Origin of the sequence: Exiguobacterium sp. SH31 (assembly GCF_001816105.1) — a bacterium.
Taxonomy (GTDB): Bacteria; Bacillota; Bacilli; order Exiguobacteriales; family Exiguobacteriaceae; genus Exiguobacterium; species Exiguobacterium aurantiacum_A.
Genome location: NZ_LYTG01000072.1, coordinates 1 through 57,044 on the forward strand (window position 1 = coordinate 1; position 57,044 = coordinate 57,044).

Below are 57,044 nucleotides of genomic sequence, written 5' to 3' on the forward strand. Positions count from 1 at the left end.
GCAATTTACACTTGTAATGAGTACTCTATTACTTTTGTTTGGTTCTTTTTCACTTTCAGTTAATGCCGCTGAACATTCTGGGGCTACAAAACAGCATTTAAACTTGAATGACATCAAGAATCATGAACAAATTTTTGAGTTGATTCATCAAGATCCCAATGACATTATCTCTTCTTATTGGTTAGATGAAAGTGTCAAATCTGGTGTAATTAACATATTCAATTCATCAGAAAATAAATATTATAACTTGTACGTTGAAAAAGATCACATCACTTACTACAGTATTCAATATTATGTGAGTCATGATTCAAAAGATGCGAAATTCGAACTATATTCTATCGACTCATTTAATAATTCTCACCATGAATTCACTTCGCAAGTTGCAAACGAGACTGGCAAGGTCTCACATCAAATAAATGCAAAAAGTAATAGTAATACAGCTTACAAATGGGCCTGTATTTTCTCTAGCTATGTTGCTTGTGCAGCAGCGGCCGGTACAATAGGATTCGGAGTGGCTGGTCCATTTGGAGCAGGCGCAGCTGCTGTTGCCTGCAGATACGTTTTCCAAACGCTTGTCGAAAAATATGGTAGTAAAAAAGCAGCTTGTAAAATTTTTAGCTAACTTCCGTTGTAGGGAGGTAATCTTACTTTCCTACATCTTTTTTCCTTATTCTCCTTCTTTTTAACTCATGAGTATAAATTAAATACTTAATTTCTTTTCTACATAATACGTAAATTGAGAAACATAATTTCTTGCTTTAATAAGTCCGCTTTATATACTTAAACCAAGTATCGACCTGTAACAAAAACGACAGCCCTTCTCATCACAGAGAAGGGCTGTTATATTTAGGGAAAAAAGTAAAGGAGTTGGAAAAGTGGAAGTGTACTATCCTGCCCTATTTGCTGTTCTCGCTGGCGTGTCCGGATTAGTCGGGTTAGCACTACAGTCTGTCTATCCCATCTTGTTAGTACCTGTCTGTTTACTCGTCGCGGGATACTTTACAGTCTCTAAAAAGAAGCAAGCGGAAACACGCAATTATACGCCGAGCTTCATGATCTTATCGAGCGCCGCACTCGCATTCGGTCTCGGCTTTAAATCCATCGTCCCATACGCCATGCTCATCGGAATTGCGTTGCATATGGTCTGTATCGTATGCGCGTTCATTGCACTTGGCCGATATCAGTCGCAATCATGAAATCATTCTTACAGTCAGGAGGGATCGTCGGAGGACTTCTTGTCCTCCTCGTCCTTCCTTTGCTTTTACTTGATATCGGACTCATCTGGCTGCTCGAAAGGAGCTTGCCCGCACCGCTCTCCCTTTTGATCGCATTATGTTGCTTTTATAGCATATCTTTTGGCTTCGGACTCCTCATCGACGGTTTCGGCGCTGTCCTCGCGTCACTTCGTTACACTCGAGCATTGCCGTTCCTACGCGCCGTCGGTCATCTTGCGACAAGTGCCGGTAGTTTATATAGCGTGACCTGGTTATTCCCGAATGTCGCGTTGTCACCACTGACGATGAGCGTGATTGTTTTCGTGCATTGGCTTGGGGCACATCTTTGGCTTCGGAACGATTCACCGGGCAAAGCGGGAACTGCACCGAACGATTCCCTCGATCATCAAATTGTTCAGATGTTACGGACCGCGACCGTACCCGACTGTGTCGAGACCATCCAACAACAGTATCCAAACGTATCGAAACTCGAGATTTTGCGTCGGGTTCGTCGTATTAGCCGCTAAATCGAGCCATTTGTTGTTTACAAACTTTTTTAATCGTTTAAATTTTATTTTAACGATTAAAAAACGAACGCATAAAAATATCCATCTGTCGTCTAGACAGATGGATTTTACTTGATTGGCCCCCGTACTGGAAAATCAGTTGCGATGTCCCGTAATCCTTTTAAGAAGTTGTCCACATTCGTTATGGACGTCTCAAATTCAAAATCAATCTCCTCTGCCTCGTCCTCGAGCGGATGTTCCAAGATACCTCGTACGCTCACTTCATCCCCATCCGCGTCCCGTCTCGTCAACGTCACGCTGATGAACGGTTCTGTCGGCGCGAACACGACTTCCTGCACGTCGCCCGCTACAAACGACTCGAACACAGATATGTAGTGCGCCACGAGCAAACTGTCGAGCATAATGTCGTCGAATGTGATGCGATGGTCAGGCGTATGGAGCCCGACCCAATTCCGATGCCACGACGCGTCATGCATGTTGTCGGCGTCTGAATAGGCGTACGCGTAACTCTCGATTGTCACATCCATCGTCTCGTCACGCGACATCAATTTCGCAATCGGCATCGTTATCCGTCCTTTCGCAGTGAATAGCCGTCAATCTCCTGTAGACGCATCCGTTTCTGATCGACGGCCGCATGCACGATGACCGTCACCCCCGGATTGAGCTCCATCATCTTCTTGATTTTCGTCAAGTCGTCGCCTTTAATCTCGACCGGTAAGACGAACTCGCCTTCCTTCAAGTGAATGAACTTGATTTTCCCTTTATCGTCGTAACCTGTCACTTCGTATGTCGCATACTCGCGTTTCATCTGAACCGCCCCTTTCATTCGTTGTCCTCTTCTATACGTTCCCCGCTTGAATCGGTTCCACACAAAAAATCCATCCCTGTAGCGGCAGGGATGGATTCGTCTTACGCCTCGATGCTATCTGCGTGTTTGGCTTTATGGTCCGCGATGACGCCTGCGTACCATTTCGCGCTGTCTTTCCAGACGCGCTCTTGTGTGTCGAAGTCGATGTAGAGAATGCCGAAGCGTTTCTCGTAACCGAAGCTCCATTCGAAGTTGTCCATGAGCGACCAGAGGTAATATCCGGCGATGTTCATGCCTTCGTCGTTCAAGTCAGATACGGCCTCGAGGTGCTTTTGGACGTAGTCGATGCGATTATCGTCATGGACTTCGCCGTTCTCAAGCACGTCGTCATACGCTGCGCCGTTTTCTGTGATGATGATTGGAAGATCTGTGTACTCGTTACGTAAGCGACGGATCAGGTCTTTGAATTCGTTCGGGGCGATATCCCAGCCCATGCCCGTCTTGTCGTAATCGGAGTAAGCGGCGACTGTCATGAAGTCGTTCGCTGCGCTGAACTCGACGAGTCCACGACTGTAGAAGTTGATGCCAAAGAAATCGCACTCTGTCGAGATTGTCTCCATGTCACCTGGTTTGATGAAGTCGTACGAGTGAACGTATTTCGAGAACAAGTTCATCATGTCGACCGGATACTGGCCTTTGAAGACCGGATCGAGGAACCAACGATTCGAGTACCCGTCCGAGTTGTTCTGAGCGAGTTTGTCGTTCGCCGAGTCCGTCTTCGCGTAGACCGGTGATAAGTTGAGCGTGATGCCGATCGGTGTCGTCGACTTCATGTCGTTCTTGAGCAATTCAACGGCTTTACCGTGTGACAGCAACATGTGGTGCACGGCGCGGACCGCTTCGTTCATGTCACGATGTCCCGGTGCGTGAACACCGGCATGGTAGCCGAGGAAGCCGGCACACCATGGCTCGTTGTGCGTGATCCATGAGTCGACGATACCGTCGAGCTCCTCGAAACAAACTTTCGCGTACTCGAGGAACCAGTCGACCGAGTCACGGTTAACCCAGCCACCCTCTTCGTGAGCCCACATTGGCAAGTCCCAATGATAGAGCGTGACGGCCGGCTTGATGCCTTCTTCACGGAGACGCGTCGCGAGCGTCTTGTAGAATGCCATACCGGCCGGGTTGAACTCACCTTTGGCCGGGAAGATGCGTGGCCAGGCGATTGAGAAGCGATACGTGTCAACGCCGAGCTTTTTGATGTGCTGAATGTCTTCTTCATAGCGGTGGTAGTGGTCGCAAGCGACGTCACCGTTATGCTTGTCGAACACACGTCCGTCGATGTCACAGAACATGTCCCAAATCGACGGCGTGCGCCCGTCTTCGTTATGTGCGCCTTCAATCTGATAAGACGAAGTTGCCGTTCCGAAGACGAAGTCTTTGTTAAACTGCATAGTCAATTCCTCTTTTCTGTCTAGTTATTCTTTGACCGCACCAGCCGAGATACTGCTGACGATGTATTTCGACAAGAACAAGAAGGCGATCATGATCGGCACGACTGAAATCGCGATACCGAGGTAAAGGGCACCGAGGTTTTCGGCGACTTGCGAACCTTTCAAGAAGCCCATGAGTACCGGCAACGTGTACTTCTCTGGTGAGAACAAGAGCACGAGCGGCATCAAGTAGTTGTTCCACGAGCCGATGAACGTGAAGATCGACATCGTCGCAACAGCTGGCATCATCATCGGAAGCGCGATCGTATGGAAGATGCGAAGCTCGCTCGCTCCATCGATCCGCGCTGCTTCGATCATACTGACGTGCAGCGTCGCTTGCGTGTACTGGCGGATGAAGAAGACGACGAACGGACTCGCGATCGACGGGATGATGAGCGGGATGAACGAATCGAGAATCCCGAGCGTCTTGCTGATCTCGTAGAAACCGATAAGTCCGAGTTGTCCCGGGACCATCATCATGACGAGCATGAAGATGAACATCACATTTTTCCCTTTGAATTCATAGAACGAAAATCCGAACGCAGTCATGGCTGAGAAGTAACCCGAGAGTAACGTCACGAGCACTGCAACAATCAAACTGTTTTTAAATCCGGTCCAGATGTTGATGTAGTCGCTCAAGATCGCATAGTTATCGAGTAGTGATGTCCCTGGGATGAGCGAGAAACCGGTCATGATTTCTCCGTTCGTCCGTGTCGCGTTGACGAGCATCATGAGGAACGGGATGAAACAGATAATCGTCAAGATGACCAAGCCTGTATAGATCAAGCCACGGCTAAACCGTTTCTTTTTGACCTTGTTTTTTGGCGGCTCCACGCGGAGAGGTTTCTCCTCGCGCGGCGGCTGTACTTCGCTGTCGGCGAGCATACGCCGTGATTCTGCATTTTGTTCCATTGGTTATGCTCCCTTCTGCGCAGCGCGCTCTTTACGGAACATGCCTTTGAAGACGACCGCCGAGAAGACGAGCGTGATCAAGAACAAGCCGTAAGCAACCGCTGATGCGTAGCCGTAGTTGTTATACTTGAATGCTTGGTTGTACAAGTAAAGCACCATCGTGTTCAGTGCTCCATCTGGCGCACCGACTCCATCTGTCAAGAGAAGCGGAAGATCGAACAGTTGAAGGCCACCGATGAGCGATGTGATCATGATATACAACAGAATCGGTTTAAGCAGTGGCACCGTGACGTTCGTGAACATCTGCCAACGGTTCGCGCCATCGATATGGGCAGCTTCGAAGAAGTCTTGCGAGATCCCCGACACACCGGCCATGACGATGATGAACGAGTGACCGAACCACATCCATGTCAAAATGAGTGAGACGGACAGTTGTGCCGTCACCGGTTGCGATAACCAATTGATCGGGTCTGAAATAATGCCGAGTTTCAAGAGCATCATGTTGAGTGATCCGTGCTGCCAGTCGAGCAAAATTCCAAACAAGAGTGCGACCGAACTGATCGTGATCAAGTTAGGAAGATAGAAGAATGAACGGAAGAACGCGAGGCCCTTCAATTTCAAACGAAGATCTGAGAACAAGAGCGCGAGAGCCAGTGCGAGACCGATTTGCAAGACAAAGTTTATTCCCCAAATCTTAATCGTATTGACGAACGCCTCGATGAAGTATGTGTCTGTCAACAAACGCGCGTAGTTCGCGAAACCGACGACCTCTTCACCCGGGCTGCCGGTATAGTTGGTGAAACTGTAGTACAGGGTCAAGAAGACCGGGTAGATACTGAATGTCAAAAAGACGACCCAAAATGGGGCAATAAACGCATAGCCGTAACGGTCAAGTTTTTTCACGTCGTGTTACTCCTTCCATAGCAACCCTTAAGGGGGGAAATCCCCCCACGGGTTAGCTTGCTTCAGTCAACTGTAATGTCTGGGTAAGCGTTCTTCGCTTGTTTTTTGAACTCTGCGATTGCTTCGTCTTTCGACTTTTTGCCTTCAACGTATTGGAGGACAGACGCGCCGTAGAGTGTGTCGAGCTGTTGGTCGTATTTCGTTACGATTCCTGGTGTGATTTCATCAGCTTGGTCGAGGAAGAACTCATAGTTGTTCTGTCCGCCGAGGAAGTCGTCGCTGAAATCATCTTTGATCTTATCTGTGACCGGTTTGTAAGCGAGTACGTCACCAGTCTCTTCAGCCCAACCTGTCAAGAACTCTTCGTCTTGCGTCATGAGTTTAACGAAGTCGTATGCTGCTTCTTTGTTTTTCGACCCTTCGTAAACTCCGAGCCATGTGCCGCCCCAGAAGTACGGGCTTGGACCGTTTGTGACTCCCCAGTCACCGGCTGAATCTTTCGCGCTGTCTTTCAAGACACTGTGGAGACCCCATGTCGGGAGGACGTATGAGAAGACTTGTGTTTCGACTTCTTTGCCGCCTTCTTTAACTTTGATTGGTTTAGACATACCTTCGAACCAAGATGGTGACCATTCTGGAGCGAGTGCCGTGTATTGTTTCTCACGAAGCTCTTTCGCGTAGTCCATGTAGTCGATCTTATCTTGTGTCAAGACAAGTTCGTTCTTGTCGTTTACCCATGCTTCAGGGTTTGCGCCTTGTGAGAACCAACGGATCGCGCCTTCATCTGGGAACATGCGATAGCCTTTTTGTTTCATCTTCTCGGCAACTTCGAAAACGCCGTCCATCGAGCTCATCATGTTTCCGATTTCAGTCGGATCATCCGTGCCGAGCACTTCTTTCGCTAGGCTACGTTTGTAGTAGACACCACCTGGAGTCGTTTGCCATGAGAGGGCACGCACATCGCCTTCTTTGTCTTTACCGAGGTCAAAGACGTACGGGATGTAGTCGTCCGCGATTTCATTTACATTGTACGGCTCTTCCGAAAGGTTTTCCCAGTAGCCTGCGTCAACCCATTGCTTGAGGAACGCGATCTCCCCAGTGAACACGTCCGGTGCCCCAACGCCGCTTTCAAGTGCTGGCTTGAGTTTTGTCGGATAGTCCGCGATTGGAACAATTGTCAATTCGACTTTGACGCCGTTGCGCTCTTCGTACGTTTTGATTGGTTCTTTGAGCTCATCCGTGAACGACCAAACTTTTAAGACATCGTCTTTAGAACCTGACCCAGAACCTGAAGTTTCTTCGTCGTTTGAGCATGCGCCCAAGACGCCGACTGATAGTGCTCCGATTGAAAGTAAGCTGACTAATTTTTTACGCATGTGTGAACCCATCCTTTTAAGTTTTTAGAAAGCGTTTGCAAGAAGAGGGAATAAATTTTCGAAAGCGCTTTCGAAAATGTCGAAATAAAATATCGAAAGCGATTTCGATTTTTTGGGAATGACTTTCGAAATCGCGCTCTTCCCTCTATCTGATTAAAGGGGAGAGAGCGACTTCGAAATATCATCGGGACTACTTTAGTTTTTGACCGGTGCGCATGACAAGCGTTCGATCAATTTGACCGGAATAACTCGACGTTCTGTGAGTCGTTCTTTAGCGGTCATTTGTTCAATCAACAACTCGGCTGCTGCTTCGCCGATCTCGTCCGTATCTTGACGAATCGTCGTCAGCTTCGGCGTGATGTACTTGATCATGTCGATGTCATCGTAACCGATGATCGAGATGTCTTCCGGCACCCGGAGACCGTGCTCATGGACGGCTTCAATCGCACCAATCGCCATCTGGTCACCCGCGACGAAGACTGCGGTCGGAGGGGTTTCGAGCTTTAGAAGCTTCTCCATCGCTTGTTTACCTTCTTCGACTGAAAAGAATCCGGCGTTGATCAGATAACCTGGCTCAATTGGAAGATCGAGTGCCTGCATGGCGAGCTCGTACCCTTTGATTCGGGCCGCACCGGCGTCAATCGTTCTGTCACCGGCGATATGTGCGATCTTGCGATGACCGAGTTCGTACAAGTGGTTCACGGCTAAACGTGCACCCTCGATATTGTCCGAATAGACGACGCTACAATCCGCGCTGTCCATATCGACGACGACGATCGGGATGTCGCTTTGCATGAGTTCTTGGACTTGCTCATCCATCCGGTCCGAACAGATGACGACGATGCCGTCAACGGCGCGGTGTTTGAAGTGTTCGAGATAACTCATGTCACGGTTGCGGAGGTTTCTTGAGGCAAAGATCAAATCATAGCCTTGTTCCTCTGTCGCGTGACGAAAACTTTCAATGATTCCGTTAAAGAATGGATGTTTCATCCCAACTTCGTTCGCTTCCGAGAACATGACTCCGATTGCCCACGATTTCTTCGTCGATAACGACTGGGCGTGTGCGTTCGGCAGATAATCCATCTCGGCGGCTGCTTTTAAAATCTTGGCTCTCGTCTTGTCGCTCACGTCCTTGTAGTTGTTCAACGCTTTAGAGACGGTCGTGATCGAAAAGCCGGTTTTCTTTGCTAAATCATAGATCGTACCCATGTCAGTCTCCTCTTCCCGAAAGCGCTTTCGGTAATTTGATTGTAGCGCATGAATTTGTAGGAATCAATTCTTTTTCGTGGAATATTTTGAGATTTATTTTTGTGACGTCTTTCTTCTATATAACAGTAACAGGAAAGTTTTTGTCGTCAATGTGTCCGTGTGTACAACCATACAAGATTCGTAAATTTTTGAACCTCGGTCTCGCCAGTGACACCTTTGAACAAGCGTTGAAACGGCTTGAGCAATTGCTCGATTACAATTTTCCGAAGCCGCTCTTGATGCAATTCATACGTGATCGCCTCAAATAAATCCCTTTGTTCTTCCGTCATTACCACATGCTTTTGAATCCGCTCTGCCATCTCGACCAACTCTTCTTTCGTGACCAAGTTTTTATCCGTCGTCCCCCGCATTTGATCGACCGTGACCGGGTTCAAGATATGTTCGCCCGTCTCGACCATCCGTGCTGCCATCAGCTCGACGTACTCGTACAAGTTACGGATAAGTTTCTGGATCGAGTAAGCCGTGTTCGTGATGCGTAACGTGAACAGCACGTGTTGCAACATTCCGTTGAATAGAATCGTCAATTCGATCGAATACGGACGAATCGGTTCGCCGATGATTTCCGTCAGTCGCATCGCGAGCCACTCAATCTCATAGACGCGATGCTGCAAGACGAGTTTTTTCAATTCAGGCTCGTTCGCCGACATGATCGACTCGAACAAAGCGTACAGATTACGTTCCTCATTCAACTGAATGAGAATCGAAATCTGCTCGATGAAGACGTCCTTATCGCGCTTGTCCCGCCCCATCTGCATCTCGATGCGACGCTGGCCGGCGTCATAACGCAAATTCTCAAGGATGTTGGCGACGCAGTCCGTCTTCGAGGCGAAGTAGTTGTAGAACGTGCCTTTTGAAATATTGGCTCGCTCGATGATTTCTTGAACCGATGTCTGTTGTACCCCGTTTTCGATGAACAACGTCATGGCAACATCGGCGACTTTTCGTTTCTTATCTTTCATATACTGATTACTCCGTTCTGCTTAGTTTGTACCCTAAGTATAGCATTTTGAACTACCGGTACAAAATTGTTGATTTATTTATACGATGGGTATAAAATCATTTCATCGACACTTACTAGTATATAACTATTTAGAAAATAAAGGAGCAACTCGTATGAAACCAGAATTTCAAAAGAAACCGCCGTACCTCATGCTTGCGGTTTTGTTCGTCGGGGCGTTCATCGCCTTCTTGAACAACTCATTACTTAACGTCGCGCTCCCATCGATCATGGTCGATTTGGAGATCGCCGACTATTCGACCGTCCAATGGCTCGCGACAGGCTTTATGCTTGTTACGGGCGTCCTCGTCCCAGCATCGGCCTACTTGATCACCCGCTTCTCAAACCGGGCGCTCTTTATTACGTCAATGGCAATCTTCGCTCTAGGGACGGCGATTGCCGCCTTCTCTCCAACGTTCGGCTGGTTGCTCTCAGGGCGGATGATTCAAGCGGTCGGTGCCTCGACGATGGGACCGCTCTTGATGAACGTCATGCTCGTCAGCTTCCCGCGTGAGAAACGCGGAACGGCAATGGGTATCTTCGGTCTCGTCATGATCACGGCACCAGCGATCGGACCGACATTGTCGGGCTATATCGTCGAGTACTACGACTGGCGCGTCTTGTTTGAGATGATTCTCCCACTGGCGATCATTGGACTCGCACTTGCCGTTTGGAAAGCCGAGAACGTCATGGTCCAAAACAAAGACCAATCGCTCGACTACTTGTCGCTCGTCTTATCGACGCTAGGCTTCGGCGGAATTTTATACGGCGTCAGTTCGGCGAGTTCGGACGGTTGGGACAACCCAATCGTCTTGACGACGATGATCGTTGGCCTCATTGCACTTATCGCGTTCGTCGTCCGCCAGCTCAATATGGAAAAACCGCTCCTCGACTTACGGGCGTATAAATATCCGATGTTCGCACTCGCGTCGATCATCGCGATGGTCAACGCGGTCGCCATGTTCTCCGGGATGATTTTGACACCGGCCTACGTCCAAAGCGTCCGCGGCATCTCGCCGCTCGACTCAGGACTGATGCTGTTGCCAGGTGCCATCATCATGGGGATCATGTCACCGATCACGGGGAAACTGTTCGATAAGTTCGGACCGAAGTTGCTTTCCATTACCGGTCTCACCATCACGGCGATCTCGACGTATATGCTCGCGAACGTTCAACTCGACTCGACGTATACGTATATCGTCACGACGTACACGCTTCGCATGTTCGGGATGTCGATGGTCATGATGCCCATCATGACTAACGGTCTCAACCAGTTGCCGACACACCTTAACCCGCACGGCACGGCCATCAACAACACGGCACAACAAGTATCCGGTGCGATCGGGACGGCAGTGCTTGTCACCATCATGAACTCGGTGACACGGACTGAAGCCGAGTCACTTATGACCGGCGTCGATCCGTCGACACTCACTGAAAGCGCAATGGGTGCGATGACGCAGCAAGCGCTACTGTCAGGGATTCAAGTATCGTTTTATGTTGCGCTCGCGATGAACTTACTTGCGCTTGTATTAGCATTTTTCGTGAAACGGGTCGATGTTCGAAACCTTGATTTCAAACAAGAAGATATAAACAAAGAATTGAAACGCGCAAACTAAACAAACATGAAATTAATTTACAGGCAAATGGACGAACCTCCTCAGAGATTCGTCCATTTGCCTGTAAAAACGATGTAAGTCACTTAGAAATGTCAATGCTTATGATACTGATTATGCCTTTTCAATCCACGCACCTACACGAGGTGCGACCTTATCCTCGCGTTCTTCGTGAAACGGGTCGATGTATTTCAATCCACGCACTCACATGGAGTGCGATGATTCACGCGATCCGTCGTTCACGATTGTTGAGAAATTTCAATCCACGCACTCACATGGAGTGCGATGGGACGTGCGCCCATGATGTTCGACATGATTAATAATTTCAATCCACGCACTCACGTGGAGTGCGATCGTCACGAGCCGGAGCACGATGAGCCCGACGAGATTTCAATCCACGCACTCACATGGAGTGCGATTCGCTCGCTTACGCTCGTTATGTTTTGGCCGTATTATTTCAATCCACGCACCTACACGAGGTGCGATCGGGACTACCGGTGAGACGTTGGACGGGCATGCATTTCAATCCACGCACCTACACGAGGTGCGATCGAGTTGGGTCGCTGTTGGGGCGAAATGAAATCGAATTTCAATCCACGCACCTACACGAGGTGCGATAATGATCGCTTGATGGCTCTCGTCACCTTCTACATTTCAATCCACGCACCTACACGAGGTGCGATCCCAGTCTTTGCAGATTACCAACGTGAGAAAGCAATTTCAATCCACGCACCTACACGAGGTGCGATGGTGTCGTACCGTTCTTCGATGCACCCACCGGATTATTTCAATCCACGCACCTACACGAGGTGCGATCTAAAGGGATTGCACAGTCAGAGGGGATGGTAGCATTTCAATCCACGCACCTACACGAGGTGCGATGGCAACCGCAAGTCCACGGTAAACGAGTTTACCAATTTCAATCCACGCACCTACACGAGGTGCGATATAGGCGCTTCCGGCTCGTTCGGGTCGGGATAGCTATTTCAATCCACGCACCTACACGAGGTGCGATTTGCGAGGCGGGCACTTTACCGTCGGCTCCAAGGATTTCAATCCACGCACCTACACGAGGTGCGATTGCGAGGCGGGCACTTTACCGTCGGCTCCAAGGATTTCAATCCACGCACCTACACGAGGTGCGATCAACGTTTTGAGCGGTCTTGATGTGCTCTTCAACATTTCAATCCACGCACCTACACGAGGTGCGATGTGTCAAAATCTTCGTTCTTCTTGAGCGTCGTGATATTTCAATCCACGCACCTACACGAGGTGCGATTCTTCCTTCCGTTACGGTAGTACGTCCATATCATATTTCAATCCACGCACCTACACGAGGTGCGATCCTTTCGTTTCCCCATTGTTCCCACTCCCTACATATTTCAATCCACGCACCTACACGAGGTGCGATTTTGCTCGATGTAGCTTTCAACTTGCCCCTCTAAATTTCAATCCACGCACCTACACGAGGTGCGATCGACGAGTGGGTTCCCGTTCGCATCTTCCAAGTAATTTCAATCCACGCACCTACACGAGGTGCGATAACACCGGGCAACTGAATACCTACTTTGGTGAGTTATTTCAATCCACGCACCTACACGAGGTGCGATTAGCGGCTGCCACAAACTCTCCGGTTGAGAAGGTGATTTCAATCCACGCACCTACACGAGGTGCGATCGTGCGGCGACGACAGTGTTGTAATCGCTCGACTTATTTCAATCCACGCACCTACACGAGGTGCGATCGGGCGGCGTGATCGTGACTGTGCTGTCGGTTAAATTTCAATCCACGCACCTACACGAGGTGCGATTTGAATGTTGATCGAGAACCCGTTCGCCCCTTGTATTTCAATCCACGCACCTACACGAGGTGCGATGTCATACGTGCCTTCTGTGGTCGTCTCAACCTCATTTCAATCCACGCACCTACACGAGGTGCGATAAGCGGTTGACTAGCGCCGTGTCGTCCTCTTCGGGATTTCAATCCACGCACCTACACGAGGTGCGATGTGGTGCCTCCCGTGATGGTGAGGATGGTCTGGTTATTTCAATCCACGCACCTACACGAGGTGCGATGGTACGCGATGTCAAAATAGTGCGTCGGGTCGACATTTCAATCCACGCACCTACACGAGGTGCGATGATGTTGTACACCTTGATGACGTCACCTTGCTTATTTCAATCCACGCACCTACACGAGGTGCGATTTTCAAACACTTGGCCCTTGTTGTCGACGATTGATATTTCAATCCACGCACCTACACGAGGTGCGATTCTATCCGAAAGACGGAGAAGGTGCTTCGCAAGAATTTCAATCCACGCACCTACACGAGGTGCGATGGTTCGAGATGTTGATGCCCGTGTACTCATTGAGATTTCAATCCACGCACCTACACGAGGTGCGATTATCATGTAGGATGAGTACAACGTAACGAACGATATTTCAATCCACGCACCTACACGAGGTGCGATATCACACCTTAAATACGGCTGGGAGGTTTTACGATTTCAATCCACGCACCTACACGAGGTGCGATCGGATATCTGAACGAGCGTGACACGGCGGCGAAAATTTCAATCCACGCACCTACACGAGGTGCGATGAAGTTATTCGTCACCTTTTCGCCCATGAACATGATTTCAATCCACGCACCTACACGAGGTGCGATTATAACACGCGTCACAATACCCCTCCACCTCGTCATTTCAATCCACGCACCTACACGAGGTGCGATACAAGCAATCCTGTGCGCTCTAGCACGATGTCCTCATTTCAATCCACGCACCTACACGAGGTGCGATTCGCCGTTGATTGTCCCTTTGGCGTACCGGATGTTATTTCAATCCACGCACCTACACGAGGTGCGATCGCCCGAAGCCGGAGACACCGAAGCGCCCACGTTATTTCAATCCACGCACCTACACGAGGTGCGATACAAGCAATCCTGTGCGCTCTAGCACGATGTCCTCATTTCAATCCACGCACCTACACGAGGTGCGATTCGCCGTTGATTGTCCCTTTGGCGTACCGGATGTTATTTCAATCCACGCACCTACACGAGGTGCGATCGCCCGAAGCCGGAGACACCGAAGCGCCCACGTTATTTCAATCCACGCACCTACACGAGGTGCGATACAAGCAATCCTGTGCGCTCTAGCACGATGTCCTCATTTCAATCCACGCACCTACACGAGGTGCGATTCTGCCCATATTGCAAGCAACGCTCCTCCGATTGATTTCAATCCACGCACCTACACGAGGTGCGATCATAATCGTTTGCATAACCCCACTTTTCTTTGAAAATTTCAATCCACGCACCTACACGAGGTGCGATAAGTCACACGCAGAGCTCACGATGATCGGTGGGGCATTTCAATCCACGCACCTACACGAGGTGCGATCCGTCTTCATCCAATTGATTGGATATAGCTTCGACATTTCAATCCACGCACCTACACGAGGTGCGATGCGGAAAACCTTGCGACGATGGGCGCGCTCGCGATTTCAATCCACGCACCTACACGAGGTGCGATCCGATTTCTCGCACGATATCGCCGTATTGATACCATTTCAATCCACGCACCTACACGAGGTGCGATGATCATCGCCGCTTTTCGGCGCTTTTCTTTCGCATTTCAATCCACGCACCTACACGAGGTGCGATTACGGACAGCCGCTTCGAGGTGTGAAGGGATGACATTTCAATCCACGCACCTACACGAGGTGCGATTTTTGTTCGCGTGTATCCGAGGTGTCTGTCGTGTAATTTCAATCCACGCACCTACACGAGGTGCGATTAAACTCACTTCCACAACGACAATCCTCTTCACATATTTCAATCCACGCACCTACACGAGGTGCGATGCTACTCAAACTTTATCTGCAACTATCAAAGGAGATTTCAATCCACGCACCTACACGAGGTGCGATTGAAGCCAAAGTACGTGACTATCCACAACACATGATTTCAATCCACGCACCTACACGAGGTGCGATAGCGCTGGCTATCACAACTTCATCTGTTCTTTCGCTATTTCAATCCACGCACCTACACGAGGTGCGATAATAAAATTTATCTTTTAGTCTGATTGTCCGAGATTTCAATCCACGCACCTACACGAGGTGCGATTTTCAACTCCTGCAAACCCCCGTTAGTAGGGATATTTCAATCCACGCACCTACACGAGGTGCGATCCGTACACGACCATGAGCGTCTTCATGTTCTCATTTCAATCCACGCACCTACACGAGGTGCGATGCGCGTCCATATCAACGGTTACAAGGGAGACCCGATTTCAATCCACGCACCTACACGAGGTGCGATGAGCGTGCATTGATGGCTAGGGACAGCCACACGAAATTTCAATCCACGCACCTACACGAGGTGCGATTTCAGCGCGGTGGACGATGCCAAGTGGGAAATGATTTCAATCCACGCACCTACACGAGGTGCGATGCGCCCATCCTGTTGAAGTACCTGTAAACCTAGCGATTTCAATCCACGCACCTACACGAGGTGCGATACGCTACGTGTGACGAAAGGGACGGGGCTTGTGTCATTTCAATCCACGCACCTACACGAGGTGCGATTGGTCGCTTCGTCGAAATCTTGCGCGAACTGAATTTCAATCCACGCACCTACACGAGGTGCGATTGGTCGCTTCGTCGAAATCTTGCGCGAACTGAATTTCAATCCACGCACCTACACGAGGTGCGATCTCGAAGTCAGGGGGCAAACGATACGAGGAGGCGATTTCAATCCACGCACCTACACGAGGTGCGATAGCCGATTTAAGATCAAAAAACCGACTAATATAAATATAATAAACAATATCACCTATTTTTGTATTTTTAAGACTAGATTCATTGATCTTTTAAACACATACTCTACAAAAATCAGGTGCGAACCTCTCTAGAAAATGATGCTCACTACAACTTCGCACTCACTGAAAACACCTTCATCTTTAAAAAATGAGAGGTCCTTCCAAATTTAAAGATTCTTTCACTCCGTAGTGCTCTACTTTAGATGCATGTTGGTTCCCAAGTCTATAAAAACGAAGACTATCACGGTCTACGTCTACAATCTCTTGTAACCGCAATTTCAAGGTCGTAAATTCTGTCTGATCAACGATACACTCAAACACACTATTCTGTAAGCGTTGCCCGTATTGCTGACAAACTTTCGCTACTTGTCTAAGCCGCTTCGTGCCTCCGGGTGAAATAGTGTTCACATCATATGTCACTAAAACGAGCACATGCATCCCTCACTTGTATAGGAAAGTTGGATATTCTTCTAAATCTCCACGCAAGTGTCTAGCCAATAGCAACGCTTGCGCGTAAGGTACGAGTCCCCACATCATTTTTTCTTTTAAATAAGGATGCTGGATCATCTCCTGTTTTCTCTTCTGCCAGGCCGAGAGGAAGACTTTGCGTCCTTCTTCAGTCATGAGTACAGCACCATTTTCTTTTTGAACGAAATGCTTCGCTTGAATTACTTTCATATTTATTAGTGAAAGTACGAATCGATCCGCATAAATCCCGCGGAGTTCTTCCATCAAGTCAAGAGCCAGCGAAATCCGTCCTGGACGTTCCCGATGCAAAAATCCGACGTACGCATCGAGACCAACTGCTTCGAGTGCAGCGCCAGTATCGCGTGCCAACAAGCTATAGGCGAATGACAACATCGCATTCACGCGATCAAGTGGTGGTCTTCTCGAACGTCCTTTGAACACGAACTCTTCTTTCTGCTGAAGAATCATGTCATCAAAAAGTTGGTTATAATGAACCGCCACTTTCCCTTCAAGACCTCGTAGTCTTTCCAGATCTTCGCATTCACGAATTTCGATTAGTTTTTTCGAGAAATATGCGGAGGTTTCCTTAAAATGAGTAATGTCAATTCGCATCGGGTAGTCACGAGTCATCCGTTCGAGTATCCATTTTTGATTGTATACTTTTCCGAGAATAAAATTCCGAGCGAGTTTTACCGATTGAAGTTCACAGTCAGATTGTCGATACTGCGTTTTGCGTAACACGACATTACCTTTACTTTCTCCGATGACACGTGCTAAAAATCGACCGTTCTTTGTCATAAACGTTAGAGGCACATCGTTTTCGGCGCAATACCCCATCAATGCAGGACTAGCCCCGGTATATCCGAACGTAACGATTCCTTCAAGGTTATGGAGAGGTACTCGCCCTAAAACTTCGTCGTCTTTCTTTACTACTACATTCCCGCCATCAAGAGCAAGGTATGCATCCGATTGGTTCACGAATAGCGTATTCAACATCTTTTTCAATCCCGAAGTCTCCTCTCCATATACTCACTGACACTCTCTCGAACCATCAATTCTGGCAAGCAGATATTTTGGAGAGAACAACTTTTACAATGCGGTCCCGTTTTTACTTTTGGAGTATGTCGCCGCCTATAGTAGTCGTTCATTTTCTCAACGATCTCCCTAACTTCATGTTTCAAACTTTCCGATAGCAGTACCGGATGACGATGCTTCGTTTCATTGTAATAAAGATAACCTTCGGTGATTTCACATAAAAACATCTCTTCCAGACAGATGGCTTGTGCAGCCAACTGAAGTTCGTCTTCTTTTCCCACTTTCGGTTTCCCACGCTTATACTCAACGGGAATGGGTCGATACGTACCAGGGTTTCCATACAAAGAGACCCCTGCTGGATCTTGGACAAATTCAACGATATCGCACTGGCCGCTAACGTTTAACACTTCTGACTTAATTGCCATCCCTCGCACAATTAGTTTATCTTTCCGTTTTTCACGCGCGAACGGATCGTCCGCTTTTTTGTGCAAGTGTTGCCCTTCAATGGTTCGAGAATTCTCTTCCCATTGCTGTTCGATGTGGATGAGCGCCCACTGCCTCGGACAAAATTGAAAGTGTTGAATGCCCGACAACAACAAATAGGAATCGTCTTGTTTATAATCCATCCAACACTTCAGGTTCTAAGCCATCAAGTGGAGCAATATGAATTTCATAATCCGAAAAGTCTTTTGGCTCTTCTGTCGTCGGATTTACCGAAATGGAACGGTGCACTTTCGCAGACGAATATTGTCCTAATTTCGAACTATGTTCCCACCAATACACTTTATGAACCTCCATGCTTCCTTCAGGACGAGCGGAAGAAGCATCATTTTCAAACAGTGTAACAAGAACCTGTTTTAATTTTTCTGCATCTTCTTTCGTAAAATTCGTCTTTTCAGCAAGTTGAGTATTAATGCTCCCATTCAACACATATACTCCGTGATCGACGCGGTGTTTCATTCCCATTGTGTCAGAGCCACGTTCTTTTCCACTCTCAGAGTTCACACTTTTTGTAATCTGCATACTCGTAATATCAATCGGTGCAACGCTTGTTGCCGTATGAATAGAGACAGGTCCTCGCACACCGATCGACACCCCAGATTTTTCACCTTTGAACGCGAACACTTGGCCAAATGAACGCACGTCCATCCAAGTCGCACATGCTTCTTGAGCGAACTGGTCACCCATGCCTTTTCCTTTCATCAATTTCTTCAGCTCTTCATTTCCCTCGGCACGATCGCGTAGACTCTCGTAACTATCCGAACGACGGTCATTCGATTGTACAAAAATCGTCTCTCCCATATCTTGTAGACGGTTGCGAATTTTACGTTTGATGGCAACATCTGAAATCTCCCCGTAGCCATCATAATTTTGACGTGGACGATTTCCATTGAGTGGGTCTCCGTTCGGATTCGCTTTCGAAACAGATAACACAACAGTAAAATCGATTTTGTGGTCTAGTACGTTCATGCTTCAACACTCTCCTCTTTGGATGTTTGCGTTTCTTCACGCTTCTGATACAAATCATGTCGCTGACTGTAGAAACCTAATAAGTATTTGCCAGACAAAGGCTTATTCGTAAAATCACTCGGATCGATTTGTGCCCCAACCTCGTCAATTAAACGATTGATGTACGTTAATTTTGTTCCGAGCTTAGCCTGATACGGCTGAAGTGCACTTTGAATCGTCATCCACGTCCGAGCCGGATTTTGAGAAAATGCATTCATATAACGGATTGCATTTGTGGCACGTTTTTCATTCCCTAGCGCCCGACGTTCCAAATAATCAGCAAGTGCCAATAGCCGTCCAAACAAATAATCTCGATCTGTCATGTCTTGATTCAATGCCATGTTCATCCCTTCTTTCTTGTTAATCATCCCGCAGGCAATTTGTAGCGTTTTCTCCCATTCCCAGTTTTCCATACCAATCGGATTCGATGCTCGCTGAGTCAAACTACGTCGAATATCGTCCGGTACGCCACGTCCATCTACTACACAAGGAATCAATCGCTCGACAGTTGTTTTAATTAATTTTTCATTAGCACGCGGTCCGTAGGCCATCGTTGCAATATCGTTCAAAGCAGGTGCACCAATGAATACTCGTCGCTGCTTCTCGCTATCAAAGTAGGTGTACTCCCACGGGTGTTCTGTATGCCATGCTTCAAGTCGACTAAAGTATTGCTCTTGGTCAAATGAACGGTAATAAAGAATAGCCAAACGACCTGTCGTTGCCGCATCTAGTATTAAAATATTCACGGTTTGTCGAGGCAACTTTCTTTTATAACCGATTAGTGCGTCAGAAAATGCTCGTGCACCGTCCTGGTTCGTATCGAATACTTCTTTCTCCTCCACATCGTCAAACAATGCAGCAAGTGAGAAAGTCGAATCAACTGCACTTGGCATCTCGGTCGCTTGACTCCCCCAAACCAGAAAGACACGTTGATCAATCATTCTTCCTTGTCTTTGAATGAGCCATTTCAAAGCGTTATGTGCTTTTTGTGATACCTCGTAACTAATCGAGGCAGCTTCAGAAGATTTATCGAATCGACCTCGAAAAGTGAATCCGCTACTGTCATTTGCCGAAATGAGTTTAGCCTTGTCTCCAGCATTCCGAATTTTATTCGCGTGTTTCGTCGACCCAACTTTTTGTTGTCCAGTAACGAAACATAAGGTGGATTCGCCTGCCTGCTCGGCATAATAATCAATAAAGGATTGATAAAATTCAGGGTCTCGCCACGGCTCTTGGTTCAACTGTTCAGACGAATGGACATGAAAACGGATAAATGCCCCTTCAATCCCCCCTGTCACAACAGAGTAAATCAAAGGTTTCTCCTCTTTCTCTTTCCACGTCCATTTCAATGTCCCATCAGTCTCTGCAAAAAGCACCTTCTCGTTCACTAAATCTTGAATGAGTCGTCCCTTTTGCAAATACGAATAGATACTCTTCAACCGATCAAATCCATGAGAGGATTCAGACCATTTTTTTAAGTTATCGATATAAACCAGATGCGCATTCTCTCTTTTATACACCCCGCCAAATGCTTCATAGTCTCCAGCCACATAAGGCAATTTGTCATGTAACGGATACGGTGCGACGACACTCCCGGCTCGACTCGATGAATCTTCGGTACTTGGAATTAATGTGTTTCCGTTACCCTTCTCAATCACTTCAGCCGAATGGAATTCGCCAGTTGGCGTTATGTTGACAGTTATGTGTGCTGTTTGTGTCGTGTGAGAAATCGGGAGTAATGTGAACGTTTTGCCTGTCCAACGACTTTCTGGCTTACCTACTTCATCAAGATGTTGATTATACGTCTCGTATAGCTGTTGCCAAACACTCATGCCCTCACCTCCTATAGTTGTTCATGCAACAACTCTGCTGACTCAATATCATCTTCTGTAAATGTTTTCCCCTGCATTTTTTTAATCGGTTGGACGAGTGAACAGTCTTCTGGTCTTGTGAATGTGATCACCCCGTCTTTCATCACTGGTTGCCACAAGCGAACGGCAAGTTCATCGACACCCGTCTCATCTGGATAATTGAAGCCATGCACCATTGTCCCAAAGTGAAGATCAACTCCGTCATAGAAACCTTCTCCTTCATCAAATTCGATAGGCTCCACGTAGGCTTGACACTCTCTCGCCCCGAGGAAGATGTCTCTACGACCCCCGGCTTCAAGAGAGCGTTTTAAAATGGCATAGTGTTTTCCTTCATTTCGATCAAACGCCAAGTCCGGGCGATGTGAATTAAACTCAAAATGTGCTCGAACGTGATAGCACACATCGCGCAAGTACGTGTAGTGTGCTAAAGAGTTCCCACCGCCGTACTCAATTGGACGCATCCCTTTCGATTCCATCTTGATCGGATTCATGATTCGAATCGCATCGACGACCATGACAATTGTCGGTTTCCAATAAATCGATTCGACAATTCCTTTGATGGCTTGATACGTCGGAATTTGATAAGACATTTTTTCTCCGCCTAGTTTAGTCAGCGGATCCGTAAACAAGGCATAATTTCCGTAAACTTTAAACTCAATCGAATTTCGCATAATACTCTCCTTTCATCACATAAATAGACCTTGCATCTCAGAATCTTGCGAAAGATTTAAACCGTACTGTTCATCGTATGCCGATGGTTGGAGCACGAGCAATCTTCCTTCAAGTAGAGAAACAAGTCCTCCACTCCGTTCAAGTATTTGTCTTTCATGGTTATAAATGCTGATTGTGTATTGTTGAGACTCTTTTAACCACTTCCGCGCATCATCCCAGTTGACGTCACCATTCAACAGTGCAATCAACTCTTTTCCTTTGTCTCCATAAGGTACGAGTACGTCATCTGTCAGTTGCTCAATCACGTGAAAGTTGTCAGCCACGGTTCGATGACGAGCGACCAATAGTAGTGGCGTGTCACTCACTTGATGTTGATTCGCATTTCCTTTGAATAGCATAGGCGCAAGCGTTTCAGCCGAACCTTTTACTGGGTAATCTAAATCAACTTCACGGAGCTGATAAAATTCTTGAAAATATCGCTTCATCGCAAGCGGGGATAATAACTCTCCACCATAAGCGTTTGGATCTCGCTCTAGATCGACAACAAGCCGCTTTACAATTTCCTGTCCTTTTGCGATGTCCGTTAATTTAGAGACATTTTCCTCAATGTGATTAATTAAATAGACAGTTCGTCTTTCTACTTCACCATGTCGATTGCAACGCCCAGCCGCCTGTGCGATTGAATCAAGTCCTGCGAACGAGCGAATGACACACTGAAAACTAACGTCAACTCCCGCTTCAATCAGCTGGGTGCTAATACAAATCACTCGCTTACCGCTGTCGAGTCGGTCATTGATTTTTTTCAAAATGCACTTTCGATGAGCAGCGCACATCGATGTGCTCAAGTGATACACTTCGTCTTCAGAAAACGATTGTTTCAATGATTCATACAGCTTGCGGACAACCGTTTTTGTATTTAAAATGATGAGAACGCTTTGATTGGCGGCGGCTCTGGCTTCCACGAATAAACCGAGCCGATCCGTATCAAAGTCGTCTGAAACAACTTCAATCTCTGTTCGTTTGAACGCTTCAATCACCGTCGGCAAATCATGAATCATTTCTCCATCACTTGTTAACCGATGTTTCACAAAATCAAGTGCGGGTTGCGTTGCCGTACATAAAATCACGCTCGAACTTAGTCCATTTTTCAAGAAGTTCAGTGATTCATTAAATAGCGATACGCATTTGGTCGGAACTTTTTGCACTTCATCGAAAATCACTATTGCTTCACTTAGATGATGAAGACGACGCGTGTTGCGATTTCCTTTGGCGTAAAACGTGTTCAAGTATTGGACCATTGTCGTAAAGATAATCGGGGCGTCCCAGTTGTCTTTTGCTAAATTCAATTTCGCCTGTAGATTCATCTCATCTTCCGAAGCGTCATCTAACTGAACGACGTTCGAGTGGTGCTCGACGATTTCTTCAGTTTTTAAAACCGATCGCGCGACCTGAGCGTTCTGTTCGATAATTGTCGTGAACGGGACGACGTAAATAACTCGTCGTTTATGATAGTGAACAGCATGGTGAAGGGCATATCGAAGACTCGCTAGCGTTTTCCCTCCCCCTGTCGGAATCGAGAGCGTATAAATCCCACTTGGTTGCTTAGCATGTTGCATTGCTTGCTCTGACATTTTCTGTCGCAACGCGTTAATCGGAGAAACTTTTGACGAGGTACTCAATCCTGTTATATGTTGCTCTAAGCGCTCTTTGTAGAGAAACAGATTATCTATGAGGCCCGAATCGATTTTATTTTCCTCGAACTGTCTTGTATTCGTTCGATCGGCGTCAATCAAAATACTAAAGACTAATTTTGTAAGAAATGAGGAATTTGGTACTGTAGCACCGATCCGTTTCAAATAGTTCCATAATTGTTGATTGGCAACTTCAACGTAGTCATTGAAGTCAGTTTCTGAGATAACTTCGTCAAAGAATCGATGTTTACAAACCTCATACTCTTCGAGTGTTTTCACTTCTACTCGTTGAAGAAAAGGCGAGTCCTCACCCTGGACGTAATCATGAAGATTTCCGTGATGAGAGATGATCGCATTGCTTACAATCTCACCTAATAGTTGATTTGGTGATTTCCCTTTTAACTTGTCGAATAATAAGCGACCACCGGCCGTAGCATGGTCTACTTCTCCACGCCTCACCTTCTCACCCGACACAGCTCGGCGTATGTAATCTTGAAATGTGTCGCTGTATTTCCCCATATCATGAAGTAACGCCGCAAGACCACACACTTTCGAGAGTCCAAGTGGATTTCCCCATTGCTCAGCTAAACATTTTGCATCGAGCAAATGCTGACGAACGGACTGAATCTCTCCATCTTTAGCACGAACATGAGCAATAAACTCCATAACCTCATCCTTTCTTCAGCACTAAAAACATTCCACAAAACTGGTATACGCACCTTTATTTTATTACATTATTTTACTTTAGGTGGTTACTTTTTCTTTTAAGGTACAAACAAAAAAAGCGACTTTCGCCGCTTTAAATCATTTCACTCGCTTCACCGTCACATACTCTTTCAACAAAAAGTTGATGCGATCGACTTCATACGGCTCAACTTCTTTTCCTAACTCAATCATTTCTTCATGTTGCGGATGGTTCGGATCATTTAAAATCTCTTGCAGGTGTATGTTTCCAGCCATGCCACCGATATCCTCGAACGGCGTCTCGCCCTCCCACTCCGTCACCATCGGATGCGGGTGCGGATAATCGGCGATGACTTTCTCCAGAATCAGTTCATGTTGCCAATCGTCCCCATAGTCGTACGTGTAGTAGAGTGTTTGATCGGACTCGATGATACTTGGGAGCTTCACGTTTTTCATGTCCCGGACCGTTACTTGCTTGAACCGTTCCAATAGGTTCGTTTCAAATTCGCTCAGCTTTGACTGAGCCTTTAAATACGCGAGACGATCTTTGTGTTCATACACTTCTTCAGGATTTAACACGAAGCGGAACGTCGGGTTACGTAAATCGTCCTCGAATTTTGCTAAATGTGAATCTTCCCACCACATGACGAGTTGAATCGCGTCATGAAGCCGTTTGAAATTCGTCTCCGCCGGGATGATGAACCGGCGCCATACAGGGGTCGGACTCCCCAGCAATTTAATCTGGAATTGATATGCTGTAAACATGTGGTACCGCCTCTCTAAATCGATTGTTCTCGAACATCTGCCCGTCTCGGTTGCTCCGGGTCAAGCAACCGAATTTGTTGCTCATAATACTACTGCACCATATACTGACCTGCGACTGCAACTATAAAAAATAAGCCGAGGAGTGGGCGACCTAATAGAACCATGACAAATAAAATCAAACTTGGTAACATCATGAACAAAAATGTCCACATGTACTGACGACTAATCAATCGCTTGACGTTCGCCTCAGGCGCCATACTCCGCGCGAACTGACTCTCCTTATAATGGAGCCATCCCGTCACAACGATAGACAAGATAATCCCAATTCCGAGCCCGATATAAAACTGTCCGATTTGATATGCGAGTATAAACGTCAAAACGAGTAATAGAGCGAGACTAATTTGAGAACGATTTCGTTTCTGTTGATGCCGTTTTAGCGCTATAGCACGTTCTTGTTTATCCATTCCCCTCACCTCAATTCTAATCTACGACGCAAATTTGGATTATGTTCCCTTTTTAGCTAAAATTAATGATTGTGACTCTGAATAATATGGTATTATCTGTATAGTTTATTCAATCGAATCGGAGGATGTCTTGATGAAAAAAGTGCTCGCTTTTGGCTTAGCTATGATCTTGATTTTAACTTCATGCTTCACCTTCGAAACATCGGCCGAAGCCGCGCCAAAGAAAGAGAATCGTGCTATTATGGGAGCATCGACTTTAACTCCTCAACAGATGGCAGACTACGTGAAAGCGAAAAATCCTAGAACCGTCCGCCTTCATGGTGTGACAGTCGAAGAGCTCGCCAAACTGTTCGTCATCATCGGCGCAAAAGAAGGCGTCCGCGGGGACGTCGCCTTTGCCCAAGCATTGAAAGAGACAGGTTACTTCCGCTACGGCGGGGATGTCCTTCCGAAGCAGCACAATTACTCAGGGATCGGTACAGTCGGCAAAGGGGTCAAAGGCCATTACTTCCGCTCCCCGCACCAAGGCGTGACGGCACAGATTCAACATTTGAAAGCATATGCTTCTAAAGAAGCGTTAAATTCGACCCGCGTCGACCCGCGCTTCCATTATGTGAAACGAGGCTCTGCGACGACTTGGCCGGCCTTGCATCGCAAATGGGCGATGCAACCGTCGGGAAATTATGGGACGGACATCCTCTCGATCTATCGGGAGATGGGACGGACCCAAATCCGGGTCGCCAAAAAATGAACGAACGATCATGACTTATAGGGGTGAACGATAGTGACTTGCAATCAAGTACGGTTATTCAGCGGACTCACGCTTCTCGTAACGGGCGTCGTCTTGCTACTTAAACGCTAACAAGCATTCAGAGCATCTGCTCGGATGCTTTTTTTGTTCATCGAGTAAAATGAAGAGACGAGATCGCATGCCGGCTCGACCGTCGATAAGGAGGAACATCACATGTCAACTTGGGATCAACGTTTTGATACGGATGAGTATGTCTATGGAGAAGAACCAAATGAGTTCGTGAAGCAACAAGTGCACTTGTTCAAAAAAGGAATGACCGTTCTCGCAATCGCCGAGGGAGAAGGCAGAAACGCCGTTTGGCTCGCGGAGCAAGGACTCCACGTAGAAATGTGGGACTATTCGCAAGTCGGGTTAGACAAAGCCGCACGTTTGGCCGAACGTCGCGGCGTGACGCTGCAGACCCGCCTCGTCGATTTGGCTGAAGCGAACTGGCCTGAACAGGCTTACGACGCCGTTTTATGTATATACGGTCATTTCCCGAAAGAAGTGAAAACGGCCGTCTTTAACGGGATCGAGCGAGCATTGAAGCCAGGAGGCTACTTCGTGACAGAAGTGTATAGTGAAGAGCAACTCGCTTATGGGACAGGCGGACCAAAAGAAAAGACGCTCTTATACACAGCGCATGATTTCTCTACCTTCACCGGCTCACTCAACACGTGCCGCTTGTTTGAAGGTGTTGTGGAACGACACGAAGGAATACTTCATCAAGGGACATCCGCGATCATCCAATACATCGGTCAAAAACGCACAAACATCGAATCAAGCGAAAGCTGATTCGATGTTTGTGTCTATCGACAACTGTTTACATACGAAGCGCAAAGCGCGCCCGAAAACAAATACACTCTGCTTCCGGTGAATACACCGTAAGCGTCCCCTCATGAAGCAACATGATTTGACGTGCGATCGATAACCCGAGCCCATCTCCTGGTGTCTCACCTCGTGATGCATCGACACGGTATGTCCGGTCGAACAATTGATCCATCGCATCGATCGTCTGTTGTGACGTCCCGTTACAGAGTCGCCACTCAACCACTGACCCCTGTTGGATCAGTGTCAGTTCAATCGGACTTTCATCCATCGCATATTTTAACGCATTCGACATCAAATTCTGAAAGACACGGATGAGTTGCTCTTGGTCAGCTTCCACGTAGACGTCCGGTTGGATGTTCACGGTTAAACGGTATCCCTTTTCAGCAAACAACGGTTGTAATTCGTGCACCAATTGGCTCGTCAACAAGCTGATATTCAAGCGATGTTTCGATAACGTCACTTGTGCGGAATACAACCGATTCACATCCATCAGTTGATCGAGAAGATGTTCGAGCTGTGCCGTTTTTTCATGTAATACGTTGAAGTGACTTTGCTCTTGATCTGTCCATTCCCGTTCTGTTTGTAGCAATTGGACATAACCGCGAACGCTCGTCAACGGGGTACGTAAATCATGGGACAAGTTAGAGAACAGTTGATTTCGTTCTTCCTCATGCGACCGTTCTTTCTCGAACAATTGATGCAACTGCCTCGACATTTGGTTAACGCTCTCGGCAAGCGTAGCGAGTTCATCTCGCCCCGTCACTTCAACGGTTCGTCCAAGATCTCCGTTTGCGATTTGTTCAATCTCGTTTGATAAATCCGTGATTTTTTGCAGCGTCTTTCGCGTCATCAATGAAAAGCCAATCACAAAAATGATAATTGTAATAAATGTCACGCTTAAGAAAGCAAGATTATAAATCAACGGATCAGGCGTGGTCTCGTTCTGAATATAATACAAGCTAATCAAATAGCCCATAATTAGAAACGCAATCGTGGCGATGAGGGCGTTGATTAGGATAATCCCGATTAATTTAACGAGTAACCGGTCCCACTGTCGCTTTTTCATAGGCGGTACCCCACGCCCCATACCGTTTTAATGTACGAAGGTTTCCGCGGCGTCTCTTCAATCTTCTCGCGAATTTTCGTGATATGGACCATGACCGTATTGTCGACCTCAAACGCGTCTTCTCCCCAAACCGCCTCATAAATCTGTTCGACCGTCAGCACTTGGTTCGGATGGCGCATGAAGTAGGCGAGGATATCAAACTCTTTCGGTGTCAGCCGAATCGAGGTGTCCCCTTTCGTGCATTGTCTTGTTTGAATATCGAGTGTGACGTCATCAAAAATGAGCACGCCGGACTGGGCCGACTGGTCAGCACCGTAGTCCCGGTAGCGTCGAAGTAGCGACTTCACGCGAAGTGTCACCTCAAGCGGATTGAATGGCTTCTTCATGTAATCGTCCGCACCAATCGAGATGCCTTGCATCAGATCCAAATCGCTCGTCTTTGCCGTCAGCATGAGGATTGGCATGAACTGCGTCTTGCGAATTTCAATACAGGCCTCGATGCCGTCCATGACGGGCATCATCCAATCAAGGATGAGTAAGTCGATGGCTTCGTGTGCGACGACGTCAAGCACTTCTTGACCCGTCTTTGCAAATCGCAAGGCGTATCCTTCATTTTTTAAATAAATGGCGAGCAACTCGCGGATCGCCTCATCGTCATCGGCAATCAGAATTGTCGGTTGTGGACGCATTCTCTTCCCCCTCACTTCGTGCACTACGTGTTGACAGACGAACTTTGAATTCATCTTGTTCAACTAGCGTAGCATCTTTTACATTTCCCATACACTTTCGCCTGTGAAACGGCAAAAACATGCAGATTCACGTTTTAGTTATATACCTATATGAAGTGTACCGAGCGCATCACAACGCATTCTGTTGAACTTCTTAACATTTCTTAAGACTCTGCTAAACACTTCTTACGCTTATCGCTCCATACTAGACGTTAGAAGGAGTGACTCGATTGGAAACAATACTTACACAATACGTGGTGCTCGCAATCGGTATCATGTTTACCCCGTTGTCCGATGACGTCTTGATGGTCACCCATTTGACGATTACAGCCGTGACGACAGTTCCCGAATGGCTCGTGTTCGTATCCACTTGGATGGTCTTCACGTTTGCCTTTAGTTGGTTTTATTTGATTGGCCGCGGATTGAATCGATTCATCCCAACTTCAAAACGTGATTCACGTTATTTAAAACGAGCCGAGGCGCTGTATGCACGATACGGGGCACGCGTCATTCTTGTCTCCTACTTTATTCCCGGTTTGCGCCACCCGATTCACTATGTCGCCGGATTCACCTCGTTGTCGTTTCGAACGTATACGTTCTATAACGTCTTATCCGCGCTTGGTTATACCGGTGCGTGGTTCACCGTGATTCAGTTAGCTGAACGCGTCCCGATTTTTAATCAAACGAAAGATTGGATTCTTTCCCTTTAACGGCCGCTACTCACTTCATACATTCAGATTCCAAACGTATCCAAACGGGTATGTATACGGAGAAGAATCGAATGCCAACGGTTTATATGTTGAATGTGCAGAATTGCATCTTCCCCTCCTCGTCAAGGCAGGGAATCTGTCGACCGACGGCAAAGTACTTAAAAGCTGAATGTATGCAAAATAGATGTTGGAAGGAAGGCGACACGGTATATGAACAACGTGAACAAGTCTGTGATTGTGATCGGGGGAGGACTTGGCGGCTTGTCAGCGGCCATTTCTCTCGCTCAACAAGGGTATGAGGTTTCCTTATATGAAAAGAACGGCCATATCGGCGGGAAAGTGAATCGACTCGAGCAAAACGGGTTCGGCTTCGACCTCGGTCCGTCGATTTTAACGATGCCGCAAATTTTTGAAAAGTTATTCACGGGCAGCGGCAAGCGGATGGCGGACTACGTGCCGATCAAACGTCTCGATCTCGAGTGGCGCTCGTTCTTCCCGGATGGCACGGTATTAGATTTATATCACGACCTCGACGTGATGGAGCGCGCCAATCCGACGCTGTCACATAAAGACATGGAAGAGTATCGGGCACTATTGGACTATGCCGAGCGCATCTACCATACGACTGAGAAGAGTTACTTGAAGGAAGGGTTTGAATCACCGCTAGAAGCGGTGGCGAAGACCGGCCTGTTTTCGACGTTGTTCGGATTTGACTTGACGTCGACGATGTACGATGGGATCTCGAAACGAATCAACAACCCGCATTTACGGACGATGCTCTCCTACTATGTCAAATACGTCGGTTCGTCGCCTTACAGCGCCCCGGCCGTGCTCAACATGATGATTTATATGCAGTACGCTCAAGGTTGCTGGTACGTCGAAGGCGGTACGCACAAATTGGCCGAAGGATTGACGAAACTCGCCGAGGAGATCGGCGTCCAAATCCATACGGGGCAAGGTGTCGTCCGTGCCCATACGATCAACGAGAAGATCACCGCCATCGAGCTCGAGGACGGCCGACTCCGGTCAGCCGATTACTTCGTCTCCAACATGGAAGTCATCCCGTTCTATCAAAAGATGGTCGATGCGGATGAAGACTATGTCGACAAGCTCGTGAAAAAATATGAACCGGCGAGTTCTGGCTTCGTGATTCATCTCGGCGTCAAAAAAGAGTATCCGGCCTTAGGACACCACAACTTCTTCTTCTCCGAGAACTTGCACGAACAGATGGATAAGATCTTCGAGAAACACGAGCTACCGGACGACCCGACCATCTATTTGGTGAACGTCAATAAGACCGACCCGACACAGGCGCCGGCAGGACATGAGAACATTAAAATTCTGCCGCACATCCCGTACATCCAAGACGAACCGTTCACACCAGAAGAGTATGCGGCGTTTGAAGAACGCGTCCTCGATAAGCTCGAACGCATGGGCTTGGACGGGTTACGAGACAACACGGTGACGCGCGACGTCTGGACGCCTCATGACATCGAACGCACGTATGGATCGGACCGGGGCGCGATTTACGGCACCGTCGCGGATAAAAAACGGAACGGCGGCTTCAAGCATAAGAAGCAAAGCGAGCTGTACAACAATCTGTATTTCGTCGGCGGCACCGTGAACCCTGGCGGTGGCATGCCGATGGTGACATTGAGCGGTCAACAAGTGAGCGACAAGATCGCGAAGCGTGACGGCGTTAAAAACTGATCATAAAAAGGATTCGAGCCCACGCTCGAATCCTTTTTTAGTGCCCGCGATACTTCCCGAGCGCCCGCATATTCAATAAATAAAGCACACCTGCGTAAACGATTAAACCGAGCACATAACCCCAGATCCCGGTGAAATCGCTCCCGTACACCATCACTTCCTTGATTGCCGTCGCCCCATAGAAGATCGGCATGGCGTAGCTCAAATTGCCGAGCCCATACGGAATCAAGTCGAGCGGGATCAATCCTGAGAAGAACACTTGCGGGATGATCGTGAACGGGATCATTTGGACGACTTGGAGCTCCGAGCGGGCGAACACCGAAATCGTCGCCCCGAACAAAACGGCCGTCCCGGCCATTAAAATCATCACAAGAAATACCCAACCGATGTTCCCGAGCGACGTCAGCCCGAGCACGTAGATCGTATAGAGCACGATGAGGACAGACTGTACGACCGCGAAGAGGCCATAGCCGAGCGTATACCCTAAAATGACTTGTCCGCGTTTGATCGGGGTCATGAGCAGCCGTTCGAGCGTACCCCCGCTCCGCTCTTTGACGAGCGCCATCGCCGACAGGATGAAGACGAAGAAGAACGAGAACAGCGACAAGAACACGTAGCCGAACGAATCAAACGTCGACTGTCCTTCTTCTCCGTATACGTAATTCATCTCGATATCGGCCGTCGGATTGAGCGCCGACAACGCCGCTTGGATCTCACGCACCGCTTTCGACGATTTCGTCGACGGTTCGCGCAACGTGATCATGGTACCCGCCTGTCCCGCTTCGAAGACGGCATCGACGTCTTTATTGTCTTCCAAATAAGCAACCGGCTCCTCGACCGTATCGAGTCGCACGTCGAGCGTCTCGGCTTCAAACGCGTCGATAAGCTGCTGCTGGGCGGCCTCATCAAGCACGACGACCGGCACGTAATCCGAGTCGCCGAGCAAGAAGTAGACGAGTGTGAGGATGAGGAGCGGGGCGATCAAAATCAAGGCGACGCTCCGCTTGTCGTTCAACGTCTGAAAGATGACCCGTTTCGCCAAGTTACGCATCGTGCTTCGCCTCCTCTCGTCCGGCAATGAGGAACAGTTCCTCGACGCGTCCGTTCTCGGTCTGTTCGAGCAAGTGCGTCACCGTGTCATAGGCGATCAAGCGCCCGTTGTAGATGAGCGCGGCCCGGTCACACTCGAGCACCTCGTCCATGACGTGGGTCGAGACGATGATCGTCGTCCCACCGGCTCGAATCGTTTGAAACTGATCCCAAATCTGGCGGCGCAAAATCGGGTCGATCCCTACCGTCGGCTCGTCTAAAAACAAGACGTCCGGTTGATGGAGGATGGCGATGGCGAGCGACAGCCGCTTCTTCATCCCGCCCGAATAGTTGCGGACGAGCTTTTTTCGGTCGGCCGTCAAATCGACGAGGGCGAGCACGTCATCAATCCGTTGTTTGAGCCCTGCCTTGCCGAGCTTATAGATCGAGCCGAAAAACTCGAGGTTCGCCTCACCCGACAAATCGTCGTACAGCCCATCGTTTTGCGGCATGAATCCGATCTTATGAAGCATGTTCATGTTCGGCATCACCGTCTCGCCGATCCGAATCGATCCTTTGTCTGCCGCCAATGCGCCGATCATCAAACGGATGAGCGTCGTCTTCCCCGACCCTGAAGGACCGAGCAGACAACAGATATCGCCCGAATTGATCGTGAAGCCGATATGATCGATGGCCAGTTGGTCACCGAACGATTTACTGACGTCGTTCAGTTGAATATTCATATTGGACTCCCTCCCGATGTCTGCCTCGTGTACACTGGACTAAAAGACACCGTGTTGGTTTATACGTTCAGTATAGTCCGCGCTCGAACGGTCAACAATCATCAATCTCGGTCACAGTGTTGGTTTTCCAACAGACGGCGACAATGTGTTGGATAAAGGAGAAAAAATATGGAACAGACAGACTTACGGGTCGTCCGGACGAAGCAGTTGATCAAACAGGCGTTGCTCGAATTGATCGAAGAACAAGGATTTGAAGCGGTCACGGTGAAGGCGCTCACGGAACGCGCCGGCATCAACCGGGGTACGTTCTATAGCCACTATGTGGATAAGTACGATCTCATGGAAAAATCGATTGAAACGATCTTTCATGAGGCCGAAACAAAACTCATCAAAAATTTGCCGAACGTCTTTGGCAATCAACAAGGCTCCGCTCCCCATCAGTTGCTCGTCCCGTTCATCCGGTTCATCGAGCAAAATAAGATTTTGATGAAACCGCTTCTCGGTCCGAACGGCGACCCGCAGTTCCAGGCGAGACTCCGCGCCTACATGTACACGGCTCTGTTTCACCGTTCCCCGACCGTATTGTTCGACGAGACGCAGTCGCTCGTCCCGCCCGATTATTTAGTCTCCTATATCTCGTCGGCACATATGGGCGTCATTTATGAATGGCTCTATAATGACCGAACTGAAACGGTAGAAGATATCGCACGCATCATTTATACGATCACGTTTGAAGGACCGCTCGTCGCGGGCGGGTTGAAGCCGGACAGACAAAAAGACAGGTAGCAGCTACCTGTCTTTTTGATCGGGAAGCGTCACACGCACCGTCGTCCCTGACTTCAATTCGCTCGTGACGTCTACATGACCACCGTGCAACGTGACGATTTTTTGAACGATCGCCATACCGAGTCCTGACCCGCCTTGATGTCTCGAAGGGTCGGCCTGATAGAATCGCTCGTACATACGGCTCACTTGTTCCGGGGTCATGCCCTCCCCGTCATCCGTGATCTCGCAAACAATCGATTCCGCCGTTTGCATGAGCTTGATGCGGATCGTGCCGCCGTCATAAGAGTGGGTCATCGCATTTTGGATCAGGTTGATCCACACTTGGTGCAGCAGTCCGGCATCGCCGACCATCTCGACTTCATCAAGCTCAGCGATCAGGTTCAACCGTTTGCGACTCGACTCTCGTTCAAACGACAAGATACTTTCCCGCATCTGTTCACTGAGCGAGAAGCGGCTGACGTCTAATCCGACGACCGAGTGATCCAACTTGGCAAGGCGCAGCAAATCACGTGACAACCGCGACAGCCGCTTGCCTTCCTGTTCGATCATCGTCGCATAGTTGACTCGTTTTTCCGTCGGTACGTCAGCCCGTTTCAATAGCGTCGCGTAGCCGAGGATCGAGGCGACCGGCGTCTTGAATTCATGCGCCATGATCGCCGTCAATTCCTCGTTTTTAGACTCGTTCGTCGCCAACGTCTCGGTCATCTGGTTGAACTGACTCGCCAACTTGCCGATCTCATCGTCCCCGCCGTCATGTACCCGTACCGTCAAATCACCAGAAGCGACTTTACTTGCCGCCTCGGTCACTCGGTCGATCCGTCTCGTCATGAGCCGGACCGCGAACAAGACAAGCACGCTCGAGACGAGCGCCGTGAGCAACAACGTCTGGAACGACAAATCACGGAAAATCGTGACCGGGTTCTCGTCCGCGTTCGGGGACAACGTCACGACAGTCCGATCGATTAAAAGCGTGACGGCAGGCAATCGCTCGTCGCTTACGGTCAGCACGTCGCCTCGTTCAAGACGCGCGCGCTCCGCGACCGACCAACTTGCGGCCGCGTAGCGGTCCGTCTCGACAATAAGCGTCCGCTCGGAAAACAAGTCGATGACCTCATCGGCTCCTAATTCATAACGCTCAGAAGCCGTCAGCATGCTCTCGGCCCGTTCAACGAGCATCGTCTCGACTTGCGACGTCAACGCGTTCATTTGGAACGTCAAGAAAAGCGTCAGCGTCAGTAAGATCGGGATGAGCAACAGCCCGAAGAAGATGGTCAGGAAACGTCCGTAAATCGAGCTGAAGAAGGACTTCATGACTTCAACTCCAAGCGGTACCCAAGTCCCCAGACGGTACTGATTTGAAATGCGTCGACATGCTTCAAGCGGCTCCGGAGACGGTTAACATGGACATCGATTGTACGGACGTCACTTTCCGTTTCATAGCCCCATATGCGATCGAGCAACTGTTGTCGCGTGAACACTTGATTGAGATGCGTCGCCAAATGATACAACAACTCAAACTCTTTCTTCGGCACCTCGATTGTCTCGACCGGGGTGATCACCGTCAGTGATGTTTCGTCTAACACGCAATCGTGCAGTTGAATCTGGTGGTCTCGATATATATTGGCTCGTCGTAGCATCGCCTCGATGCGGAGCTCGAGTTCTTCTAGATCGACCGGCTTGACGAGATAGTCGTCGGCCCCGGCCCGGAATCCTTTCTTCTTATCAGGCAACGTCTCGAGCGCGGTCAACATTAAGATTGGGAGCTTGTAACCTGCGCCCCGCAGTTGCTCGGTCAACGCTCGACCATCGAGACGCGGCATCATAATGTCGGTCACGATGACGTCGATCGGTTGCTGATCGAGCAGATGTAGCGCCTCCTCTCCGTCAACGGCCCACAGCACGCGGTAGCCCGCTGTCGTCAAATATTCAAACAGAAGACCTCCGAGTGCCGGATCATCTTCGACAAGCAATAGCGTGACCATACGAGATTCCTTCTTTCTTTATGCGTTTCGTAACGCTTCAATCGGCTGCAAGGCGGACGCCTTACGGGCCGGGATATATCCAAAGATGACACCGATCACGACTGAAAACCCTAGTGCCAAGCCGACGGTCGAACTAGCCAACGTGAACGGTACACCCATGACGACGGTCAAACCGAAGGCAAGGAGTGCGCCGACCACTACACCGACCACCCCACCAAGGACGGACAAGAGCACCGATTCAAACAAGAACTGTTGGCGAATTTTCGCCGGTGTCGCGCCTAATGCTTTTCGTAAGCCGATCTCACTCGTCCGCTCCGTCACCGAGACGAGCATCATGTTCATGATGCCGATACCGCCAACGAGCAGCGAGATGGACGCGATGCCGATGAGCAGCATGCTGAGCAAGGCGTTGATTTGGTCGATGGACGCGAGGGCGTCTTCAAAGCTCGTGACGGTAAACGCGTCCCGACCGTTAAATGCGGTCGTCAACTGCTGCGTCAATTCTTCACTTACTGTCTCAGATTGTCCTGATTCCGTGTACAGGTCAAACGTCGAAATCGTATTCACATGAAACTGGTGAAGCGCGGTCGTCACCGGAATGACGATCGTCTCGTCCGTCGACATCGAAAACTCTGAAGACGGGGCGAGCGTGCCGACGACGATGTAACGGATCCCGCCGATCGTGATCGTCTCACCGATTGGCGACGTGGTCGGGAACGATTCCTTCACGATCGTATCACCGATTACGGCGACGCGTGTCCGCTCCGAGACGTCCACTGGCGTGATGCCACGCCCGGAAGCGAGTGTCGAATCTGAGAAGAACGCGTCACTCTTCCCAAGGACGCTCTGTTCGGTCGTTTGACCGCCCAAATAGACGTCCGCTTGATGACTTGTCGTAGGCGATAACGACTCGACGCCGTCAATCGCTTCGAGACGTTCCACTTCGGTGACGCTGATGCCATTCTTCGTCGCATCTTCGATTTGGACACTCATCCGGTCCGCCCCGAACGTCGCGACTTCTTCATTGATTGAGGACGTGACACCCGAGATGACCGTCATGAGTGTGATGATGGACGCCGTCCCGATGACAATTCCAAGAATCGTCAAGAAAGAGCGCATCTTATGACTGATCACCGTCAGCCAGGCCATACGTATATTTTCTCGAATCATCGTCGTTCCTCCTTCTCGATACGGCCATCCCGAACGTAGACGATGCGCGTCGCTTCTTTGGCGATGTCGAGGTCATGGGTGATCATGATGATCGTCTTCCCTTCCGCATGCAATTCATGAAACAAGTTCAGAATTTGACGTCCGTTCGTCTGATCGAGCGCCCCGGTCGGCTCATCGGCGAGCAGTAGAGACGGATTTGTCACGAGCGCCCGCGCGATGGCGACACGTTGTTGTTGCCCACCCGACAGTTGATTCGGGTAATGGTTCTGTTTATCGCCGAGCCCGACACGCGTCAACATCTGGTGCGTCCGGTCTTTTCGTTCCGACTTCGACAGCCGTTGATAGATGAGCGGTAACTCGACGTTTTCGCTTGCCGTCAATCGCGGCAGTAAGTTGAACTGTTGAAAGATGAACCCGATCTGCTGATTGCGGAACGCCGACAATTCGGTCTCGGATAATCCGGTCACGTCACGGTCGCCAAAGCTGTAGCGACCGCTCGTGTATCCGTCCAGACAACCGAGAATGTTCATGAGCGTTGATTTCCCCGAACCAGACGGCCCGAGGATGGCGACGAACTCGCCGTCGTGAACCGTCAAATCGATACCGTTCAACACGATCTGTTCGTTTTCACCCGACCCGTACGCTTTCGTCAAATCGGTGACTTCAATGAGTGCGCTCATTGTCCACCTCCGATCTGTGGTGGCATGATACCCCCAGCTGTCGCCTCATCCATTAAGAGGACGCTATCTTCGTCTAATCCGTCTTTAATCTCAACGCGGCTGCCGTCGCTGATGCCGAGCTCGACTTGCCGTTTCACCGGACCATCCGTGCCCTCGACGTACACGTAGGCGTCGCCTTCTTCAAACGTGATGCTGTCGAGTGATAGCGTCTCTGCTTCTTCGACACGTTCGACGACAATCGAGCCTTCGAGCGTCATCCCGTTTCGTAATCCGTCCGTTTCAGGCAACGTGACGTTCATCGCATAACGTGCTGACGAGCCCGGAGTCGTCAATGCTTCCGCTTCATCCGCAATCGATTCGACCGTTCCTTCGAGTTCAGTGTCCAATGCGTTCGCATAGATCGTCAGCGCATCACCTTCCTCGACTTTCCCTAAATCCCGCTCGTCGATCAACAGTCGTCCGGTCGCATCTTCTCCGACAGTCGTCACCTGACCGGCAAACGTGTAGACGTTCTCAATCGTCTCCGTCGCCACTTGCTCTGACTTATATTCGACCGATTGCGGCATCAAGAAAATGCCAGCTCCTAACGCGATGGCCAGGGCACCGCCACCTAATCCCCACTTCAGTTTTTTGTTCATCTGTCAATTCCTCCTTTTGGTTGTACCTCAAGGATAAACAGAAGTTATAAACAAAGTGTGAACGGATAAATTTACAAATAATTGAAACTATCATGCTAGTAAATGCGTATATCGAATTAATCCACATCAACCTCGGAGGTATATATGCATCAAATCACGAGTTATTTCTTTCTGTACGCAAAAATCGTCCTTACGGATAAAGTGCCATTTCTTTTAACGATGGGACTCCCGCTCGGTGTCGCCCTCCTGTACAGTCCACCAAATATCGGTACGATGACGTCTGCCGAATACGCCACGTATTTGTCGTACTTTTGGGTGTACATCATCTTGGCGACTTATTTGAACGGGATTGCGCTCGAACTCGCACGAATGCGCGAATACGGTCTCATGAAGACGTACGTCATGATCTCCGGCAACAAATACACATACATGTTGGCCATCTTATTGGCCCAGCTCTTGTTTGCCGCAATCAGTCTCCTACTCTTCACAGTTGTCGTCACGCTCGCCCACGGTCATTTCACTTTCGGTTTGCTCGCGAGCCCAATCCTGCTGTTGCTCGGCAGCTTTCCGTTCGCGCTCGGAAGTGTCGTCTTGACGCTTCTGCCGGTGAAAGTATCGAGCTTGATGAAATTTGCGAACATTCTCACCTATCCGCTGTTCCTTTTAGCCGTCAAACAGCCAGATGTCTGGTTCGGTTATGCCAATCCGTTTTATGCCCTACTTCAACTGTCGCTCGCCGTCGTTCATGGTGTCACGCAAGTCGACGTCTCGTTTAACCTGATTACGACAATTCTCTCTCTTGTCGGTTACGTCATCGTCGGCCTGTTCGCGATGAATCGCTTCAACCTCGTCTCATCCGTCACACGCTAGGAGGAAATGATGAACATTCAAAACTTGACCTACTTTTATCCGAAAGCAACACGTCCCGTGCTCGACGACGTCTCATTCACGCTTCATCCGAATAAACTGAACGTCTTGATTGGCCTGAACGGGGCCGGGAAGACGACGTTGTTTGACTGTATGACAAGGACGCTCCCAGTCGACCGGGCCTCGCTACAGCTCGTACCATCGTCTGACATGCTGTATTTAACGCAACAGATTTTGTATCACAACGAATTAACGGGAAAAGATCTCACGTACTTCATAGGACGACTTACAAAGCGGCCTGACTTCAAGCGACTAGCGACTTATGTCAACGGACTCACGACCGCCCGGGAACAAGAGCTGTTCGAGCATCTGTGGAAGATGAAGCTCGGCAAAATGTCGGTCGGAGAACGCAAGTGGCTATTCGTGACATTGCTCTCCTCGGTCAAACGATCGCTCTACTTGTTCGACGAACCGACGAGCGGCGTCGATCCGGCGTCACGCATCAACATCATGCGCCATTTACAGCGACTCGTAAAAGACGGTCGTACGTGCCTCATCTCGACGCATCAACTGCATGACTTATCCCAGCTGGAGTCCCATGTCATCTTCCTCCATGAAGGTCGTGTCCTGTATGAAGGAGATTTCCAAGACTGGTTGCGCGCGTCCGGGACGACCGACCCCGACGAGGCGTTCGTAAAGATGGTCGAAGGCATTCAAGATGATGTGGCGGTGACAACGTGAATGACTCGTTTTGGGAAAGACACCGCTTCAAGTTCTATAAAATCGGCATGCTCGCTTAATGGAGTCGACTTCTAACTTATTAAAATTCCCTATGGAGAAGCAGATGAATTCACCAATCTGTATTCATCCATAGGATTTTTATCGTAACGAGATATGACTCAATTGTCTGTGATGCAACTTATGTGGATATTTCTGTAAAGTGTTCATCTTGTGTTGATGACCAGGGAGGTAGTTGCTACACTGATTTCAAATATATGGATTGGTATAGAGGAAGGCGGTTCGTGCATGAAAATCAAGCTCGATATTAGTACCGAGCGCTATGACGAGATTAAGTCTATGCTCGAGGAAAGAGGAATTGAAATAGATGATACAGCCGACCTAGTACTGAGTACATCCACTCCTTTTGTTCAGCATTTGACCGTGAAAGAAAAGGAAACGAATGAACGGATTGTATTGCCAGTCGCGGATATTATTTGTATCGAATCGTTTGGCCGTACTGTGGAAATTCAAACGCAAGAATCAGTTTATCTCGCCACTGATCGATTATACCGGCTCGTTAGTTTGCTTGATCCGACGTCTTTTTTACGGATAAGTAACTCTGTTGTGATTGCAACAAATCAAATCAAACAAATCAAACCCACTCTTTCTTCAAAATTTATCCTTACCCTAACGAACGGAAAACGCGTTGATGTGACAAGGAGCTATTACTATATCTTTAAAGATCATTTTCATATCTGAAGGAGACGAATCCATGAGTATCCCCATTTACATCATCGCAACATGTATAGTTCTATTCATCTTTATTGTGACTGTCACGCTTTATTTTCAGGCTTACAAGCGACATATCAATCAAGCGCTACACGGAAACTCAAGAACACGTTCCCCGATGGTCCCACCTTACAAAATCACTGTCATCCTGTCGATCGTTCTTTTATTAATTAGTGTATTGATTAGTTATTTTGCGGGATACACCAATGCGTACAAAGCATATGAGGAAGATACGTGGATCCTCGCTCCGTCTGATATTCAGACATTTCACGCCGAAATTCAAGGAATCGAAGAAAATCGGATAACGATTAAAGGTAATTCATTTAACGATGAAACGAATCAAACGCTTATGGAATATGAAATTTTTGATGAACAAGTATCCATTTACAAGCAAGATCAAATCATTTCTCTATCAGACTTATCAAAGGGTGATTTGATTTTAATCACCTTGTTAACTAACCGTTCGGGTACAGATGTGTTTAAAATCCAATTATTAGAGGATAAGTAAAATCATTGTTACCAATGGAATACGAAAAAGATGAATCCTGTACAGTACAGGATTCATCTACTTGAAGTAGCATAAATTTTTTAAATGTCCTTACATAGGGTACATATTAATCGTCTTTTGGCTTTACCATGATTTTGAAGAAATTAGACGTCACAAAATTGCTGTATAACATCTGATCCGTTCAAAATAAATTAAAACAGAGTTTTAGAAGCGGTGCTCGAAGCTTGCGTGGGTACGAGACACTTCAAGTTTTATACTTACTCTTGCACCTCATGACCTTATAACTGCTACCATACGCCCGAGAAAAAACATTAGTCCCCCATGTCTGTCATCATTTAAGAAGCGCTTCATATTTGTAGCCCTCTAAAATGTCATGGTCTTCTTTGAACGTCCATTCTGGAATCGAAAGATGTGGATGTGACGCCAAATAGTGATTGAGCATATCCCTCCCGAGCATGTAGTTGCTCCATCGCGGAATTTCTTTTTGATTGTTTCCGACTACGAAATCGCTAAATGTTGTTTCGTAGTGATTCACTAGACTGGCTATATGTCTCGCGGTCGCATCATCCATCGGTACGTTCCACGGAGGCGATACGTCTTTGACAATGCGATCGGCAAATGCATCCGCCTTCCCTTCCACGATGACCGACTTCAGGACCGAACTAATATTAAAGCCCGGTTGGTCATAAAGGATCAGATGATGGTACTCATGAGCCGTCGAATAAGCCAGGATTTCTTTGTCGAAGTCTGCATCGAGATACAACACGAAGACGTCTTTATAAGCTGCGCCGCCTACGCCGGCCATCGATTCACTCACAGAGGAGAATTCAGGGTTGAACGGTGCAAGGAACACCGTACTTTTCTTTTTCGGGAGTACTTGACTTGAGTCCGAGTAAGTCGTTCTAATGATTTCTGTAATTTCATCATGTCGCTGAATCAATATCTCAATTTGCTTCAACAGTTGTTGCTCGTAAGAAGTTGAGGTCAGCAAGAAGTTTCCTTTCAAATCGGCTGTAGAAAACTTCTCGTCTTCTCCGATTTCTTCTATGTAATCCAGAACAAATTTCTTAAATAATCGCTTGTTTTCTTCCATATCTTCGGTCTCAAGCGATGCGTTCAAATATTGTTGATATTGTGTATAGAGTGGCACAATCTTCAATTCGTTCGCTTCGTTGATTTCTACAGTTTCGATTGGGACGTCCACTTCTTTTCGCTTCGACTCTACCGCTTGCTCTTCATCAGTACATGCTACTAACAGAAATAGGGGGATGCAGCATAGAAAAACGACTAATCTTTTCAGTTGAACGACCTCCATTCTATGCTGTGATGATTCAGATTCGAATCTTAATTTGTGAAATTACACCATACGATAAATTGAATACCTCACGTTAGCCAAAAAAGCTCAAGCGACGAGATAAACTGTACCGTTATGACTTTTTAATTATATTCAGCTCTGCTCGTTCATTTTTCCAATTATGAACTTTAGCACGAAAATGACTCCACCTAACACGACAGCAAAGGTACCAAGTGACCAGAGCATGTCAAACACTCGCATATCCATCCTATTCATCCTCTCCATTTAAAGGTTATTTAGATTCAAAATCTCGTTCACATCGTAGGTGTACATCGAATCGACTTCAAACACGTCGGTCCCTTCCATTCCTCGAGTGAAAAGTATTTCATCGTCTTCTCCGACCCAAACGTTCACCATCGCTTCCATCGTCGATTCAGACAGATTGTTCACGGTGATGACGTAGTCTGGTATGCCCATGACTTCCGCTTCAGACAGGGCACTCGTTTCAATCAGTTCCAGGAATCGTGCAATCTCCGCTTCGTCTGTGAACGGTTCACCCGAAAAGACGGACATACTCTCACCTACATACGTCTCAACGATGAGTTCATGATTATCTTCGCTACGTGTATTTAAAAATAAAAGTCCGACAATTAAAAAGAAGACTAGTCTTCGTCTCATCCATCCGCACGTCCCTTTGGTTTACTTGAACCGATTTTTAGACGCATCCCGATGCGCCGTCCGAAGCTCATGGTTCGTCACATGTTCTGGATCAATCAGCTCGAGCTTCCGGTTCACCCAGACCGACAAGAAAATGAATGGGATGAAGAGTGCGAGCAACATGATTGCGAAGACGACAAGCGAGCCTTCAATCGACCAAGCGATGGCGATGAAGATACCAAGCAAGATCACATTGGCGAGCACGATGCCGAACTCGATACGGACGAACTTTTGATAGCGCGCCTCGTCGTTAAACGTGAGCAGTAAGTTCATCCGGTGCCAAGCCCGATATAAACTTGGTAGCTGGGTCGCCATGATGATCACGGCGAACGTCGCCACTTTGATTTCTTGCGTGAAGATGAAGTAAAAGGCGATTCCTAAAATCGCGAACGTGAGCAAAAGCGCCGTCCGGTTCACGTTTCGGTCGTTCTCGACCATTTGTTTCAATCGTTCCTGCTTTTCAATCATAATTTTTCCCCCATTACGATGTCTTTCGTGTGCGGCGCTCGATTTGCGCTTTACTGAGTTCGGTCCCTGTCACATGCTCTGGGTCAATCGTTTTCAACTCACGGTCGATCCGGAAACCGAGCGTCATGAACGTGATGAGTCCGACAACGATGACGATGATAAATGTAAGCAATGTGATCCATCCGAGCATTGAACTCGTGATCAACATCAGGAGAAACACGAGATTCCCGACGGCCAAACCAAACTCGGACCGTACTTTCTGTTGATAACGGGCATCGTCGTTGAACGTGAGCAACAACTTCATGCGGTGCCAGCCTTTATAGAGCATCGGGAATTGTCCGACCAAGATGATTGGCAACAAGAGCAAAACCTCTGTCGTCATAAAATAAATGATGAACAGTGCGATGAACCCCATCGTCGGGTAAAGCGTCTGTTTTTGTCGCTTCTGGTCGTTCTCAAGCATCTGTTCAAGTCTTACGTCATGGTCAACCATCAAATCCTCCTAATAAAATATCATTTCCTTCTTTTACGAATCGATAGTGCAAAAGGTTTCATTCGACTTTAATATCGTTATCAAGAATGTACATCGTTTCGTCGTAGCGTTGTTTACTATAGTCGTCGTCTTGCCTGTGGAGCGTCTCAAAAAATGCTTCGAACAGTTGTTGATTTAAAGGCTTCCGTCGAATGATGACTTCTTGAATGACGCTTGTCGCCGTATCTCGTAACAGCTCGTGATCCATCCATGTCAACAGTTCACGAACGAGCTCATCCACTCCGAGCGAGTCCAATCCATTGAACCAAATTACCGCACCGTGCAATTTTTCTTTCGGTTCCTCGCTGTAAAGCAGACGTCGTGCATCGTCTAAGAGTGACTGCCTCTGCTTCACTTCAGCGACCGGTTCTGGAATCATTTCTGCATACACTCCCATGTCGACCGTCGTGAGCGCTTCGCTAAATTGACTGAACGAGTCGAACAAGACATCAATCTCTTCCGTATCCGTATCGATATAGGCAATCTTTGGCGTTGCTCCTTCACGGTAATCGAACACGAGGAAGAAATGTCCATCGCCTGCGAAGGCGATTATCTGGTCATCCTCGACACCCCATTCCGTCAACAAGGCTCTCGATTCGATTAACCCTTTGTGACGCCCAACCCCAGAAATTGAATCGACGAGGGCGATGTCATCTTGTCCATTCCATACAATCGGCAAATCGCGCTGTTCGACATATCCCCCGTTTTGGATACGAATCGCCTGGAGATAATCGTCCGGCAGTTTCACCCCGAGGCGCCCTTCCACTTCAATCAATACGTCGTCCGTTAATACGGGCAACCGGTTCGGGTCGTCCGGTATATCGTTCCAAATGATCATTGTTCTCCTGCTTTCTTCATTCGTCTGTATTGGCGAATGTCTTGATTCGTCACATGCTCTGGGTCAATCTTTTTGAGTCGCTCATTCACCCACCATTCAAAATATAGGAATGGTAAAACGATTAGCGTACCAAGCAATGAATACGTTACGTTTTGAAAGTTTTGAATGACTGTGCCCCAAACAAATATAGCGAGCCCGATTACCGTCATGAAGATGAATAAAAAGTTGATTCGAACATATCGGCGATACAGCTTATCCGAACTAAAGCGGAGCAATAGCTTCATCCGCAACCAGCCCCATAAGACCAGTGCTGCGTAAATGACTACAAAGGCCGCGAACACTTGAACGTTCGTCAACGTATACCGACTATGAAGATAGAATGAGCTTAAGATGATGACGGCGACTAGCAGACCAAACAAACGAATCGATACTTGTTCAAACCGCATCAATTGAAGCAAGCGATTTGTATGCGCAACCATCACTTCTCGTCCCATTTCCGTTTCATCTGCTCCCGCTTCGTCAACCCGAACAGACTGTCGACGACGTGCTCGTCATCGATGCGTAGCAATCGTTTGTCGATCAACGTCGCAGCCAATAAATGGACGACCAATATGCTGACAGCCACGCTGCTGAGCGTCGATAGTTCAAAGAAGTTTAATTCATGTCCTATCATTAAACCGAACATGCCCCATAACATTGCAATGTCCCCAATCCCTTTTACTCGAATCAATCCTTGATACGCACGATTGTCATTGAACGACAGCTGCGTGCGCGTCTTTCTCCAGGACATATAGCTAAACGGCACCGCAATAGTCGTGACAAACAGAAACATCGCACTATGAGTTAGCGAAAAATTCCCATAAAACCATAGTCCTGCGGCTAAACCAATCAGACCGATTCGAAGCGCCGTGCCCATGCTAGACTGCTTTTCAGCCAATCCATATAGTTCTTCAGTCCGTTCTTTCCGTGTAATCATCCAATCTCCCCCTTTGAAACCAAATCCATCCATGACGCGTATATACAACTAGCATACCAATTATTAGGAGGGATTTCGATGGATATCCTCATTTTAGCCGTCTTGCTCGGCATCGTCGGCTTTATTGTGACTCGTTCCTATACTTTATATCCGTCATCGTTCGAGGAACGCTCACTCATTCAACCGAACGCCTCGCACACGACAAAATGCCCGCATTGCCAAACCGTCGTGAGACGGCAGGAACACGGGCAAACTTGTACGAACTGTCGTAAATCATTCTGAAGATCAACCTACTTGTTTTACCTGCTGGCGCGCGGTTATTTTCTTCCCACTCAACTGGAACAACAGCACCCCGCCGACGATCAATACGATGCCAAGCGCCGTCTTCCACGTGAACGGGATCGCCTCAAGTCCGAACCAGCCGAGCGTATCCCACAGCAAAGCGAACAAGATTTGCGACACCATCACGATCGAGATGGCGTAACTCGGACCGAGCTGCTGGACGCTTTGCGTCACGCTCATGACGACACCAACACCGATGATGCCGCTGAACCAGTACCACGTCTCCATGTCACGTAAATCAAACAAACCGCCGCCTTCACTGATCAATCCGATGAAGAGCGAGGCGAGAAAACCAAGTGCGAGGACGAGCGTCGTCGTCGCCCAAGCCCCGACCCGTTGTTTCACGTTGGCGTTGAACGTATTTTGTACACAGACGAGCATGCCGCCCATGACCGCGAGCATCATTCCAAGTGCCATTGTCGTTCCCCCTCACTCATAAATACTCTCCCCTGCGGCAGCGATTAACCCGGCGCGATCGATGATTGCGATTGACCGACGATCCCGTTCGATCAATCCTTGTTCGACGAAGCGTTTGAGCGTCCGATTGACGTGGCGATAACTCGTCCCGATCAAGTCAGCGATATCGGTCAACTCATCGACCGTCGACCCGAGCGCACGCTCGTCCGGCGTCATCGACAGCAAGTAGCTCGCGAGACGGACGTCGACCGGGTAAAACAAGTTGAAACTCATCGATTGCGATTTCAACTCGAACTTTCTCGTGATCTCTTCTAACAGATAATGGAGCCATGCCACATCGTCCGCCGCGTGCCGGGCCAAATCGTCGAACCGGATGACGAGCATCTCGACCGACGTGACCGCCTCAACCGTATTTAAGTACGGAGTCCGACGCACGTATTCGATGTCACCGATCAAATCGAACGGACGTTTGAACGACAGTACGAGGCGTTTACCCGTTGCCGACGTATGCGCTACGCGAATCTTGCCTTTGACGAGAAAATGGAGGTGGTGCGCGTCGTCACCTTGGGCGCAAATCGTCGCGCCCGGCTCGTAACGGACGAGCGTGAAGTGTTCGTGTGTCGCTTTTGGCAAGACTTGTAACTCTTGTTGCGTCAAATACTGTTCTAGCATCCGGTCCCCTCCTACCATTTCAACAAGATTATGCCGGCGACCATCATGGCGACACCGAGCAATTGTGACACGTTCAACTCACGCCGCACCATCCCGAACCAGCCGCGCCAATCGATGACGAGCGCGAGGGCGAGCTGCGCAATCAGAAACAAGGAGATTGTCAACGTGACGCCGAGCTGATGGACGGCCGTCATGTTGCTGAACAAGATGAGGGCGGCGAACGCGCCACCCGACAAATAGAGCGGGTGCACGTGTCGCATCTGTTTATACGTCCGGTCACGCACAGCCAGCATGACGAGAAGCGCCACAATGAAGCCGGTCATCTGCGTCAATGTCGCGGCCTGCCACGTGCCGATCTGAGAACTGATTCGTGCGTTGGCGACGCTTTGCAACGTTAAAAAGAAACCGCCGCTGATGGCGAACAAGACTCCGCGCATCGTATCCCCTCCTTATATGTTATGACAAGCGGATCATCATGATGCCGAGCACCATGACGAGCAAACTGACGAGTTGAATCCCGGTCACCGGATTTTTGGCTGCACCGAACCAACCGAACCGGTCGACCAGCAAACTTCCGCATAGTAAACCGACAATGACGATGACGACGGCGATGCCGGTCCCGACCATCGGGACAATCAAGACGTTCCCGCCGATGAAGAGCGCGCCGATGATCCCGCCAAGCCAAATCCACCACGGTTGTCCCGATAGCCCGCGCCATTCGACGCTCGGACGGAGTAGGAGTAACACGAGGAGAAGCGTGAAAAGCCCGACGACGAACGAGACGAGCGCGCCTTTTAGCGCAGACTCGAGCACAGTTCCTAAATAGCCGTTGATTGCCGTCTGCGTCGCGCTCATCATCCCGGTCCCGATTCCGAGTAAACGCCAGACGTTCAAGTTACCGGTCTCCACCCGGTTCGCGATGACAAATTTTCCGCGGCGTCGATTGATCCAGTCTGTGAGTGCGACCGTCCCGACGACCCCTAGCAAAACAAGCAAGGCCCCAAACACGCGCCACGGTGTAAGGACGCTCACGGTCGAATTGAACCAACCGAAGTGATCGATTAACAGCCCCATCACGATCTGTCCAAAGATTGGCATGATGACCGTCTGGACGCTGCCGAGCCGTGGGAACAAGAGGATGTTCCCCGTTAAAAAAATAACCCCTAACAAACCGCCCGACCACATCCAGATCGGCTGTTGCTGAAAGATTGACGAGTCGAACCCGAATCCTTGTCCAGAGACAAGAAGGATGAGCGATAAAAAGGTCGTCCCGACCGCGAATGATAGGAACGAAGCGACAAACGGTGACCCGACGATCGAACGCAGACGCGAGTTCACGCTCGTCTGTATCGGTAGTAAGATGCCGATCACGAGTCCAATAATAATGGCTAACATATTTCGTTTCCTCGATTCTATGATGTAGTGCAAGTGATTATCTCAATGTACATCTCACTCATATAAAGTATAAAGGACCGATGTCCTGAATCATAAAAAGACGAGTCCCGTTTGATTAGGAACTCGTCTTATGTTCGGTATTTCGTTGTTCTTTCGCTTTGCTCAAAACTTTCGCGGTGACATGGTCGTCATCGAACATCAAGATGAATCTATCGAGCCAGCGTGGGGTGAGGATACTGAAAACAATCAAACTGACAATGAGTGCCAGCAGAACTTGAATCGAAACAACACCTGCATGATAGAAAGCGAACAGGCTCAAAATCGCGACGAATCCGATCCATTCGAACACGAAGCCCATGTAGACCCAGCGTGTGTAGCGACGGCTTTCGTTGAACGTGAGCAAGAGCTTCGTCTTACGCCACTCCAGACATAAATACGGGAAATAGGAGATGGCCAAGACAAACGGGAGCCACGTCGGTGCCATATAGCCGACGACGACCGTGGCGATGAGCCCGGCAATCCAAATCCACCACCGTACAAACCAATGGGTATCGTCTTGTACGAGTAGCTGATTAATGCGTTCTTGTTTTGTCAGCATATGTACTCCTCTCATAAGATCGGTAGCCTTTTGTGATTTCATCTCGTGTCGGTTGATCCGGGTCTGCCTGTTTGAACTGCTTATGTATCGTGTAATGGCTCCAGCCCAAAATCACGAAACAGACACCATAGAGCACCCATCCGAACGTTGGAATGTGTATCCGACTGAGGAGAATCGTCCCCGTGACCAACACAATCCAGAGACTATACATCTGATACAAACGTTTCGTGAGCACCCTTCCTCGTCCGTTCGTAAAAGCCATCAACACCTCACCTTCACGAAGCATGAAACGAACGAGTCCGATGGCGGCAAAGATAGAACCGATGCCCCACATCCACCAGATATCGTCAAAGCCTAACGTGAAAGAGTTAAAAAAGATGAGGGCGACCGTCAGCCAAAAAATGATTTTTTGATGTGGTTCTCGATAAGCTCCGATTGCTTGAATTCGTTCTTGTTTCGTCATACCATTTCAGTCCTTTTCTAATTCATTGATTCCGTCAAGCCGACGCTTCAGCTGCTCACGACTGGCTTTTGCTAGCATACTGGAAGTAACATGTTCCGGGTCAAGTTGCAGCAGTTTCCGATCAATCCAAAATGGCAACAAGATGGCGGGTAACCCGCCAATCACCATCGCCCACACAAATCCATCACGATTCATGTGGCCCGTCAAAAACGAGGCGATAACACCGAACAATAAGAAGAAGGTGAAGCATAGTAAGAAAAAGTTCGCTTTGATGAGACGACGATACGCCCAGTCGTCATTGAATTTCAGGTAGACAATCGTCTTCTTCCATTCGAAAAACAACGTCGGCACGAGGCCAACAGCCGCAATCATGACGGAGTAAGTCGTGTGCATCATAAAGTAGAACGCACCCAAGAAAAGGAGTATACTGCTCCCGATCATAAAGCTTCGATACGTTTTGTCGACTTGTAACAGCGCTTGGAATCGAGTTTCCCGGTCCATCAGTCTCCTCCTTAATCCCTGACATTATCGAGTCGAATCTCCCGAAACCTCGGATGCTCCGGGTCGATGTCCGTCAATCGCTCGTCTTGTTTTCGAATCAACCGGTATCCTCCATACAACACACCGATTGTCAGCACCACTATCCACGCATACATCCAACCGAGTTTAATTGTCAGTGCAAACGATAAAATGAATAAGACAAATAGCGCAAACATAGATCCGTTCCGACGGACGATGATGGTTTTGGCATCCTCTTGCTCAGTCAATTCAACCTCGACCCGATTCGCCTTGAAAAAGATTCCGCCAAGCAGTAACAAGCAGACGAGTATGCCGGCCACGTACCATCCGTTCCATGAATCCGATTCAATCAAACCTACGAGGCAAAATACCATTGGAAATGTGAGCAGACTTTGAATAACGGCCGTCTTCACATTCGTTTTATAAATCAGATTGATGCGTTGTTGTTTTGTCATCGAATCACTCCTTAAAAGCTTTCCCGTTTTACGTCGCGACGCATCGGTTGCTCGGGATCAATCAGTTTTACTTTCTCATCAAGCAGGCGTTCGACAATCACCAGCGCTAACGCTGTAAGGGAGAAGATGAAAAACGGGACCCAACTGATTGTTTCTAACTTCAAAAGCAATGGGAAAGACAAACAGATGAAGACAACCATCATGTAGTCGAACACGTATTGAATGTGGATGACCCGCTTCGCTCGAATGTGGTTTGTGAAACTGCTCATGAATCGACTTTCCCGCCCAATCATCACTCCGTACGCTAACAGCGACACCACCATCAAACTTCCGTAAACGATTGATCGTGTCTCAGTTTGTAGAAAGAAGAAGAGCAATATCCCAATCGGAATCGCAAAACCGAGCCTGACGAGAAGCCATTTCCGGTTTGCTTTTATCATTTTTTTCAAGCGTTCATGTTTGTTCATCAGAGACTCCTTTAGTTGTTATCGTTCATGTCACGTGGCACATGTTGCACGTTCACTAGCATTCTCATTTACAGCTATTCAAGCTCTCCAGCTAAATCGCGTGCGCTGAATTTCTCGACGGGTCGGTTGCTCAGCGTCTATCCATTCTAGCTGTTGATCAAGTTTGAATTGAGTAAACAAAATTAAGATGGCGCTACCCATAAACAAAATGAATGGACTAAGTGTCAACATACTGAATCGCATCATAAGTGGGAAAATCACAGCCATGATGAAGGCGAACAAATAGTCGAGTTTATATTGGATGCTAACTACCTTTTTAGCTTGCTCATTCGGTGTAAGGCTTTTGACAAAGCTTGATTCTCGTGAGAATAAAACATTTGCCGCAATCGTCAGTGCTAGGAGCACCCCTCCCATTAGCCAGGGATTCGCCTCTGTCTGTAAAAAGTAAAATACAAGTACACCAGTGGGAAGCGCAAAGAAAAGTCGTAATACTAACCATTGGGGATTCATCGTTTTTACTTTGCGTAATCGTTCTTGTTTACTCATATCGTTCACCTCTTCTGTAATTATACGTTTCTCCGCCGAAGAAAGTTCCGTTTTTTTACATTTTTCTTCCCAATCCGTATTTCTTGACCAGATTCAAATCTCGATTTATAGTTTAGTTAACTTAACTTTATTTAAAAATGAGGTCTCCTTATGAACTTGCTACACAATTCCCGTTTCATTTTCACTTGGCTGTCCGGCATGACGCTGACTCTCGGTTTTTCCATCTTCTTTTTGAGTATGTCGTGGCTCACGATCGATGTGTTGAAACAACCGGCCCTGCTCGGAATCATCATGACGGCCGTCTCGTTGCCGCGCGTGATTATGATGGTGTTCGGCGGTGTCTTTGCCGACCGCTATCAAAAGAGTCGCCTCTTATTTTTGACGAACCTCGGACAAGGTGTCTTGATGCTTGTCGTCGTCGCGCTGCACTTGGCCGACGCTTATTCCGTGATCGTCTTAATCCTCATCTCAATTGCGTTCGGGATATTGGACGGCATGTCGTATCCGGCGCTATCTTCACTCATCCCGTCTCTCGTCAAAAAACACGAGCTTCAACGCGCCAACTCGTTATTCCAAGGGTCGCTCGAGCTCATGTTCGTGATCGGTCCATTTTTAGCCGGTCTTCTGTTGACGTGGGGCGGCTTCGGTCTTAGCTTTAGTACGGCGGCCACGCTCATCTTTATCTCTGCTTTCTTGATGATGCCGCGGCTGATTCGAGATCATATTCCAGCGGCACAGACGATGTCGCTCAAGCACGTCGTCTTTGATTTGAAAGAAGGAATCCGCTACGTCTCAAAGACACCGATCTTGCGAAGCGGTACGTTCTCGATTGCGATCGTCAATTTGTTCATCATGGGACCGCTCATCATGAGCATCCCGATCCTCGTCGGCGAACGCGGTGGAACGGCGTTCGACTTGAGTTTGATTGAAGGTGGGCTCGCCGTCGGGACGTTCGTCGCAAGTTTTCTTGTCCTGTTATTGCGCTCGGTCCACCGCGGGCGCTTCGTCTTCCGCGCCTTGTTTTTGACGATTGTCGCATTTCTCTTCTACACGCAAGCCGAGTCCATCCCGATGCTCGCTTTCTCGGCGGCCATGAGCGGCTTCATGCTGATGCTCGTCTATTTACCGGCCGTCACGCTCATGCAAGAGCATAGCGACCAAGATAAGATCGGTCGCGTCATGAGCATCATGGCGCTCGCCGCGTCCGGCCTAGAGCCGATCGCGTTCGCCGTGCTATCAATCCTTGTCGCGTTATCCGTTCCGATTCAAACGCTCCTCATCACGTTTGGTATAATCGGACTAGCATTTAGTATCGTCCTGTATGTGCGGAGCCAGACGTTCCGTAACACGCGATGAAAGGAGAACGACCATTGAATGACACACGCAAACAACAAGTCATCGAGATGTATCGTCAAGTCGACGAGCTCGACTTGTTGTTCACCAAATACTTTACCGACTTGAACGAGTTTGAACTCAGTTACCAGCAAGAACAGATGTTGCTGCTCTTCAAACGAAAAGACACATGGACGACGACCGAGATCGCGACGAAGATGAATATCTCGAAAAGTGCGGTCAGCCAAGTGTTGAAAGTGCTCGAACAACGCCAGTTCGTCCAAAAAGAGAAAAATCCGGACAACTTGCGTGAGAGCTTCATCCGGCTCGGTCCGGTCGGCCTCGACTACTCGAGACAAGTCGACCGGATCGAAGAACAGCTCGCCGAAGAGATGTTCTCTGTGCTCGAGGATGACGAGATGAAGATGATCAATCGCGCACTCGCGTTGATGATTCAGAAGTTCAAATAAAAATGCGTATCGTCCCTCACTTGGGATGATACGCATTTTTGGTTAGAGTTGCTCGACGACCCGGATTGCAGAACGAAGTGCCCCTTCGATATGACCGCCGAACATGGAATCCGTCTCGGTCCCAGCAAGTGAGAGACGTCCTGCCCAAGCGGTGTCGAGCGTAATCGGTCCGTAAACAGGGAAGTCGGTCAAAGGTTGGGCATCTTGCGAACTTGCCGTGTCGCGGTCACTCGACCAATCCACGTACAAGACGTCACGCGGCTCGCGTGCCTCTTCCCCGAACAGTCGGACGAATTGCTCGACGACGAGACGATTGAGCTCGTCCCGGTCTAGTGCGGCCCGCTCAGCAGGCGACAACCGGAAGAAACCGAACAGTGCCCCGTACCCTCCCGGCGCTGACGCGTCGTGAATCTCCTGCAACACCCCGGACCAACTCATACCGAGGCCCGATAAGCCGGCGTCTCGCCAAAACGGTCGGTCATACACGGCGACCACTTTCGCCTGCCCGGCCATCCACGTCGGTGTAGCCGACAGCTTTGCCTTCGTCGCTTCAGACAGTTCCGGTTGAAACGAGATACGTGAGACGAGCCGGGGCGAGATGGCTAGGATGACGTGATGGAACGTTTTTGACGATCCTGCTTCGACCGTGACCGATACCCCGTCTTCTGTCTGTTGAATCGACGTGACGGTCGTCTCGAGTTCGATTGTCCCTTTTGGAAGTCTGGCAGCGAGCGCTGTGGTCAGTGTCGCCATACCGCCTTCAAGTCGCATCGACAGAACGGTCTGCTCGGGCGGCAACGTGTGGCGCTCAATCACACCAGCTTGCCGCTCGAGCATCAAGTCACCGGTCGCGTATTGCGGGAACGCCGGAAGTCCGAGCCGGTCGACGAGTTGTGTGATTGTCTTCTCGGTGTCCGGCCAATACCACGTCGGACCGAGGTCGAAACCGTTTTGGCTCAACACCCGTCCCCCGATGCGGTCGCGTGCCTCGAACACGGTGACGTCATAGCCTTTTTCGATGAGGAGCGAGGCAGCGTACAGGCCGCTGACGCCAGCCCCGATGATGGCGATTGATTTGCTCATGTAAATACTCCTTCTTTATACGTAGTGCTCCCATTATACTGAAAAAGACTTATCTACATCATCTGAGCGAACCGCTCAGGAAAGGGCGTTACGACGTGAAACAGATTTTCTTTTATCTTTTATTCCCATACATCTTGTTGATGCGAGGATTACATCGGTTCATCAAAACGGAAGCTACAATGTCTAATGCATTTATGCTGTTCTTTGTTCCTGTCCACATCCTCATAATCGGATATAGCCTTCCAGTTTCGCTATTACTAGAGATTGTGAGTGTGTTTTATCTTTCGGCAGGACTCTTTACCCCAATGTTTTACTTCGAATCGGATGTCAGACGCAGAAGGACAAAACCAGGCTACATCCCACGCAATGAGTGGTGACGTTCAAGAAAAAAATCAATACGTCTTCTAAAAGACTAATCTAAATCATCTGAGCAGACCGCTCAGGAAAGGACGGTTCAAGTGCAGCGTTTGTTTTATTGTCTCTATTTCCCGTTCATCTGGTTGATGCGTGTATTATATCGGTTCATCAAAACAGAATCGATGATGACGTTTGCGTTATTTGTCATCTTTACCCCGTTGATGATTTCAATATTAGGTGATTTTATTCAACTACCACTCTACTTGAAGACGTTTGCTACATGCTATATCTCGTTAGCCATGTATACACCGTTTCATTATTTTGATTCTGACGTCAGACGGCGACGCACCAAGCCTGGATACGTTCCACTTAATGAACGGTAACGTCTATTTACCAACATGCCTAATTCTCTCAAGTCGTTACTCTATCCGTTCCTCGTAGGCATTCGCCTGTTTTCTAGATTCTGAAGAGGTAAAATTTTCATTTATATACTTGTCTATCTATTTATGTCTCTATTGCCCCAATTACATTTATAGTGTAATATTACACTCGTACGAAAGTTGAGGTGTTTGAATGAACCAGGAAGAACTGATTGATATTGTGTCGCAAAGAATAAGGTTAATCCGCTTAGAGAAAGAGTTTTCACAAGAAGAAATGTCTAAAATTTTGGGTATTTCAAAAAAAACATTGATTCAAATTGAAAAAGGAAGAGCGGTAGCCAGTTGGAACGTTGTTGTCACATGTGTAGCCTTCTTTGAACAAAGTGAAATCTTACAAAATGGTCTAGGGGAAGATAGCTTGGAAGTTGTAAGGCTAGTTACATTTAATCATATCGAGGAACCTGTCATGAAGACATTGGGTGGGAAGATTTGGTGGAAAGAAGTAGAAAGACGAAAAGAGTTTAGACTCCAACAAAATGTTGTGACCCAACATTTTCGAATTATTGATGATTCAAATTACCGGTGGTTCAGTTCCTTTGAGTTGGAGGAAGCCATGCTTCATCTGAAATATTTAGAAAAAAAGTGAAACGTCATTGGTGTTTCTGAACAATCCACTTAACGTTGTGTTGTTTGTTGACGTTTTATAACAAAGCAAAATCTTATTAGAACCATCTAGAAAACGAGCTAAATCTAGATTACATACAAATGAGAGCTCAGAAAGGAACTATTTATGAAAATTATTAAAACATTTAGTTTTTGGTTTGTCCTTGTCTCTCTGATTGTCTCCTACCTAAACTTTACTAACCAAGATGATAAAGGCCTCTTGTTCTTTTTTTTCGGATTAGATCCAATTCTATATCACATGGTCTATAGTGAAACATTTCGGAGCTTTATAATGGATGAATCGACTCTTGAAATTTTGTGGACGGGTTATATCCTCCGAGTTGCAGTCGGATTGTTATATGGTCTGACTCTAAACTTTTTAGTGTATCAAGTAAAAAATAAGCTGATAAGTAATAAAAGAGCAAATTAAATGGGGAAATTTTACGGAATTTTGGTTACTAGTCTTTTGACGGCAACGATCTTATGTATTTTTGGACAAGGGATTGCCTACTTTTTAAGCGAGCACGTTGTTGGGATTCATCCGATTTATTATTTAACGGGATTGACCATTTTGGGATGGCTATTATATTTGTTAAGCGTCTTTTTAATACCTCGATTATTTAAGCACCAAAACTCGACTTATACATACTTTCGGGAACTTATCATGGCGTTGTTCATAATAGCACCCATTGCTGTTATTTGGTCGATTTTTGTGGTGGCCATGTGGTGGGGGTAGATTTTACTTATATAATTGTGTGTTTAAATACTCGTGATGACATATACTGGTTTTGGATTACTTTGGTAAGGAGGAAACAGAATGGATATCTTACTTATGTCACTATTTAGTTTATTTTCGATGCTTGTCCCACCAGCATTAATCATCACCGTCATCGTGTTGATCTTTCGATTCATGGGTCGCTATGAAAAGCGAGCTGACGCGCGACTCGAGTTTGAGCGTCAAAACGCGGCTCATCAGCAACAACAGTTCGACGTCTTAGTGGAGCGCCTCGAGCGAATCGAAGAAAAAATGGAGACTCGCCCGTAAACCGAAAGGAGTGTTCGAATGGATTGGACCACTATCATGTTGACTGCCTCGTTGCTTTTGAACGCCTTCTTGCTCAATATCATTGCGCGACATGCAAGAGATATGAGGGCATTGAAACGAAAACAACTCCATACTGAACCCATCGTGCAAGATGCTGAGTTTCATGCGTCTATC

63 protein-coding genes and 1 CRISPR repeat array are annotated in these 57,044 nt (G+C 48.1%); of the genes, 19 read left to right on the forward strand and 44 right to left on the reverse strand.

The window, feature by feature from the left end; genetic code table 11:
* From A6395_RS15995 to A6395_RS10300, 3 genes are all read left to right on the forward strand, one after another.
* On the forward strand, positions 1-622 hold a 622-nt coding region (locus tag A6395_RS15995; RefSeq protein ID WP_071398937.1), incomplete at its 5' end, for a hypothetical protein.
* A gap of 253 nt (positions 623-875) precedes the next feature.
* Positions 876-1,196, forward strand: coding sequence for a hypothetical protein (locus A6395_RS10295; protein ID WP_071398938.1), 321 nt, complete (start codon positions 876-878; stop codon positions 1,194-1,196).
* Positions 1,193-1,741: a hypothetical protein gene (locus A6395_RS10300; protein WP_071398939.1), complete on the forward strand. Its 549-nt coding sequence runs from the start codon at positions 1,193-1,195 to the stop codon at positions 1,739-1,741. Before A6395_RS10295 ends, A6395_RS10300 begins: the two co-directional genes overlap by 4 nt.
* A gap of 107 nt (positions 1,742-1,848) precedes the next feature.
* Here the strand turns inward: A6395_RS10300 and A6395_RS10305 are convergent, their stop codons facing one another.
* From A6395_RS10305 to A6395_RS10340, 8 genes are all read right to left on the reverse strand, one after another.
* Positions 1,849-2,304, reverse strand: coding sequence for a WapI family immunity protein (locus tag A6395_RS10305; RefSeq protein ID WP_071398940.1), 456 nt, complete (start codon positions 2,302-2,304; stop codon positions 1,849-1,851).
* A gap of 2 nt (positions 2,305-2,306) precedes the next feature.
* Positions 2,307-2,549, reverse strand: coding sequence for a hypothetical protein (locus A6395_RS10310; protein ID WP_131441496.1), 243 nt, complete (start codon positions 2,547-2,549; stop codon positions 2,307-2,309).
* Positions 2,550-2,650: 101 nt separating this feature from the next.
* Positions 2,651-4,003: a GH1 family beta-glucosidase gene (locus A6395_RS10315; protein WP_071398942.1), complete on the reverse strand. Its 1,353-nt coding sequence runs from the start codon at positions 4,001-4,003 to the stop codon at positions 2,651-2,653.
* 24 nt (positions 4,004-4,027) lie between these two features.
* Complete coding sequence (locus A6395_RS10320) at positions 4,028-4,954, reverse strand: carbohydrate ABC transporter permease (RefSeq protein WP_173647386.1); 927 nt, start codon at positions 4,952-4,954, stop codon at positions 4,028-4,030.
* A gap of 3 nt (positions 4,955-4,957) precedes the next feature.
* The gene (locus A6395_RS10325; protein ID WP_071398943.1) at positions 4,958-5,857 is read right to left on the reverse strand and encodes a carbohydrate ABC transporter permease; all 900 of its coding nucleotides are present in this window, start codon (positions 5,855-5,857) and stop codon (positions 4,958-4,960) included.
* A 62-nt stretch (positions 5,858-5,919) separates the two neighbouring features.
* The gene (locus tag A6395_RS10330; protein ID WP_071398944.1) at positions 5,920-7,233 is read right to left on the reverse strand and encodes an ABC transporter substrate-binding protein; all 1,314 of its coding nucleotides are present in this window, start codon (positions 7,231-7,233) and stop codon (positions 5,920-5,922) included.
* 195 nt (positions 7,234-7,428) lie between these two features.
* Positions 7,429-8,442: a LacI family DNA-binding transcriptional regulator gene (locus tag A6395_RS10335; protein ID WP_071398945.1), complete on the reverse strand. Its 1,014-nt coding sequence runs from the start codon at positions 8,440-8,442 to the stop codon at positions 7,429-7,431.
* Between the two features lie 146 nt (positions 8,443-8,588).
* On the reverse strand, positions 8,589-9,461 hold the full coding sequence (locus A6395_RS10340) for a TetR/AcrR family transcriptional regulator (protein ID WP_071398946.1): 873 nt from the start codon (positions 9,459-9,461) through the stop codon (positions 8,589-8,591).
* A gap of 154 nt (positions 9,462-9,615) precedes the next feature.
* On the opposite strand from A6395_RS10340, the gene A6395_RS10345 reads away from it, so the two are divergent.
* Positions 9,616-11,115, forward strand: a complete 1,500-nt coding sequence (locus A6395_RS10345; RefSeq protein WP_071398947.1) for a DHA2 family efflux MFS transporter permease subunit — start codon at positions 9,616-9,618, stop codon at positions 11,113-11,115.
* A gap of 118 nt (positions 11,116-11,233) precedes the next feature.
* Positions 11,234-15,896: a CRISPR direct-repeat array (repeat unit 32 nt; unit sequence ATTTCAATCCACGCACCTACACGAGGTGCGAT).
* A 180-nt stretch (positions 15,897-16,076) separates the two neighbouring features.
* Here A6395_RS10345 and cas2 read toward each other — a convergent pair.
* The 9 genes from cas2 to A6395_RS10385 form a co-directional block, all read right to left on the reverse strand.
* The gene (gene cas2, locus A6395_RS15770) at positions 16,077-16,367 is read right to left on the reverse strand and encodes a CRISPR-associated endonuclease Cas2 (protein ID WP_084813035.1); all 291 of its coding nucleotides are present in this window, start codon (positions 16,365-16,367) and stop codon (positions 16,077-16,079) included.
* 9 nt (positions 16,368-16,376) lie between these two features.
* Positions 16,377-17,408, reverse strand: coding sequence for a type I-C CRISPR-associated endonuclease Cas1c (cas1c, locus tag A6395_RS10350; RefSeq protein WP_071398948.1), 1,032 nt, complete (start codon positions 17,406-17,408; stop codon positions 16,377-16,379).
* Positions 17,405-18,064 (reverse strand): CRISPR-associated protein Cas4, encoded by a 660-nt coding sequence (cas4, locus tag A6395_RS10355; RefSeq protein ID WP_071398949.1) that lies wholly within the window; start codon positions 18,062-18,064, stop codon positions 17,405-17,407. The genes cas1c and cas4 overlap by 4 nt, the downstream gene beginning before the upstream one ends.
* Positions 18,054-18,908: a type I-C CRISPR-associated protein Cas7/Csd2 gene (gene cas7c / locus A6395_RS10360; protein ID WP_071398950.1), complete on the reverse strand. Its 855-nt coding sequence runs from the start codon at positions 18,906-18,908 to the stop codon at positions 18,054-18,056. Before cas7c ends, cas4 begins: the two co-directional genes overlap by 11 nt.
* On the reverse strand, positions 18,905-20,779 hold the full coding sequence (cas8c, locus tag A6395_RS10365) for a type I-C CRISPR-associated protein Cas8c/Csd1 (RefSeq protein ID WP_071398951.1): 1,875 nt from the start codon (positions 20,777-20,779) through the stop codon (positions 18,905-18,907). Before cas8c ends, cas7c begins: the two co-directional genes overlap by 4 nt.
* An 11-nt stretch (positions 20,780-20,790) precedes the next feature.
* On the reverse strand, positions 20,791-21,489 hold the full coding sequence (gene cas5c, locus A6395_RS10370; RefSeq protein WP_071398952.1) for a type I-C CRISPR-associated protein Cas5c: 699 nt from the start codon (positions 21,487-21,489) through the stop codon (positions 20,791-20,793).
* A gap of 15 nt (positions 21,490-21,504) precedes the next feature.
* Positions 21,505-23,847 carry a CRISPR-associated helicase/endonuclease Cas3 gene (locus A6395_RS10375; RefSeq protein WP_071398953.1) on the reverse strand — a complete coding sequence of 781 codons (2,343 nt, stop codon included), beginning with the start codon at positions 23,845-23,847 and terminating at the stop codon, positions 21,505-21,507.
* Between the two features lie 138 nt (positions 23,848-23,985).
* Positions 23,986-24,630, reverse strand: a complete 645-nt coding sequence (locus tag A6395_RS10380) for a plasmid pRiA4b ORF-3 family protein (protein ID WP_071398954.1) — start codon at positions 24,628-24,630, stop codon at positions 23,986-23,988.
* An 89-nt stretch (positions 24,631-24,719) separates the two neighbouring features.
* Positions 24,720-25,094, reverse strand: coding sequence for a hypothetical protein (locus A6395_RS10385; RefSeq protein WP_071398955.1), 375 nt, complete (start codon positions 25,092-25,094; stop codon positions 24,720-24,722).
* Positions 25,095-25,227: 133 nt separating this feature from the next.
* Between A6395_RS10385 and A6395_RS10390 the strand changes: the two genes are divergently transcribed.
* Together A6395_RS10390 and A6395_RS10395 are read left to right on the forward strand one after the other, a co-directional pair.
* Complete coding sequence (locus A6395_RS10390) at positions 25,228-25,845, forward strand: glucosaminidase domain-containing protein (protein ID WP_071398956.1); 618 nt, start codon at positions 25,228-25,230, stop codon at positions 25,843-25,845.
* A gap of 213 nt (positions 25,846-26,058) precedes the next feature.
* The gene (locus A6395_RS10395; RefSeq protein ID WP_071398957.1) at positions 26,059-26,679 is read left to right on the forward strand and encodes an SAM-dependent methyltransferase; all 621 of its coding nucleotides are present in this window, start codon (positions 26,059-26,061) and stop codon (positions 26,677-26,679) included.
* Between the two features lie 28 nt (positions 26,680-26,707).
* Here A6395_RS10395 and A6395_RS10400 read toward each other — a convergent pair whose 3' ends face one another.
* Together A6395_RS10400 and A6395_RS10405 are read right to left on the reverse strand one after the other, a co-directional pair.
* The gene (locus A6395_RS10400; RefSeq protein WP_071398958.1) at positions 26,708-27,781 is read right to left on the reverse strand and encodes a HAMP domain-containing sensor histidine kinase; all 1,074 of its coding nucleotides are present in this window, start codon (positions 27,779-27,781) and stop codon (positions 26,708-26,710) included.
* Positions 27,778-28,470, reverse strand: coding sequence for a response regulator transcription factor (locus tag A6395_RS10405; protein ID WP_071398959.1), 693 nt, complete (start codon positions 28,468-28,470; stop codon positions 27,778-27,780). The genes A6395_RS10400 and A6395_RS10405 overlap by 4 nt, the downstream gene beginning before the upstream one ends.
* Positions 28,471-28,739: 269 nt before the next feature.
* On the opposite strand from A6395_RS10405, the gene A6395_RS10410 reads away from it, so the two are divergent.
* Together A6395_RS10410 and A6395_RS10415 are read left to right on the forward strand one after the other, a co-directional pair.
* Positions 28,740-29,219 carry a DedA family protein gene (locus tag A6395_RS10410; protein WP_071398960.1) on the forward strand — a complete coding sequence of 160 codons (480 nt, stop codon included), beginning with the start codon at positions 28,740-28,742 and terminating at the stop codon, positions 29,217-29,219.
* Positions 29,220-29,429: 210 nt separating this feature from the next.
* Positions 29,430-30,929, forward strand: coding sequence for a phytoene desaturase family protein (locus A6395_RS10415; RefSeq protein ID WP_071398961.1), 1,500 nt, complete (start codon positions 29,430-29,432; stop codon positions 30,927-30,929).
* A 37-nt stretch (positions 30,930-30,966) separates the two neighbouring features.
* On the opposite strand, the gene A6395_RS10420 is transcribed toward A6395_RS10415, so the two are convergent.
* A complete protein-coding gene (locus A6395_RS10420; RefSeq protein WP_071398962.1) occupies positions 30,967-31,980 on the reverse strand; it encodes an ABC transporter permease in 1,014 nt (337 codons plus the stop codon).
* Entirely contained in the window at positions 31,973-32,701 is a 729-nt protein-coding gene (locus tag A6395_RS10425) for an ABC transporter ATP-binding protein (RefSeq protein WP_071398963.1), read from the reverse strand. The genes A6395_RS10420 and A6395_RS10425 overlap by 8 nt, the downstream gene beginning before the upstream one ends.
* Positions 32,702-32,869: 168 nt before the next feature.
* On the opposite strand from A6395_RS10425, the gene A6395_RS10430 reads away from it, so the two are divergent.
* The gene (locus A6395_RS10430; RefSeq protein ID WP_035386467.1) at positions 32,870-33,487 is read left to right on the forward strand and encodes a TetR/AcrR family transcriptional regulator; all 618 of its coding nucleotides are present in this window, start codon (positions 32,870-32,872) and stop codon (positions 33,485-33,487) included.
* Positions 33,488-33,490: 3 nt separating this feature from the next.
* Here the strand turns inward: A6395_RS10430 and A6395_RS10435 are convergent, their stop codons facing one another.
* From A6395_RS10435 to A6395_RS10455, 5 genes are read right to left on the reverse strand one after another with little or no spacing between them, the layout of a single operon-like run.
* Positions 33,491-34,798: a HAMP domain-containing sensor histidine kinase gene (locus A6395_RS10435; protein WP_070329062.1), complete on the reverse strand. Its 1,308-nt coding sequence runs from the start codon at positions 34,796-34,798 to the stop codon at positions 33,491-33,493.
* Positions 34,795-35,469: a response regulator transcription factor gene (locus tag A6395_RS10440; RefSeq protein WP_071398964.1), complete on the reverse strand. Its 675-nt coding sequence runs from the start codon at positions 35,467-35,469 to the stop codon at positions 34,795-34,797. Before A6395_RS10440 ends, A6395_RS10435 begins: the two co-directional genes overlap by 4 nt.
* 18 nt (positions 35,470-35,487) lie before the next feature.
* A complete protein-coding gene (locus A6395_RS10445; RefSeq protein ID WP_071398965.1) occupies positions 35,488-36,639 on the reverse strand; it encodes an ABC transporter permease in 1,152 nt (383 codons plus the stop codon).
* Complete coding sequence (locus A6395_RS10450) at positions 36,636-37,319, reverse strand: ABC transporter ATP-binding protein (protein WP_070329059.1); 684 nt, start codon at positions 37,317-37,319, stop codon at positions 36,636-36,638. Before A6395_RS10450 ends, A6395_RS10445 begins: the two co-directional genes overlap by 4 nt.
* Positions 37,316-37,957 carry an efflux RND transporter periplasmic adaptor subunit gene (locus A6395_RS10455; RefSeq protein WP_071398966.1) on the reverse strand — a complete coding sequence of 214 codons (642 nt, stop codon included), beginning with the start codon at positions 37,955-37,957 and terminating at the stop codon, positions 37,316-37,318. Before A6395_RS10455 ends, A6395_RS10450 begins: the two co-directional genes overlap by 4 nt.
* A gap of 144 nt (positions 37,958-38,101) precedes the next feature.
* On the opposite strand from A6395_RS10455, the gene A6395_RS10460 reads away from it, so the two are divergent.
* The 4 genes from A6395_RS10460 (at position 38,102) to A6395_RS10475 (ending at position 40,841) form a co-directional block, all read left to right on the forward strand.
* On the forward strand, positions 38,102-38,827 hold the full coding sequence (locus A6395_RS10460) for a hypothetical protein (protein WP_071398967.1): 726 nt from the start codon (positions 38,102-38,104) through the stop codon (positions 38,825-38,827).
* A gap of 9 nt (positions 38,828-38,836) precedes the next feature.
* Positions 38,837-39,565, forward strand: a complete 729-nt coding sequence (locus A6395_RS10465) for an ATP-binding cassette domain-containing protein (RefSeq protein WP_084813037.1) — start codon at positions 38,837-38,839, stop codon at positions 39,563-39,565.
* Positions 39,566-39,850: 285 nt separating this feature from the next.
* The gene (locus tag A6395_RS10470) at positions 39,851-40,303 is read left to right on the forward strand and encodes a LytTR family DNA-binding domain-containing protein (RefSeq protein WP_071398969.1); all 453 of its coding nucleotides are present in this window, start codon (positions 39,851-39,853) and stop codon (positions 40,301-40,303) included.
* Between the two features lie 13 nt (positions 40,304-40,316).
* Positions 40,317-40,841: a hypothetical protein gene (locus tag A6395_RS10475; protein ID WP_071398970.1), complete on the forward strand. Its 525-nt coding sequence runs from the start codon at positions 40,317-40,319 to the stop codon at positions 40,839-40,841.
* A gap of 331 nt (positions 40,842-41,172) precedes the next feature.
* Here A6395_RS10475 and A6395_RS10480 read toward each other — a convergent pair whose 3' ends face one another.
* The 7 genes from A6395_RS10480 to A6395_RS10510 form a co-directional block, all read right to left on the reverse strand.
* Complete coding sequence (locus tag A6395_RS10480) at positions 41,173-42,045, reverse strand: DUF2268 domain-containing putative Zn-dependent protease (RefSeq protein WP_233589697.1); 873 nt, start codon at positions 42,043-42,045, stop codon at positions 41,173-41,175.
* A 375-nt stretch (positions 42,046-42,420) separates the two neighbouring features.
* Positions 42,421-42,813: a hypothetical protein gene (locus A6395_RS10485; RefSeq protein WP_071398972.1), complete on the reverse strand. Its 393-nt coding sequence runs from the start codon at positions 42,811-42,813 to the stop codon at positions 42,421-42,423.
* Between the two features lie 21 nt (positions 42,814-42,834).
* Positions 42,835-43,320, reverse strand: coding sequence for a hypothetical protein (locus A6395_RS10490; RefSeq protein ID WP_071398973.1), 486 nt, complete (start codon positions 43,318-43,320; stop codon positions 42,835-42,837).
* Between the two features lie 13 nt (positions 43,321-43,333).
* Positions 43,334-43,813: a hypothetical protein gene (locus A6395_RS10495; RefSeq protein WP_071398974.1), complete on the reverse strand. Its 480-nt coding sequence runs from the start codon at positions 43,811-43,813 to the stop codon at positions 43,334-43,336.
* A 58-nt stretch (positions 43,814-43,871) separates the two neighbouring features.
* Positions 43,872-44,690: an SMI1/KNR4 family protein gene (locus tag A6395_RS10500; protein ID WP_071398975.1), complete on the reverse strand. Its 819-nt coding sequence runs from the start codon at positions 44,688-44,690 to the stop codon at positions 43,872-43,874.
* On the reverse strand, positions 44,687-45,169 hold the full coding sequence (locus tag A6395_RS10505; RefSeq protein WP_071398976.1) for a hypothetical protein: 483 nt from the start codon (positions 45,167-45,169) through the stop codon (positions 44,687-44,689). The genes A6395_RS10500 and A6395_RS10505 overlap by 4 nt, the downstream gene beginning before the upstream one ends.
* Positions 45,169-45,666 carry a hypothetical protein gene (locus A6395_RS10510; RefSeq protein WP_071398977.1) on the reverse strand — a complete coding sequence of 166 codons (498 nt, stop codon included), beginning with the start codon at positions 45,664-45,666 and terminating at the stop codon, positions 45,169-45,171. The genes A6395_RS10505 and A6395_RS10510 overlap by 1 nt, the downstream gene beginning before the upstream one ends.
* 78 nt (positions 45,667-45,744) lie before the next feature.
* On the opposite strand from A6395_RS10510, the gene A6395_RS10515 reads away from it, so the two are divergent.
* On the forward strand, positions 45,745-45,948 hold the full coding sequence (locus tag A6395_RS10515; protein ID WP_071398978.1) for a hypothetical protein: 204 nt from the start codon (positions 45,745-45,747) through the stop codon (positions 45,946-45,948).
* 3 nt (positions 45,949-45,951) lie between these two features.
* Here A6395_RS10515 and A6395_RS10520 read toward each other — a convergent pair whose 3' ends face one another.
* From A6395_RS10520 to A6395_RS10565, 10 genes are all read right to left on the reverse strand, one after another.
* Entirely contained in the window at positions 45,952-46,425 is a 474-nt protein-coding gene (locus tag A6395_RS10520) for a DMT family transporter (protein WP_071398979.1), read from the reverse strand.
* A 12-nt stretch (positions 46,426-46,437) separates the two neighbouring features.
* The gene (locus A6395_RS10525) at positions 46,438-47,097 is read right to left on the reverse strand and encodes a Crp/Fnr family transcriptional regulator (protein WP_071398980.1); all 660 of its coding nucleotides are present in this window, start codon (positions 47,095-47,097) and stop codon (positions 46,438-46,440) included.
* A gap of 11 nt (positions 47,098-47,108) precedes the next feature.
* Complete coding sequence (locus tag A6395_RS10530) at positions 47,109-47,534, reverse strand: DMT family transporter (protein ID WP_016510013.1); 426 nt, start codon at positions 47,532-47,534, stop codon at positions 47,109-47,111.
* A gap of 19 nt (positions 47,535-47,553) precedes the next feature.
* On the reverse strand, positions 47,554-48,492 hold the full coding sequence (locus A6395_RS10535) for a DMT family transporter (protein ID WP_071398981.1): 939 nt from the start codon (positions 48,490-48,492) through the stop codon (positions 47,554-47,556).
* Positions 48,493-48,607: 115 nt separating this feature from the next.
* The gene (locus tag A6395_RS10540; protein ID WP_071398982.1) at positions 48,608-49,090 is read right to left on the reverse strand and encodes a hypothetical protein; all 483 of its coding nucleotides are present in this window, start codon (positions 49,088-49,090) and stop codon (positions 48,608-48,610) included.
* The gene (locus tag A6395_RS10545) at positions 49,065-49,553 is read right to left on the reverse strand and encodes a hypothetical protein (RefSeq protein ID WP_071398983.1); all 489 of its coding nucleotides are present in this window, start codon (positions 49,551-49,553) and stop codon (positions 49,065-49,067) included. The genes A6395_RS10540 and A6395_RS10545 overlap by 26 nt, the downstream gene beginning before the upstream one ends.
* Positions 49,554-49,559: 6 nt before the next feature.
* Complete coding sequence (locus A6395_RS10550; RefSeq protein ID WP_071398984.1) at positions 49,560-50,054, reverse strand: hypothetical protein; 495 nt, start codon at positions 50,052-50,054, stop codon at positions 49,560-49,562.
* An 11-nt stretch (positions 50,055-50,065) separates the two neighbouring features.
* Entirely contained in the window at positions 50,066-50,527 is a 462-nt protein-coding gene (locus tag A6395_RS10555) for a hypothetical protein (protein WP_071398985.1), read from the reverse strand.
* An 11-nt stretch (positions 50,528-50,538) separates the two neighbouring features.
* Positions 50,539-50,994, reverse strand: a complete 456-nt coding sequence (locus tag A6395_RS10560) for a hypothetical protein (protein ID WP_071398986.1) — start codon at positions 50,992-50,994, stop codon at positions 50,539-50,541.
* A gap of 78 nt (positions 50,995-51,072) precedes the next feature.
* On the reverse strand, positions 51,073-51,540 hold the full coding sequence (locus A6395_RS10565; protein ID WP_071398987.1) for a hypothetical protein: 468 nt from the start codon (positions 51,538-51,540) through the stop codon (positions 51,073-51,075).
* A gap of 150 nt (positions 51,541-51,690) precedes the next feature.
* Between A6395_RS10565 and A6395_RS10570 the strand changes: the two genes are divergently transcribed.
* Entirely contained in the window at positions 51,691-52,896 is a 1,206-nt protein-coding gene (locus A6395_RS10570; protein ID WP_071398988.1) for an MFS transporter, read from the forward strand.
* A 14-nt stretch (positions 52,897-52,910) separates the two neighbouring features.
* The gene (locus A6395_RS10575) at positions 52,911-53,342 is read left to right on the forward strand and encodes a MarR family winged helix-turn-helix transcriptional regulator (RefSeq protein WP_233589698.1); all 432 of its coding nucleotides are present in this window, start codon (positions 52,911-52,913) and stop codon (positions 53,340-53,342) included.
* A gap of 42 nt (positions 53,343-53,384) precedes the next feature.
* On the opposite strand, the gene A6395_RS10580 is transcribed toward A6395_RS10575, so the two are convergent.
* Positions 53,385-54,425, reverse strand: coding sequence for a flavin monoamine oxidase family protein (locus A6395_RS10580; protein ID WP_071398990.1), 1,041 nt, complete (start codon positions 54,423-54,425; stop codon positions 53,385-53,387).
* A gap of 458 nt (positions 54,426-54,883) precedes the next feature.
* Between A6395_RS10580 and A6395_RS10585 the strand changes: the two genes are divergently transcribed.
* From A6395_RS10585 to A6395_RS10605, 3 genes are all read left to right on the forward strand, one after another.
* Positions 54,884-55,165, forward strand: a complete 282-nt coding sequence (locus tag A6395_RS10585) for a hypothetical protein (RefSeq protein WP_071398991.1) — start codon at positions 54,884-54,886, stop codon at positions 55,163-55,165.
* Positions 55,166-55,355: 190 nt separating this feature from the next.
* Entirely contained in the window at positions 55,356-55,808 is a 453-nt protein-coding gene (locus A6395_RS10590) for a helix-turn-helix domain-containing protein (protein ID WP_071398992.1), read from the forward strand.
* Positions 55,809-56,642: 834 nt separating this feature from the next.
* Complete coding sequence (locus tag A6395_RS10605; protein WP_071398995.1) at positions 56,643-56,870, forward strand: hypothetical protein; 228 nt, start codon at positions 56,643-56,645, stop codon at positions 56,868-56,870.
* Positions 56,871-57,044 lie beyond the last annotated feature (174 nt).

Excerpts from the sequence above, each read along its gene's own strand:
- A6395_RS10405 (WP_071398959.1), bottom strand. The coding sequence starts at position 28,470 with ATGCGTCCACAACCGACAATTCTGATTGCCGATGACGATGAGGCGATC.
- A6395_RS10305 (WP_071398940.1), bottom strand. The coding sequence starts at position 2,304 with ATGCCGATTGCGAAATTGATGTCGCGTGACGAGACGATGGATGTGACA.
- A6395_RS10590 (WP_071398992.1), top strand. The coding sequence starts at position 55,356 with ATGAACCAGGAAGAACTGATTGATATTGTGTCGCAAAGAATAAGGTTA.
- A6395_RS10435 (WP_070329062.1), bottom strand. The coding sequence starts at position 34,798 with ATGAAGTCCTTCTTCAGCTCGATTTACGGACGTTTCCTGACCATCTTC.
- A6395_RS10540 (WP_071398982.1), bottom strand. The coding sequence starts at position 49,090 with ATGCTGACAAAACAAGAACGCATTAATCAGCTACTCGTACAAGACGAT.
- A6395_RS10530 (WP_016510013.1), bottom strand. The coding sequence starts at position 47,534 with ATGCGCGGAGTCTTGTTCGCCATCAGCGGCGGTTTCTTTTTAACGTTG.
- A6395_RS10310 (WP_131441496.1), bottom strand. The coding sequence starts at position 2,549 with ATGAAACGCGAGTATGCGACATACGAAGTGACAGGTTACGACGATAAA.
- A6395_RS10560 (WP_071398986.1), bottom strand. The coding sequence starts at position 50,994 with ATGAACAAACATGAACGCTTGAAAAAAATGATAAAAGCAAACCGGAAA.
- A6395_RS10345 (WP_071398947.1), top strand. The coding sequence starts at position 9,616 with ATGAAACCAGAATTTCAAAAGAAACCGCCGTACCTCATGCTTGCGGTT.
- A6395_RS10505 (WP_071398976.1), bottom strand. The coding sequence starts at position 45,169 with ATGGTTGCGCATACAAATCGCTTGCTTCAATTGATGCGGTTTGAACAA.
- A6395_RS10335 (WP_071398945.1), bottom strand. The coding sequence starts at position 8,442 with ATGGGTACGATCTATGATTTAGCAAAGAAAACCGGCTTTTCGATCACG.
- A6395_RS10475 (WP_071398970.1), top strand. The coding sequence starts at position 40,317 with ATGAGTATCCCCATTTACATCATCGCAACATGTATAGTTCTATTCATC.
- A6395_RS10450 (WP_070329059.1), bottom strand. The coding sequence starts at position 37,319 with ATGAGCGCACTCATTGAAGTCACCGATTTGACGAAAGCGTACGGGTCG.
- A6395_RS10485 (WP_071398972.1), bottom strand. The coding sequence starts at position 42,813 with ATGAGACGAAGACTAGTCTTCTTTTTAATTGTCGGACTTTTATTTTTA.
- A6395_RS10425 (WP_071398963.1), bottom strand. The coding sequence starts at position 32,701 with ATGAATATTCAACTGAACGACGTCAGTAAATCGTTCGGTGACCAACTG.
- A6395_RS10385 (WP_071398955.1), bottom strand. The coding sequence starts at position 25,094 with ATGGATAAACAAGAACGTGCTATAGCGCTAAAACGGCATCAACAGAAA.
- A6395_RS10500 (WP_071398975.1), bottom strand. The coding sequence starts at position 44,690 with ATGATCATTTGGAACGATATACCGGACGACCCGAACCGGTTGCCCGTA.
- A6395_RS10535 (WP_071398981.1), bottom strand. The coding sequence starts at position 48,492 with ATGTTAGCCATTATTATTGGACTCGTGATCGGCATCTTACTACCGATA.
- A6395_RS10605 (WP_071398995.1), top strand. The coding sequence starts at position 56,643 with ATGGATATCTTACTTATGTCACTATTTAGTTTATTTTCGATGCTTGTC.
- A6395_RS10565 (WP_071398987.1), bottom strand. The coding sequence starts at position 51,540 with ATGAGTAAACAAGAACGATTACGCAAAGTAAAAACGATGAATCCCCAA.
- A6395_RS10315 (WP_071398942.1), bottom strand. The coding sequence starts at position 4,003 with ATGCAGTTTAACAAAGACTTCGTCTTCGGAACGGCAACTTCGTCTTAT.
- cas7c (WP_071398950.1), bottom strand. The coding sequence starts at position 18,908 with ATGAACGTACTAGACCACAAAATCGATTTTACTGTTGTGTTATCTGTT.
- A6395_RS10525 (WP_071398980.1), bottom strand. The coding sequence starts at position 47,097 with ATGCTAGAACAGTATTTGACGCAACAAGAGTTACAAGTCTTGCCAAAA.
- cas5c (WP_071398952.1), bottom strand. The coding sequence starts at position 21,489 with ATGCGAAATTCGATTGAGTTTAAAGTTTACGGAAATTATGCCTTGTTT.
- A6395_RS10520 (WP_071398979.1), bottom strand. The coding sequence starts at position 46,425 with ATGGCACTTGGAATGATGCTCGCGGTCATGGGCGGCATGCTCGTCTGT.
- A6395_RS10445 (WP_071398965.1), bottom strand. The coding sequence starts at position 36,639 with ATGATTCGAGAAAATATACGTATGGCCTGGCTGACGGTGATCAGTCAT.
- A6395_RS10570 (WP_071398988.1), top strand. The coding sequence starts at position 51,691 with ATGAACTTGCTACACAATTCCCGTTTCATTTTCACTTGGCTGTCCGGC.
- A6395_RS10550 (WP_071398984.1), bottom strand. The coding sequence starts at position 50,054 with ATGGACCGGGAAACTCGATTCCAAGCGCTGTTACAAGTCGACAAAACG.
- A6395_RS10510 (WP_071398977.1), bottom strand. The coding sequence starts at position 45,666 with ATGATTACACGGAAAGAACGGACTGAAGAACTATATGGATTGGCTGAA.
- A6395_RS10490 (WP_071398973.1), bottom strand. The coding sequence starts at position 43,320 with ATGATTGAAAAGCAGGAACGATTGAAACAAATGGTCGAGAACGACCGA.
- A6395_RS10300 (WP_071398939.1), top strand. The coding sequence starts at position 1,193 with ATGAAATCATTCTTACAGTCAGGAGGGATCGTCGGAGGACTTCTTGTC.
- A6395_RS10400 (WP_071398958.1), bottom strand. The coding sequence starts at position 27,781 with ATGAAAAAGCGACAGTGGGACCGGTTACTCGTTAAATTAATCGGGATT.
- A6395_RS10515 (WP_071398978.1), top strand. The coding sequence starts at position 45,745 with ATGGATATCCTCATTTTAGCCGTCTTGCTCGGCATCGTCGGCTTTATT.
- A6395_RS10395 (WP_071398957.1), top strand. The coding sequence starts at position 26,059 with ATGTCAACTTGGGATCAACGTTTTGATACGGATGAGTATGTCTATGGA.
- A6395_RS10330 (WP_071398944.1), bottom strand. The coding sequence starts at position 7,233 with ATGCGTAAAAAATTAGTCAGCTTACTTTCAATCGGAGCACTATCAGTC.
- A6395_RS10555 (WP_071398985.1), bottom strand. The coding sequence starts at position 50,527 with ATGACAAAACAACAACGCATCAATCTGATTTATAAAACGAATGTGAAG.
- A6395_RS10415 (WP_071398961.1), top strand. The coding sequence starts at position 29,430 with ATGAACAACGTGAACAAGTCTGTGATTGTGATCGGGGGAGGACTTGGC.
- cas4 (WP_071398949.1), bottom strand. The coding sequence starts at position 18,064 with ATGGATTATAAACAAGACGATTCCTATTTGTTGTTGTCGGGCATTCAA.
- A6395_RS10440 (WP_071398964.1), bottom strand. The coding sequence starts at position 35,469 with ATGGTCACGCTATTGCTTGTCGAAGATGATCCGGCACTCGGAGGTCTT.
- A6395_RS10380 (WP_071398954.1), bottom strand. The coding sequence starts at position 24,630 with ATGTTTACAGCATATCAATTCCAGATTAAATTGCTGGGGAGTCCGACC.
- A6395_RS10320 (WP_173647386.1), bottom strand. The coding sequence starts at position 4,954 with ATGGAACAAAATGCAGAATCACGGCGTATGCTCGCCGACAGCGAAGTA.
- A6395_RS10495 (WP_071398974.1), bottom strand. The coding sequence starts at position 43,813 with ATGGTTGACCATGACGTAAGACTTGAACAGATGCTTGAGAACGACCAG.
- A6395_RS10465 (WP_084813037.1), top strand. The coding sequence starts at position 38,837 with ATGAACATTCAAAACTTGACCTACTTTTATCCGAAAGCAACACGTCCC.
- A6395_RS10430 (WP_035386467.1), top strand. The coding sequence starts at position 32,870 with ATGGAACAGACAGACTTACGGGTCGTCCGGACGAAGCAGTTGATCAAA.
- A6395_RS10420 (WP_071398962.1), bottom strand. The coding sequence starts at position 31,980 with ATGCGTAACTTGGCGAAACGGGTCATCTTTCAGACGTTGAACGACAAG.
- cas8c (WP_071398951.1), bottom strand. The coding sequence starts at position 20,779 with ATGAGTGTTTGGCAACAGCTATACGAGACGTATAATCAACATCTTGAT.
- A6395_RS10375 (WP_071398953.1), bottom strand. The coding sequence starts at position 23,847 with ATGGAGTTTATTGCTCATGTTCGTGCTAAAGATGGAGAGATTCAGTCC.
- A6395_RS10460 (WP_071398967.1), top strand. The coding sequence starts at position 38,102 with ATGCATCAAATCACGAGTTATTTCTTTCTGTACGCAAAAATCGTCCTT.
- A6395_RS10470 (WP_071398969.1), top strand. The coding sequence starts at position 39,851 with ATGAAAATCAAGCTCGATATTAGTACCGAGCGCTATGACGAGATTAAG.
- A6395_RS10455 (WP_071398966.1), bottom strand. The coding sequence starts at position 37,957 with ATGAACAAAAAACTGAAGTGGGGATTAGGTGGCGGTGCCCTGGCCATC.
- A6395_RS10390 (WP_071398956.1), top strand. The coding sequence starts at position 25,228 with ATGAAAAAAGTGCTCGCTTTTGGCTTAGCTATGATCTTGATTTTAACT.
- A6395_RS10340 (WP_071398946.1), bottom strand. The coding sequence starts at position 9,461 with ATGAAAGATAAGAAACGAAAAGTCGCCGATGTTGCCATGACGTTGTTC.
- A6395_RS10580 (WP_071398990.1), bottom strand. The coding sequence starts at position 54,425 with ATGAGCAAATCAATCGCCATCATCGGGGCTGGCGTCAGCGGCCTGTAC.
- A6395_RS10545 (WP_071398983.1), bottom strand. The coding sequence starts at position 49,553 with ATGACGAAACAAGAACGAATTCAAGCAATCGGAGCTTATCGAGAACCA.